Raw genomic sequence first — 57,671 nt, forward strand, 5'->3', positions numbered from 1 at the left:
CCTCCCTTTTGGTTACCCGTCATCTTGCTAACCTCTTTTTCACCCATTCTATTGGGATGCTGACTTGTAATGGTATAGCGAGTCTGGCCACTCTATTGAGGCTGATATTAGATTATTGAGAGCAAATACAAATGGCTAAACCTCGATAGGTATCCATTTAAAAAACGCTTTGGGGCAAAAGCGCGTTAGCCCAAAGCCTGCGTACCTGCGTAAAATGATGGTATTCAGCGCGTGAACCAGACTAGGCAAGTCTGATTCACGAGGCTAAAAAAATAATGATACTGGCACCCCAAAGCGCTGACTGAGTGCTTCAATGTGGTGTCTATTAAGCTTCTTTCCTTCTGCGGCATTGAGTAACTTACTCACATTACTTTTTGAGCCTAATTCGGGAAGATCTGCAACACCAAGACGATACTGCGCCATAAGCGTTTTCAATACCGCTATACCACTATCCATTTCGGCTATCGCTGCATTAAATTCAGCAAATTCATCAGCCTGTTCTTCCCATCGCTCAATGCTAAGTGACAACATCTCAATCAAAAATTTGTTTGAGTCGTAATCATCAACCAGATCGTCCATTAATGCTAATGCTTGCTCGTAGTCGTCCTGAGTTTCAATGTGCGCGAGGTATGGCACTTTGGCCAATGCTTCTCTAATTTCAATACATGCAGTAGGTAGCATATACATTACTCCTTTGTTCGACGGTACTTATCAGTCAGCTTGCTATAGTCTGCATGGCTAACCACGTGCTTCACATACATCCTGTTATCTCGGAACTCGATGAAAGCGATAATGCGTAGATTGTTACCTCCCACATCAATTACCCACCATTTATCTCGATATTTAAAGTTATCTAAAGACGGAAATACTTGTCGTAAATCATCAGGATTGGTGAATGTGCCACTGCGTAAGGTGCTGTATATCTGCACCAAAGCGTCCTTATCGTTAGGATACTTTTGGGCGGCATCATTAAATGGTTTTCTTGAAATAACGTGCACGGTCTTTCCCTGTTTCCGTTTTGGAAACTATAGCACAGTAGTTTCCAAAACGGAAACGCCTGTGCATACACGTATAACCGACATGGGCGTTGTTGATTAAATCATTTCATAGAACGTAATCGTTCCAAGACTTCAGGCCGATTAAACAACTTGCTGGCGAACGGGCATACCCAATCTAATGATTTTGTTCATCGCCTTCACACCAGCCAACGCCTCTGCTGCTTGCCCATTGTAGTCACGCAAACTTTGCATTGGACTATTCAACTGTTTATATCGGCCCATGGCGGTCTCTGCTAGAGAGCGCTGGTGATAGCCATTATCGATTTTCCATTGTTTCAGTTGACCCGTTTTCTGTGCTTCTACGGCTTCATTGCGTGGGGATCTGATACATCTCCACTTACCAATAAAGAAATAAATTATTAGGGTCTGTTGATCTTTGCTGTACAAATGTTCTTCAGCAATACATCGGCAGCCACATTAACATAAACGCCAGTGACACCATACTGGCGTAATTTCTTGCTAGCTTGTCATATCTTGTTGATATTGCTCGATAGTGCTTAATTCTTCCAAAAGCATTCTCCACTAAATGTCGATACCGATATAAGCACCAATCGACTCTTTCTTGAGGTGTATTCTTATAGCGGCGCCTTGGAATAACAGATTTCCCGCCTTTATTGGCGATAAGTTCACGAAAAGCATCGCTGTCATAACCTTTATCTGCAATGACGGTATCAACCTGCTTCAGGTGCTCAATTAAGCTGGGGGCGTGTGTAATATCGTGTTTTTGGCCTTCTGATAATTCGAAATAAATCGGTAATCCTCCGCTGTCGACGGCTAAGTGAATTTTGGTTGAATTACCGCCTCGACTTTTACCAATACTCTCATTACTTAGCGTCGCGGCACCTGCACTGTGCTGGTGAGCCCGCACTATCGAGCCATCAATAAAGACCCATTCTATATCAGCAAGGTTGGCTAAGGCCTTGAATAAATGTGCTAGAACGCCTTTCTTAGACCATAAATGAAACCGTCTAAAGACCGTGCTCCAATGACCGAACTCTTTAGGTAAATCTCGCCAAGGGATACCTGTTCTAAGGCGGTAAAGAATACCTTCGAATGTTTGTCTATGTTCAGGTTTGTCATAAACACGGCCTGTGCTTTTCATTAAATGAAATAGCTTTTCCCAGCGTGCATCGGTTAGCATAAGTCTTGGCATGGCTTGAGGTTATGGTTACTTTTGGCGAAGCAAATTATAACGTCTTGGCATGCTGTCTAAAAATCACTCTCGAAAGATCAACAGACCCTAATTTATTTATTTCTTTGTAAAATTCAATATCCGACATTTTTTCAAAGTGAGATTTCATTGCCATAATTAAATCCGAACGATTAATCTCTTGTCTATTATCATTTTTATACGCTAACGCATTGTATTTTTTAACTAATCCTTGTATTTCAGCCAGTTGTTTATCTGTTGCAGAAAATGAAACAGGCTTCTTTTTATCAACAACTTTTTTAGTGCGGATATTAGAATCTGCACCATCTACAAAATCATCAATAGCCTTGATGTTTGACTCACTTTTTTTCATTTTATCTCTGCTAAACATTGCTCATCAGCTCCATTAACAGGTAACTCATTTCAGCTTTAGCCTTATAATCATTCCATTCATGAACACCAACAGCGGCAGCATACGACTTCCTGTAAGCCGTGCGCTCATAAATTACCGATTTTAAAAGTGTAAACTCAGGATACTCTTTGAGTAGTTTACGAGCTTCTAATTTCTCAGACTGAGAGTTAGTTGGACTCATGTTAATAAAAACATTTGCTTTCAACTTCTCATTGTAATCTTTGGCCGTAGTCAGTGTTTCAGCCATATGTTCCATAAGTGTAGCGGCTTGCACACATAATCCCTTCGGCGCGATTACATCCATCAATCGGGGCTTACATTAATTGACAATAAGCAAATCCGCCGACTCAAATTAATTGACAATGGGCGCAGATTAATTAACAACGGGCTTGCATTCATCTTGGTGGACTCACATTAACTGCCAATAAAAGTACGCTAAGCTTCTTACCCCGTTGAACGGTCACATGCCAACTTCTTAGCAACCCGAATTACCGTTCTATCCGACACATTGGTGAGTTTGGCGGTATCGCTAATACTCAGCTTGTTGACAACTCGTAGTTGATAGATTTTTTCGTGTAGATCTGAGTCTGCTTGCCGTCCTCTGTATTTCCCTCCCTCTTTGGCTTTCTTTATTCCTTCAGCCTGACGGCGGCGGCGATCTTGATAATCTTTTCTCGCGATAGCAGCTAGCATATCCATCATCATGCTATTTATCGCTTTGATCATCGATCCAGTAAATTCATCGGTGATTTGGGGAGAGAGTGCAATATGACTGGTTGGCAAGTCCAGGCTAATCACTTTGAGTTCTTTCCCGTGCAGCATTTCTTTTAATGTGAACCAGCTTTTCTCATCCAGACGAGAAAGCCTGTCTATCTGTTCAATGATGATTGCATCACCTTTCGCAGCATCATCAAGTAAACGAAGAAGTTCAGGTCGTTGCAGCGAAGCTCCTGATTCATTTTCGATGTACCATCCAGCTATACGAAATCCCCTATCTTGTACAAACTTCTGTAAGGTACTCTGCGCCCGTTTTGCATTTTGGTCGCTTGTTGACGCTCTAAGATAGCCAAAAATGTACATAATCAGACCTAAGTGACATTTAAGTTATGATCTAACAGAGTGTGGCATATAGGTTATGACAAATATATAAAATATGCCACTTTTCATCTGTGACCACAGGGTATACCTTATTGTCATGCCGTAGTTAACATTACTTTGATTTGGTATCCAACATCATATATTATTGAAGTGTTAATTATTCACACAAATAGGTGAAAACATGTCACGGACTACCAGTGTTACTATCGGATCACAGTTAGATGAATTTGTCGGTCAGCTTATTTCGTCAGGTCGCTACGGCTCGACAAGCGAAGTTGTGCGTTCTGCCTTACGACTATTAGAAAGACAAGAAAACCAGACCATAGCTTTGAAAATGGCGATTGAAGCTGGTGAGCAAAGTGGTGAATGTGCATTATCACTTCATGACATCGCTGCAATGGTGAAACAAAAGCACAATGTATAAACTTTCCAACCTTGCTGCCGAAGACTTTGAGCGAATTTTTGAATACACCTTATTGAACTTTGGTGTTAAGCAAGCGGATGACTATACAGTAAGTATGCATAACGCTTTGTTGGCAATCACTGAGCAGCCTCTAATTGGGCATGAGTGCCTAGAAATTGCCAAAGAACTTCGACGTCATAATCATCATAAACATGCGATTTTCTATAAAAAACAGCCTGATGGGATCTACATCCTCCGCATCCTTCATCAACAAATGGAACCATTACGGCATTTTTATCCAGATACGGACTAAAGCCCAACGCGCCCAAAATGTAAAGTTAGCTTTTACATAGCTCAACTCTCTGCGAGCTTGTTGGATCATGACTGTTTAATGGCAGTTAATGTGAGTCTGCCAAGATGAATGGGTAATCCCCCCTCAAATTAATCTGCGCCCATTGTCAATTAATTTGAGTCGGCGGATTTGCTTATTGTCAATAAATGTGAGTCCATTTGAGCGGATGTAATCGCGCCGAAGGGATTATGTGTGCAAGCCGCTACAGGTAGGGGCTCATGCCAAGTGCGCCATCGCGAAGTTAATGCGACAGAACCCTATCCAATGCCCGTATCATCTGGTCCACTCGAAACAGGTTCGCCAGCGTGAACAACATCGCCAGTTGGTTATCGCTCTTATAGTCATCTCTTATTTTTTAATTTTTACCGATTTTTTCAAGTTCGTGGACTATTCTTTGTTCAATTTGCACTGCGGGCCAAATAATATACTCTTCAAAGTCATGGCAATTGGAATCATCTATAGGAATCTCTACCCCTCCTTTCCAAATCAAGCGATTATCTCGAGGACCAATAAGAAAAGTGATTTCACTATAATTTGAATCTCTTTCCTTTTCGTAATAAGTTGAGCCAATCAACCTCCATCTTTTCTTTTTAATAGCTTCGCCGGCGATCACCACGGGATTGAAAAGGCGAGAAGAATTAACGATCTCAGAAAGGGACATTTCTATGCCACCTTGAATATTAAACACTTCGATGATAAGGCCACTCCCCCCTCTATCCTCAATTATTCTAGCAAAACAGAATGCCATTCCCTCCTTAGTGAAATCATAGCGAGAAAAACTTTTTAGCCCACTAACATCCGTCAAAAACAACGGAATTGAGTATACATCACCATCTTTCATTCCACCCTCCACTTATTTATTAGTCGCATCCATTTTTCTTCGGCTTATTAATATCAAGCTTAGCCTTTTCATACTCAGCATTGAATGCCTTACCTCTGTACTGGTCAACCCAAACTGGACACTTTTACTTGAGAATTTTCAAACTCTACAGGTGACATATCGTCATTAGCAGAATGCAGCCGCTCCAAGTTGTAATATTTCATGTAAGCAGTCACATCTTGCTTCATAAACTCCCTTGTTGGTTGATTAACTTTAAAAATCCAATCGTGTTTTAAGCTGCCAAAGAATCGCTCAACAACGGCATTATCCCAACACGCTCCCACAGGTTCTGTCGCAAAGTTTAGGTTAAGTACAAACGTGCCGAATTCTAGACACAATTATGCTGCGAGCGCGTAAAATCGCTCCCAAACGGGCAAACTTAAATCACCAACTTGCCCACGTTTAATTTGGGTCCAGACCTCTTGGCCTGACATGGTAGCTGTTGCACCCTCTATGGAGTTCCAACCCAACGCCTGATACATCTTTTGCTTGATCGGTCTATGGCTTTGCTCAACTATATTATTGAGATATTTTATATCAACAACTTCGATTAAGCTCAGCATAAAAACAACGCTTAGCCACAAGTTCACGTTCATATTATGTAAAGCTAAAGCATTGGCTCCGCTCTTATCTATGACCACTTTTTCGGTAGTGTTCATAATTCTGTGTCATTTCAGTAAAATATTCAAAAACAGGAATGACACATGACCCAACCTTTTAACTTCGAACAAGCCCTTAAAGATCTGCAGTCAGGTAAAAGCCTCACAGGTAAAGACAGCATTCTTGGCCCACTGATCAAGCAACTCACTGAAGCGGCTCTCCAGGCTGAGCTTGAGCAGCATTTAGCGCATGATCCTCAGCCTAATCGTAAAAATGGCAAAACCCCTAAGACCATTAAGCATCCGTCCGGTAACTTTGAGTTAGACGCGCCTAGAGACCGCAATGGCACCTTTGAGCCTCAGTTGATTAAGAAAAATCAAACTACACTAACCGATGAAATCGAACGTAAAGTGTTATCGATGTTCAGTATAGGTATGAGCTATCGCGATATTAATCAACATGTTGAAGATATGTATGGGCTCAATGTGTCTAACGCAACAGTCAGTGCTATCACTGACAAACTCATCCCCGAACTTAAAGCGTGGCAACAGCGCCCATTAGATAGCCATTATCCTATCGTTTGGCTTGATGCGATACATTATAAAGTCAAAGAGGATGGGCGTTACGTCAGTAAAGCCGTTTACACATTGTTAGCGCTTAATATGAAAGGAAAAAAGGAAATTTTGGGGCTTCACTTGTCCGAAAATGAAGGCGCTAATTACTGGCTATCCGTACTGACCGATCTTAATAATCGTGGTGTAAAAGATATTCTTATCGCCTGTGTTGACGGCTTGACCGGTTTCCCTGAGGCCATAGCCAGTATCTTCCCTCATACGGAAACACAGCTATGCGTTATCCACCAGATCCGCAACTCAATGAAGTATGTCGCCTCAAAAAATCAGAAAGCGTTTATGGCTGATTTAAAGCCTGTGTATCGAGCCGTGAGTAAAGAAGCCGCAGAGATGGCATTGGACGAACTGGAGGCCAAATGGGGTGATGCTTATCCGTTGGTAATCAACTCTTGGCGTCGCAAATGGCATAATTTGTCCCATTATTTTAAGTACCCAGAACATATCAGGAAAGTGATTTACACGACCAATGCGGTTGAGGCTGTACATCGCCAATTTAGAAAGCTCACCAAAACCAAAGGTGCATTTCCTAATGAAAATAGCTTGTTGAAGCTACTTTACGCAGGCATATTAAACGCCTCAGATAAATGGACCATGCCAATCCACAATTGGAGCCTTTGTTTATCTCAGTTAGCGATTTATTTTGAAGGACGTTTAGATAGCGTGCTAGAAATTTAAAAATTAGCCTGACACAGAATTTTGAACGCCCTCACTTTTTCTGGCAAACCGTTGGTGCCTATTGCTTTACGCAGAAAGGCTTGAGCGGCTTTTTCGTCTCGCTCTTTGCTTAAGTAAAAATCCACGACGTCACCAAATTTATCAACGGCTCGGTAGTAATACCACCATTCGCCTTTGATTTTGATGTAGGTTTCATCCATACGCCAAGATGATGAGACTGGTCGTTTAATTAGACGTCCCTTGGACTCAATCATTGGGGTGAAATTGATTACCCAGCGATTAATGGTGGAGTGGTCGATATGGCTACCTCGCTCAGCAAGGATCTCTTCGATATCGCGATAGCTAAGCTTATATGACACGTAGTAACGAACCGCTAGAAGAATGATGTCTTTTGGATGTTGGTAGCCTGAGAAGTCCATGTAATGCACGAGTTAAAGTTAAAAACACCAATTTGAGCATGACATGGACTATTTAGTTCCCTGTCATGCGACAGAACCAAATTAATCTACCGGTAAACCAGCAGCTTTCCGCTGTTCACGTATTTCACTTGCATGGTTGACAATATAATTACGTAAGTCAACCAATCCAGACCTCACTTGTAGCAACTCTTTTACATGAGTTTCTTTTGGTGTCACAACATTAATGTTAGATGTATCCCACTCCAGTGCTTTATCTATCAAACTAACCCAGAGTAAGGGATTTTTACCTACCCACTCATTAATATACAAACCAACATTCTCATTCAGTGCATCCATCAATGCTGGTGCTCCGTCAAGCGGTAAATCAGGATTGACGACAAGTAAATATCGAAAACGGAGTTGACCTACATAAAACCAAAAGACGGCCTCCTCTTTACGATCTTCCTGAAAGAGACGAGCAGCATAAAGATACAATAAAGATGGATGAACGCTATGTAATTGAGACTCAATTTTTTCATGTGTCTCTACTTTTACATCATCAACAGAAATTTGTGCCATCACAGGTGTACCTATCAATACTAGAAGAAATAATAAATTTTTTAGCAACACATAAATCCTTAAGTTCTAGAAAAGAAGAATGATCTGATCCGCTAACTCTGGACACTTAACGGTTCTGTCGCAAACTGAGATCTTGCCGCTCCAAATTGAAGGGGCAGTATCCTTCAGATACAACTAGGCGGTTCTGTCGCAAACTGAGATCTTGCTGCTCCAAATTGAAGGGGCAGTATCCTTCAGATACAACTAGGCCGTTAAAGAATAAAATTGTTCCCACGGGGCCATCATTTGAGCCGTGTCCATTTGCCCCAACTTGATCATGGACCAAAGCTCAACGCCAGCCAGTGTTGACTCAGCCCCTTCCCAAGACTTCCAGCCTAGGCATTAATTTTACCCTTCACTTTTCGGTTGGCTTTGCTCGACAATATTATTCAAATATTTAACGGTAAGCACCTCAATCATAAAGAGCATACATCCTGATAGCCACAGCCGAATGTTAACAGTATCTAACGCTGCAGCATTGGCGCCACTTTTATCAATAACCACCTTCTCAGGTAAGCCATGTTGATTGATAGCTTTAGTGAAAAAAGCGTGTGCGGCCTTCTCATCACGGGTTTCACTCAAGTAAAAATCAATCACCGCGCCGAATTTATCCACTGCACGATAATAGTAAACCCACTGCCCCTTCATTTTTATGTAAGTTTCATCCATTCGCCACGAGCCAGATACTAGACGTTTTTTCTTCCTGAATATGGCTTCGAGCAGAGGTGCATATTTGATAACCCAGCGGTTCAGTGTTGAGTGGTCAAAATGAATGTTTCGCTCTGCGAACATTTCCTCAATTTCACGGTAACTAAGTTTATAAGCAAGGTAATATCGCAGCGCTTGCATGATGATATCAGATGGAAAATGTCTGCCAGAAAAATTGAGGGTCATGCAGTGGATGCTCCAAATTCATATTGAAAGATCATTCACTGTTAAACTCTTATCGTCAACTTTGCGACAGAACCAAATAAACTTCAATTACTTATAAGTTTACTTGTAATTTCTTGTGTGCTCTTCACAGAATTCAGTGCCCGATAAATAGAGGCTTCTCCAAGGTGATACTCCTTGGCAAGCTGTCCAATGGTGGCCCCCTCAGCTCTTTTATCATAAATAGCCTGTTTTAAGGTGTCCGTGAGTTTTACAGGTCTACCAAATTTAACCCCATTTTCATGTGCTTTTGCGATACCTTCGGCCTGTCTCTCTGTCCGCAAGTCATTTTCAAACTCAGCAATCGCAGCCAACATATTGAACATGAGTCTCCCAGTCGAAGTGCTCGTATCAATGTTCTGATCGATAACGAGTAAATCAATGCCTTCACTTTGAAAACGCGAAGCAATCTGGGCTAAGTGGACGACTGAGCGAGCAAGACGATCGAGTCGTGTTACCACTAGGGTATCCCCTTCACGTAAATAACTCATGCAAGATTGAAATTCAGACCGTTCAGCCGTCCTCCCACTGCGTTTTTCTTGATATATCTTATTGCACTCAGCTCGATGCAATTTGCTGAGTTGTACTTCTAAGCTTTGACCTGTGGAACTCACTCGAGCATAACCAACTCTGGACATAAATTACCATATCTCTTTAAAGGTTTTGATAATGCATTTATGATAGTAGTTTTGATAGATAATAACTAGGGCTATCAAATAGTATACATTTTGATAAGGTGCATTTTTGACTTTTATCGCCCAACTGGTGTAAATTGAGCGAATCGAACGATTCGTTTAAAGGTGATAAATGAACACTCTTTCAGCCAATGAAGCAAAAATTCACTTTGGAGATTTGTTGCTCAAAGCCCAACAATCTCCAATCCAAATTAATAAAAATGGCAAGCCTGTAGCCGTTGTAATTTCTGCTGATGAATACCAAAGTATCGAGGCGCTAAAATTACACTTGCTACAATCTAAAGCGGTGAAAGCCATGACCGACATCCAAACGGGCAATTTGGTTGACGGTAATACCTTTTTTGATGAGCTGGCTGCAGGGCTGTATGACTAATGGCAGTAACTTATCATTTAACACCTGATGCACAGTCTGATCTGATAGGCATTCACCGCTTTACGTTAGCCCAATGGGGGGCTACTCAGTCAAAGACCTATTTATCCGGACTTAAACAAACGATTCAGCTGCTGGCTGAAACACCCACCCTTGGGAAAAATAGACCCGAGGTACGCATGAATGTGTTTAGTTTTCCTTATTCAAGTCACGTCATCTATTACATCCAACATGAGCATCAATTCGTTGTATTTGGGATCTTACATAAAAGTATGGTTCCACTTACTCATCTCGCAGAGCGGGAAACCATCTGATGTAGTCAAATAAGAGGTTATCCATGAAAAATGACGCTCGGCGGCTATCTATTTTGTCAACCGATGAAATAGATGAACTACCCCATTTCTCAGATGATGATCGTCGATTATATTTTGACTTAAGCGCTAAAGAGCGCGAGCTATTCGACAATACCCGAACGTATTCTGTGGCAGCCCATTTAGTATTGCAACTGGGCTATTTCAAAGCCAAACGGCAGTTTTTCAGTTATGAACAAGAATCGTCAGTACTAAATGACTTGGATTACATTGCCGCGCTGTACTTTCCCACCAAAACGCTTTCAAGACTGAAAAGTCCATCGAGACCGATTAGGGCTGAACAACAACGAGCAATTATTGAGTTATTCCAGTATCAACAATGTGATAATGAGGTAAAAGTTGATTTGGAAGGTAAAGCACAAAGGGTAGCGATGTTATCGACACAACCTATCTTTATCTTTCGTGAATTAACCCAATACTTAGCACTACACCGTATTGTCATGCCCAGTTATCGGTACATGCAAGAGATGATTGGTAGAGTGGTGGCTTATGAACGCACCCGTATTGCTCGATTACTTAGCACTTGCATGACTTCACTTATCGATCAGCAATTAGCGGCTTTGCTTCGGGCTGAGTCAGGATTGTTTCGCGTCAGCGCATTAAAACATGAAGCTAAAGATTTCAGTTATAAAGAATTGCGACATGAAGTCGCACGGCGGCAGTTTTTCCAGCCTCTACATGAGTTTGCCAAGCAGTTCCTCATAACAGCGGGGATCTCCAATGAAAGCGGCAAGTATTATGCTTCTATGGTTAAGTTTTATACCACTTATAAACTTCAACGCATGAAAAAAGAGACTGCTCAGTTATATCTGCTGTTTTTTGCTTTTCATCGGTTTCAGCAAATAAATGACAACTTAATTGAAGCATTGCTCCATTGGGTCGATCAATATGAGAAACAGGCCAAGCGTGCCGCTGAAGAAGCAATGAATAATGCGGTTACCAATGCAGCGAAAAATTTACAGGCTGCGGGTCATGTATTGAGCCTGTTTACGGATGACACCATCACCGATGACACACCTTTTTCCATTATTAAAGAAAAAGCCTATGCATTGCTTGAACAAGAAAGATTCCCATTAGTTGCTGATTACTTACGTAATATTGCTTTCGACAAAACGGCATTTGAATGGTCACATTACACAAAATTATCCGCCACATTCAAACGTAACTTAAGACAACTTTTTACTGATCTGGATTTTGCCGGACGTGTAGAAGACTCTCCTTTGCTTGAAGCTATCGCATTTTTACAAAACTTATTGCGCACAGAAAAATCACCAAGGCAAACTGACCCTAATTCATTTCCTACTGAGATTATTCCTAAAGGTTTGTTCTGGTCTAATCCCATCGGACACTTAATTTTGAGACAGTATGGTCAATAAATTAAGAGGTCTATATGAGTCTGAAAAAATCACATAAGAGTTATCCGCAGGCATTTAAAGATGAAGCCGTCTTGATGGTGCTGGAGCAAGGTTATAGCGTTGCCGATGCGGCAAAGTCTCTTGGAGTTAGCACGAGCCTGCTTTACAACTGGAAGGAAAAACACGAAGCCCTGCAACAAGGCATCACCTTAGAAGAGTCTGAGCGTGATGAGTTGAAGCGATTGCGTAGAGAAAACAAAGAATTACGCATGGAAAAAGAAATTCTAAAAAAGGCAAGCGCCTTCTTTGCGAGAGAAATGAAGTAAGATTTCGTTTCATCAAACTGCAATCTCACCTGTTTCCCATAACACTGTTATGTCGAGTAATGAGTGTCAGTAAGTCAGGCTATTACGATTGGCATAAACGCCCTGCAAACGTGATAAGCGTTGAAACACTGAAGCTTTATCGCCTTGTTCGACAGCTATTTAAGCAAAGTCGAGGCAGCTTAGGGAATCGTGAAATGGTGAAGAAATTGCGCAAGGAAGGCTACCAGGTTGGTCGCTATCTCGTTCGTAAAATTATGCACCGCCTTCGACTCAAAGCAACCCAGCGATGTGCTTACAAGGTGACGACACAGCGAAAACACTCAGATGCAGTGGCTGATAACCTGTTAAACATGAACTTTAATCCAGTATCGGCTAATCAGGTCTGGGCGGGTGACGTGACCTATTTAAAGACGGGTGAAGGCTGGATGTACTTAGCTGTGGTGATGGATTTATATTCACGCCGGATTGTGGGATGGCGCATAGACAAACGCATGACCACAGATTTGATATCCAAGGCATTAATAAAAGCCTACAACCTGCGACAACCAGCGCGAGGGCTGGTATTTCACAGTGACCGAGGCTCGCAATATACCAGTAAACAATTCGGTAGGCTGCTATCGAGCTATGGTATCCGAGCCAGCATGGGTGATGTGGGTGCGTGTTGGGATAATGCCGTTGTTGAGCGATTCTTTGGTAGCTTGAAACACGATTGGATTTTTAAAGTTGCTCAACCAACAAGGGAGTTTATGAAGCAAGATGTGACGGCTTACATCAAATATTACAACTTGGAGCGACTTCATTCTGCTAATAACGATCTGTCACCTGTAGAGTTTGAGAATTCTCAAGTAAAAGTGTCCAGTTTGGGTTGACCAGTACAGGTTTACGCCGATATTTGTTTAGTAAAGAGGGCAAAACATTTAAAACGCTTGATGTAGATCTCTATGAGTTTTTGGTCTATCGCTTACTGCGTAACTCACTGGAAGCGGGTGATGTGTACGTTAAACATAGTAATGAATTTCGCCGCTTTGAAGATGACTTAATAAGTGATCTTAGATGGCAGGATAAAGAACAAGTATTGCAAGATATTGGATCTCCGATTTTATTGACCCCCATCCAAGATACTCTGGCAGTATTTCATACTATGTTAGCAGCACGTTATAGTGCGATAAACCAACACATTTCTGATGGGATCAACAAACATATTAAAGTGATGGGTGCTGCCGAAAAGCGTCGTTGGAAGCTGCTTTATCCGAGCAGTGATGAATCTGTTAATAGCGATTTTTACAGCCAGTTACCAGGAATTGGTATTGCGGATCTACTGTGGTTTGTTGCGGGTAATACTGGATTTTTAAATGCATTTACCCATGTATTAGATCGTTATGTAAAGCATGAAGCTGATCCCCGTGAAATTTTCGCCTGTATTGTTGCGATGGGAACAAACATGGGGTTAGCAAAAATGGCTGAGGTTTCAGGCCTTAGCTCAGCATCAATGGCGGGGACATCAAGAAATTATCTACGCTTGGAGACATTACGAGCGGCTAATGATGCGATTAGTAATGCGACCAGCCAGCTACCCGCATTTCATCTCTATGATATTCAGGACACACTTCATTCAAGTAGCGATGGCCAGCGGATGGAAACGCAAATTAACACCCTTAACGCTCAATATTCTCCTAAGTATTTTGGTTTACAGAAAGGTGCCAGCGCCTACACGTTGGTTGCAAATCATGTTCCTATAAATGCAAAGATTATTGGGACTCACGAACATGAAAGCCATTACGTTTTCGATTTATTGCATAACAATACCTCTGATATAAAGCCAGAACGGCATTCCACTGACACCCATGGCACCAATCAGGTTAATTTTTGGATTTTGCATGCATTTGGATATCATTTTGCACCTCGTTATCGTGATTTGCATAAGAAAATGGATACGTTAGTCGGCTCACAACATCCCAATGAGTGTGGTGACTGGCTAATAAAGCCTGCCCGAAAAACCAACGATGAATTGATTGAACGTGAATGGCCCAATATTCAACGTATCATGGCATCGCTAGCTCAAAAAGATGTTACTCAAGCCACGATTGTTCGCAAACTCACGAGCTATTCGCGTCAGAATCAGACCAAGAAAGCATTATGGGAGTTAGAAAATATATGCCGAACGCTATACATTCTCGACTTTGTCGACGATGTTGGTTTACGTCAATGTGTACAAAAAGCATTAAATCGTGGTGAAGCCTATCATCGTCTCAGGCGGGCAGTTGCATTCGTTAACGGTGGAAAATTCAGAGTAAAAACGGAAGAGGAGCAACAAATTTGGAATGAATGCTCTCGGCTCATCACCAACGCGGTCATTTACTACAACACAGTGCTGCTATCTCGTATCTATGAACAGAAGCAAACAGTAGGAGATCAAAACGCACTAGCTCAGCTTCACAGTATTTCGCCCGTTGCATGGCAGCACATCAATATGTATGGCAATTTTGAGTTTAGTCCATCAACCTCAAAAATAGATATCGATGCATTGGTTGCTCGATATGCTGAACCAGAATATTGGCAACAAGCGTTGACGGAGAACGAGAATTCAAGTGATGAATTTTAGAGCTTAAAGCTAACTTTACATTTTTGGCGCGTTGGGCAAATTTAGCCATAAAGTGTTACCTGACAATATTACCCCGCTGATAGTCACTGACGCGGGCTTCCGTAATCCATGGTTTCGAAAAGTCGAGCAGCTCGGTTGGTATTGGCTGGGTCGTGTCAGAGGATTAAGTGTCTATCGGCTGCATCCCTTCGGTCGCCAATTTTCGCTAAAAGCGCTTTATCCCAAAGCCAGTCGTCGCGCAAAACATGTTGGGCGAGTGGCGTTATCGGTAAAGAAACCCTTGTTATGCGAGATGGTATTGTTCAGGGCTCCAAGTAAAGGCAGAAAAGGTCAGCGAAGTACGACAACAGACTGTCACCATACGGCGCAATGGACGTATGAACTAACCGCCAAAGAGCCTTGGGCACTGGTGACCAACTTGACCATAGAAGCCATGTCGCCTCAAAAACTGGTTAATATTTACCAAAAACGGATGCAAATAGAAGAAACCTTTAGAGATTTAAAAAGCCCCGCTTATGGCTTTGGTTTACGTCATAGCAGAACACGTTATGCGGCGAGGATGGACATACTGCTATTGATAGCATTATTGGTACAACTGGCATTTTGGTGGGTAGGATTATACGGAGAAACACAGCAATTACAGCGGCACTTCCAAGCCAACACGGTAAAGAAAAGGAATGTGCTATCAACAATCAGGATGGGCAAAGAACTGCTGCGGCGACGGCATGACTACCCCATATCAGCAGATGATTTGCTTTGTGCTGCGAAGAAACTAGCCCAACTCTCATTAACTCATGGTTGTTGGGGCTATGAATTATGAGGGGATCCTACAGCGTGCTGCGGCTGTGGCATACCCGAGAAAATCGTTGAACGAACACTTTAGCTCATCTGCCAATTGCACCAAGACGGAAATTTCGGTGGTTTGTGGTTCAACCACCATACTGAAATTGTGATATAAGTTTAGTTACCTTTATCCTAGATTGTGGCACTGGTCTGTGATGATCTTGATCATCATCATTGGCCGTATTTTTATCCATCATTTCTCATTTCAATACCCTCAACTTCCGTATTTCGTTGTTTGGCCACATTAGCAGTCTGACCAAATTCGCATACTTTTACCTTTAAAATAGGGGTTCCATTGAATATTTATGTACACCTTAAATATTAAGGTATACACTTGTATTTGATCATTTAAGGAGGATTTAATGGATAGCATGCAGACTACAGAGACTTTTCAAGTGCTTAAAATAGGGGCTGATGCTTATATTAAGCGTCGTAACCAACGATTATTGTCTAATCATCGGAAAGATTTGCGAAAATTTACGCGTGCGGAAGCCTTTACCTATTTGGACATTGACGCAAAAACACTTGATAAATATGTAGCTACAGCGGATTTTGATCCAAGGCGGCATGAAGATTCTCAATGGCTAATCAACATCGAAGAAATGTATCAGTTAAGAGATTTGCTGCCAGAAAACTTGCGTAAAGCATCTAAATTTAAGCGCAGTGATAACCAAAAAATGCAGGTTATTGTTATACAAAATCAAAAAGGTGGTGTTGGTAAAACCGTTTCTGCTGCAACAATCGCTTCAGGCTTGGCTACAGAGTTTCATCAAGAGTATCGAGTAGGGCTTATTGATATGGATGGTCAAGCTACCTTATCCATGTATTACGCTCCAGAAGCGGATCTAGAAGGTTGTTTATCTGTAGGCGATCTCATGATGAACAATTTTGATCTTGATGAAGGTGAGACACTTGAACAAGTCGTTTCAAACGCATTCTTACCTACAACTATACCTAATCTCCGTATTTTGCCGGCATCACAAAGTGATAGAGCTATTGAAGGTTGGTTTCATGAACAAGTATTTGGTCAAAAGTTAACGTCTCCTTACTCTCTTTTGAACACGATTATCAATGCTGTTCAAGATGAATTTGATATCATCATTATAGATACCCCTCCCTCACTAGGTTATGCAACTTATAATGCATATTTTGCCGCAACCAGTGTAGTTTTCCCGTTGTCCATCACCGAAAACGACATTGATGCTACTTGTTCCTATTTTAGTTATATCCCTCAAGTGTGGGCTTTATTGGCTAATGCTAATCATCGTGGTTATGATTTTATGAAGATTTTAATTACAAATCATCGTGATAGCGCTACAACAACCGATCTAATGAATACCTTATACGATCATTTTGCGCCTTATATGTACTCAAATGAATTTAAACATAGTGAAGCTATCCGCCAGTCATCTTCGTTACTTTCAACCGTATTTGATATGTCTAAAAGCGAATACCCTAAAAGTAAAGCCACTTTCCAAAGTGCACAGCAAAATTGTTATGAAGTAACCAGTCAAGTCCTAAGAGATATTGTGAACGTATGGCGTGAACAGGAGCAAGCATAATGGCTAAAAAACGTGGCGCAATGAGCCCTCTAGGCAACGCTGTTGGTGCCGAAGAAGCACAAAAAAATGCAGCGAAAGCTAATATTGAGTCTTTAAAACGGCAAATAACAACTGAAATTCAGAAAGTAAGTGACGATGTAACGTTATCTCTTAAAAATCTATTTGGTCTTGAATCTGTAGGTAATAGCTTCCTATGGCAATTAGCTTCGGGTGCTACCGCTACATTTACCGAAGCAACATTATCATATGAACAAGTTCGCGATAGTACCTATGTAACGTTTGATGTTAACGGGCGTGACCAGGCATTATTAAATGCTGATTCTCTACAAGATCTTGATTCATTAGCCTTCCAGCAATTTTACCCTGCTGTCGCTAGAGAAGTGAATGGTAAACTCGATGTGCTAGATGGTTCTCGACGCCGAGCTTGGTTTTTATTGCAAAATGGTAAAGTTGATATCTTTCGCATATTGGTAACTAAAGATGATATTTCACTTTCAGACGCTAAAGCATTAGCTAAGCAGCTCCAAACCGCAAAAGAACATAACTTACGTGAAATAGGCCAACAATGCTTATCGTTGGAAAAAGCGAATCCTAAGATTACACAGGCTGAAGTAGCCGCTCAACTTGGAATGAGTCAGGCTGGTGTGAGTAAAGCTTTAAAAGCCGCTAAGGTGGATGAACGTTTGGTGAAGCTTTTTCCTGTGGCTAGTGACTTGTCACATACTGACTACGCCTTGCTGAATAAAGTTATGGAAGTATATGAATTTGAAGATGAATTAATAGAGTTTATCAATGATTTGACTCAGAAAATTGTCATTATTCAGGTTGAATATTCAAGGGCAGAGCGTAAATCAGCTATCATCAAAGCGATGAAATCAGAACTTCAGATCGCTAAGGATATGAAGAGTAAAGCACTGGTTAGTGTTACCAATCTTGCGACATTTGATAGCTCAGGCATTTACGCAAGAAAGCGTATTAAAGGGCGCAACTTCGCTTATGAATTTGGTCGATTGTCTCTAGATATTCAAAAACAATTAGATATTGCAATTGTAGATGTTTTGAAAAAAAATAAATTTAACACTACAGTTGATTAGGGTCTGTTGATCTTTGCTGTACAAATGTTCTTCAGCAATACATCGGCAGCCACATTAACATAAACGCCAGTGACACCATACTGGCGTAATTTCTTGCTAGCTTGTCATATCTTGTTGATATTGCTCGATAGTGTTTTATTCTTCCAAAAGCATTCTCCACTAAATGTCGATACCGATATAAGCACCAATCGACTCTTTCTTGAGGTGTATTCTTATAGCGGCGCCTTGGAATAACAGATTTCCCGCCTTTATTGGCGATAAGTTCACGAAAAGCATCGCTGTCATAACCTTTATCTGCAATGACGGTATCAACCTGCTTCAGGTGCTCAATTAAGCTGGGGGCGTGTGTAATATCGTGTTTTTGGCCTTCTGATAATTCGAAATAAATCGGTAATCCTCCGCTGTCGACGGCTAAGTGAATTTTGGTTGAATTACCGCCTCGACTTTTACCAATACTCTCATTACTTAGCGTCGCTGCACCTGCACTGTGCTGGTGAGCTCGCACTATCGAGCCATCAATAAAGACCCATTCTATATCAGCAAGGTTGGCTAAGGCCTTGAATAAATGTGCTAGAACGCCTTTCTTAGACCATAAATGAAACCGTCTAAAGACCGTGCTCCAATGACCGAACTCTTTAGGTAAATCTCGCCAAGGGATACCTGTTCTAAGGCGGTAAAGAATACCTTCGAATGTTTGTCTATGTTCAGGTTTGTCATAAACACGGCCTGTGCTTTTCATTAAATGAAATAGCTTTTCCCAGCGTGCATCGGTTAGCATAAGTCTTGGCATGGCTTGAGGTTATGGTTACTTTTGGCGAAGCAAATTATAACGTCTTGGCATGCTGTCTAAAAATCACTCTCGAAAGATCAACAGACCCTAGTCACTTCTGCCCAAAAAACATAGATTAGTGCTGATTATGAAGCTGATATTATTACTAATATCAGCTTTTACCGAAAATAAATTATATACAGTATAAAGATGAACTGAAGTTTTTAATTGCTTGTTCAATAAAACGCAACTTGAACAGGTAAATTCGGCTCTTTAGTTTAATCATTGGCTATAGATTTCATCATCGTTGCTTTACCCTAAGATAGACTATAGTCTGGTTTTAGCGCCGAACGCTGCCATTTCTCGTTAGTTTCTAGCTAACGCACTTTTGCCCAGCTTTAGCTCGCTTTCACCACTTACGTTAAGACTTTTACCACTGCTGTTTGGATAAATGATGAAAGTAAATTATACGATTTTTTATATTTTGTATTGGTCGTCTGATTTATTTTGATACGAATGAACCGTCATCTTTACTATCAGCGTAAATACCACAATAGAGGGATTATGTTCAGTTTTTTTATTAATATTTTCAAGTTATTAAAAGCTATTGTTGTTGGAGTGAAAAATGATCAGGATTTCCGTATTTTATTGTTTTTACTCGTTACAATACTAATTGGTTCAACTCTTTTCTATTCAAGTGTTGAGGGGTGGAGTAAAGTTGACGCACTGTATTTTTCAGTAATGACCATGTCAACAATCGGCTATGGTGATTTAGTACCAACAACTGACATGTCTAAAATATTTACCATCATTTTTTCCTTTCTAAGTATTGGTATTTTTGTATCATTAAATACAAAAATAGTTGTAATGACATTGAATCAAAAAAAACAAAAATTGTTTGATAGAAAGCTTAGAAAGGATAATGAGGAAGTTAAAAAACACACCCAAAGCAACACCTAAAAGCGTCGATATCTCACAACAAAGGTAAATGAGTTAGACATTAAGCGTTTAACAACAAGTCTTTATGTCGTCTCCTTGTATAGAATGTCGATTTGTCTTGTTGTGGGTAATTAGTTTGATTTGCACTCAATTTACTCTCTAGCCACTTTGTATCAGTCGCGTTAAGGTGTTATCCACTATTGAAGCTTGATAGTGAACAGGAAGAAAAATGTTAATGTTTTAACATGGTTAGCTAAACTTACCTCGTAAAGTACTATATTTTCAAAAGGTTAACTGATATGAAAACTAGCGCCGTAGTTAATTTACTAATAGCTTTATTTATAGCCGTTCCTGCTACTGCACAGGAACAGGGAAAATCAATTACGGTCTTTACTGCGAAAAAGATCGTCACTATGGATCCAACTCAACCGACTGCAACTGCAATTGCTGTTCGAGATGGGATGATACTTGGGGTTGGTTCACTGCAAGATCTTGCGCCCTGGCTAAAAGGTAGCATGTACACCATCAATGACCAGTTCAAAGAGAATGTTATATTGCCTGGTTTTATCGATCCACATATGCATCCGATGCTTGGTGCAATTGCCTTCCAAACCGTATGGATTACCCCTGAACCTTGGAATGTCATGGGTCATAAGACACCTGCAACCATAGGTGAAAAAGCGTATCGTGCGACCCTCAAAAAAGCGTTTGACTCTCGCGACCCAAATGCTCCAATTTTTATGACTTGGGGCTTCAGCTCTGATACGCATGGGGAGTTGTCAGGCAGACTATTAGATGACATCTCTAAGGATGTTCCCATTCTTGTATTGCAACGTTCATTGCATGAAGCTTATATCAACACACCTCTTTTAACGTTACTAAAGACTAAGGGATTGAACCCAAATAAATTTAAAGACCACTTACAAATTGATTGGAGTAAGAACCACTTTTGGGAAGATGGTTTGTTCAGTGTTGTGCTGCCCTTTATGTCTAGTTTCCTACTCGATCCCAACGCGGCCGATCCGGGGTATTTAAAAACGCGTGACTATCTGACTTACAACGGGGTAACAACGGTCGCGGATATGAATACCGGCGGCACAAATTGGGAGCTCGAAATATCTGCCCTGAAACGTAACTTAGATACGCCCGAATCTCCTATCAGAGTTCGGCTGACACCTGATGTTATGAAACTGGCTGCTGCTTTAAAAAGTCCGGAAGCGGCAATGACATTAGTCAACCAAATGAAACAACATAATACTGACAACCTGGTTTTCAATGGTGGTATTAAACTATTTGCTGATGGCGCGATGTTTTCGCAAGCAATGCAAATTAATGCCCCAGGTTATATCGACGGTCACAAAGGTGAGTGGATAACCCAACCCTCATCCTTTGTCGAATTTGCTCGCAGCTACTGGAATGCTGGTTATCAAATCCATGTTCATACTAATGGCGACGGCGGTGCGAAGATGGTTCTCGATACTTTGCAAGAATTGGAAAATGATAAACCACGAGCCGATCATCGTTTCACTGTTGAACATTATGGTTACGCTGATGATGGTACTTCACGCCGAATCGCAAAATTAGACGCTCAGGTTTCAGCTAATCCCTTCTACCTTTTTGATTTGGGTGATCGGTATGCTGAAAATGGACTTGGTTTCGATCGCGCGGCTCGTATTGCGCCTTTGGGCGGTTTGGCTAGCCGTAATGTGCCCGTAGCGCTACACTCTGATTTCCCTATGGCACCTGCAGAGCCACTATTTCTTGCTTGGACCGCTATGTCGCGGGAAACATTGTCAGGTAAGGTTTTTTCCCCCTCCGAGCGATTGACTCTCGATCAGGCCATTCGTGCCATTACAATTGATGCAGCCTACATGATTGGGATGGAAAATGAGGTAGGCAGTATCGAAGCTGGCAAGTTGGCCGATTTTGCTGTACTCGATAAAGATCCCTATGAAGTCGGTATGAAAGGACTTCGTGATATTAAGGTGTGGGGGACAGTGTTTAGGGGAAAAGTGCACCAGGCGAAGAAATGAGCCTGAACAATTATCTTACCGTGCTTAACGTTGAATCACTCTAAGACAGACTGATTAGCTTACTCGCTTTAGGCGGGGAACGAAAACCAATGAGTTGCCAGAGCGGGGAAGCTTATAACATTTAACGGTAATGTTAATTGCCAATAATAAGATGAAACCCTTAGACTCGGAAAAGATCTTCCGGTCTAAAGGTTCCACTTTCGTAACGGCTAATGAGAATGATGTAAGACTCCTGCAGCGACCATTGCTGTTGTGGCTACAGCTTGGCAACGAGGAGAGTCAATACAACCACCATGGTTAACCTTGTCACTTGTTTGTTGTTCATTTCGTTTGTATACCGTTTTGCCTTCTTTAATCGTTTCAATTATCTGAATATCAGCCAGTTTTTCTGCGGGTATTGTTAGTGGGTTATCAGATAAAATTACCAAATCTGCCAGTTTGCCTACTTCCAGTGAGCCTTTACTCTCTTCCTCTTTATACTGGGTGGCCGCCCAAATGGTTTGAGATTTTAAGCCCTCCAATGGTGATGCTTTTTGCGCTGGGCCTAATACTCGCCCTGTTCGACTGATACGATTTACCGTTGCAGAGTAAACACGCATTGAATTTGGAAGTGCAACTGGAGAGTCATGGTGAGAGGTGTAAATCATGCCTAACTCTCTTGCCCAACCCGTGGGGGAAATATTTTGGGCCCTTTCTTTACCTAATACCGAGTCCATATGCCAATCGCCCCAGTAGAAGGTATGCATGGGAAAGAAAGAAGGGAATACGCCGAGACGCTTAAAGCGCTCAATCTGATCTTGACGTGCCGTTTGTGCATGAATAGCGACAAAACCCCGATCGGGTTTCCCATATATTTTCTCGCTAGCTTCAATCCCTTTTAGTAGTTGATCTATCGCGGCATCGCCATTGACATGGGTGAGTAATTGCCAGCCTTTACTTTGAGCTAAGGCAATATATTCTGCCGCTTTTTCATCACTCATACTCGGATAGCCTTTATAATCAGGCTCTTGTCCTACGGGGGGAATTAAGTAAGGTTTTGTTAACCAAGCAGTCTTTCCTTGAGGTGAACCATCGAGATTTAACTTGGCTCCCGCTACACGAAACCCGTTGTTATAGTGAGCAGAAAAATAGGGAGGAGCAATAACTTCCTGCGCGGTTTGAATATCAGGATAAGCGGCGACATCAATCGGCAATTTTTGTTGCTGTGCTAGGTTATACATGGTTTTTACAGCGGAGCTTGAGGCTCGACCTTCTTGAGCCGTGGTATAACCAAAGCTAGCATAGAGCTTCATTCCTGCATTGAAAATGGCCTCATTTTCTGTTTCATTTAATTTGGCAAATAGCGGCAGCAGAGTGCCAAAAAATGCGGTTTCCTCTAATACGCCATTTGGGGTTTTTCCATCGGCCTCTCGGCGAATTTTGCCTCCTTCAGGATCTTTACTGTTCGAGTTAAAGCCTGCGAGCGTCAATGCTTTGGTATTTAAAGTGGCTAAGTGACCTGATTGGTGGATGATAAGAATGGGAATATCATTAGATACTGCATCTAATTCTTGGCGCGTTGGATGTCTTTGTTCAGCCAATTGCGAATCGTCATACCCAAATCCGAGTATGATGCCGTGCTTGGCATTTTCGGGTTTCTTGGCCCAAACCGTTAACTCCCGTTGAAGTGCGGCAATATCATTCACGTGCCCATCTGGAAGAGCGAGTAGGTTTGCTGATAGCGCTTGGATCCCTGTGTTGAATACATGACCGTGTCCATCTATAAACCCTGGGATAAGTGTTTTACCGTTTAGATTGACCACTTGGGTATTGCTACCCTTTAGCTTCAATAAATCAGATGTCTTGCCTAGGGCGAGAATTCGCCCATTCTTCACTGCTAATGCCTCGGCTGTAGGGGCTGAATCGGTTACTGTCACAATGTTGCCGCCAATATAAATGGTTTCGGCATCGGTTTTTGGGGGGCTTGATGCATGAACGAATGGACTCAAGCTTAAACAGACAACAACTGACGATATGAACTTCATTGAGTGGCTCCGTGTGATACTTCACTATAAGATTGTACGCGTTACTATTGTAAGTGATTACATAATGGTTAGATTCATTTTAGTATGTAATAAAGGCGTTGTTGATTAAATCATTTCATAGAACGTAATCGTTCCAAGACTTCTGGTCGATTAAGCAACTTGCTGGCGAACGGGCATACCCAATCTAATGACGTTGCTCATCGAGGGCGTTCAAAATTCTGTGTCAGGCTAATTTTTAAATTTCTAGCACGCTATCTAAACGTCCTTCAAAATAAATCGCTAACTGAGATAAACAAAGGCTCCAATTGTGGATTGGCATAGTCCATTTATCTGAGGCGTTTAATATGCCTGCGTAAAGTAGCTTCAACAAGCTATTTTCATTAGGAAATGCACCTTTGGTTTTGGTGAGCTTTCTAAATTGGCGATGTACAGCCTCAACCGCATTGGTCGTGTAAATCACTTTCCTGATATGTTCTGGGTACTTAAAATAATGGGACAAATTATGCCATTTGCGACGCCAAGAGTTGATTACCAACGGATAAGCATCACCCCATTTGGCCTCCAGTTCGTCCAATGCCATCTCTGCGGCTTCTTTACTCACGGCTCGATACACAGGCTTTAAATCAGCCATAAACGCTTTCTGATTTTTTGAGGCGACATACTTCATTGAGTTGCGGATCTGGTGGATAACGCATAGCTGTGTTTCCGTATGAGGGAAGATACTGGCTATGGCCTCAGGGAAACCGGTCAAGCCGTCAACACAGGCGATAAGAATATCTTTTACACCACGATTATTCAGATCGGTCAGTACGGATAGCCAGTAATTAGCGCCTTCATTTTCGGATAAGTGAAGCCCTAAAATTTCCTTTTTTCCTTTCATATTAAGCGCTAACAATGTGTAAACGGCTTTACTGACGTAACGCCCATCCTCTTTGACTTTATAATGTATCGCATCAAGCCACACGATAGGATAATGGCTATCTAATGGGCGCTGCTGCCACGCTTTAAGTTCGGGGATGAGTTTGTCAGTGATAGCACTGACTGTTGCGTTAGACACATTGAGCCCATACATATCTTCAACATGTTGATTAATATCGCGATAGCTCATACCTATACTGAACATCGACAACACTTTACGTTCGATTTCATCGGTTAGTGTAGTTTGATTTTTCTTAATCAACTGAGGCTCAAAGGTGCCATTGCGGTCTCTAGGCGCGTCTAACTCAAAGTTACCGGACGGATGCTTAATGGTCTTAGGGGTTTTGCCATTTTTACGATTAGGCTGAGGATCATGTGCTAAATGCTGCTCAAGCTCAGCCCTGAAGAATCCCCTGATGATTTTCAGATAAATCATTAAATTAGAGTGAACTTGCACCTTGAAGTGTGATCAGATGGAAGTGCGAACAAACATCAATCACAGGGCATCAAGGTGCAAGTGTTAACTATCTTACATCAATCTCTCTATCAACATTGTCCAGAAATCCATCAAAAGCGACTGAATACACTCATGGTCGCCTGCAAAGCCCTCATCAACGCGGATTGTCTCACCCTCACGCATTTAGGGCGGCACATTGATGGCACCAGCACTCATACTAAACACTCAATAAAACGCATGGATAGATTATTGGGCAACCCGCACCTTCACCATGAAAGACTGGCTGTTTATCAGTGGCATGCAAAGTGGCTGCTAACAGCACATACGATGCCGACCATACTGGTGGATTGGTCTGATATGCGTGAAGGTCGTGAACTGATTGCACTACGCGCCTCTATTGCGATTAAGGGCCGCTCTATCACGCTCTACGAGCGAACATTTCCGTTAGTACTACAAGGCACACAAACTGCCCATAATCAGTTTCTGAATGAACTCCATAAAGTGTTACCTGACAATATTACCCCGCTGATAGTCACTGACGCGGGCTTCCGTAATCCATGGTTTCGAAAAGTCGAGCAGCTCGGTTGGTATTGGCTGGGTCGTGTCAGAGGATTAAGTGTCTATCGGCTGCACCCCTTCGGTCGCCAATTTTCGCTAAAAGCGCTTTATCCCAAAGCCAGTCGTCGCGCAAAACATGTTGGGCGAGTGGCGTTATCGGTAAAGAAACCCTTGTTATGCGAGATGGTATTGTTCAGGGCTCCAAGTAAAGGCAGAAAAGGTCAGCGAAGTACGACAACAGACTGTCACCATACGGCGCAATGGACGTATGAACTGACCGCCAAAGAGCCTTGGGCACTGGTGACCAACTTGACCATAGAAGCCATGTCGCCTCAAAAACTGGTTAATATTTACCAAAAACGGATGCAAATAGAAGAAACCTTTAGAGATTTAAAAAGCCCCGCTTATGGCTTTGGTTTACGTCATAGCAGAACACGTTATGCGGCGAGGATGGACATACTGCTATTGATAGCATTATTGGTACAACTGGCATTTTGGTGGGTAGGATTATACGGAGAAACACAGCAATTACAGCGGCACTTCCAAGCCAACACGGTAAAGAAAAGGAATGTGCTATCAACAATCAGGATGGGCAAAGAACTGCTGCGGCGACGGCATGACTACCCCATATCAGCAGATGATTTGCTTTGTGCTGCGAAGAAACTAGCCCAACTCTCATTAACTCATGGTTGTTGGGGCTATGAATTATGAGGGGATCCTACAGAGCTCAGCCTGGAGAGCCGCTTCAGTGAGTTGCTTGATCAGTGGGCCAAGAATGCTGTCTTTACCTGTGAGGCTTTTACCTGACTGCAGATCTTTAAGGGCTTGTTCGAAGTTAAAAGGTTGGGTCATGTGTCATTCCTGTTTTTGAATATTTTACTGAAATGACACAGAATTATGAACACTACCTGCTCATCGCCTTCACACCTGCCAACGCCTCTGCGACTTGCCCATTTTAGCATTGGACTATTCAAGGTTCTGTCGCAAAGTTGACAATAAGAGTTTAACAGTGAATGATCTTTCGATATGAATTTGGAGCATCCACTGCATGCCCCTCAATTTTTCTGGCAGACATTTTCCATCTGATATCATCATGCAAGCGCTACGATATTACCTTGCCTATAAACTTAGTTACCGTGAAATTGAGGAAATGTTCGCAGAGCGAAACATTCATTTTGACCACTCAACACTGAACCGCTGGGTTATCAAATATGCACCTCTGCTCGAAGCCATATTCAGGAAGAAAAAGCGTCCAATATCTGGCTCGTGGCGAATGGATGAAACTTACATAAAAATGAAGGGGCAGTGGGCTTACTATTATCGTGCAGTGGATAAATTCAGCGCGGTGATTGATTTTTACTTGAGTGAAACCCGTGATGAGAAGGCCGCACACGCTTTTTTCACTAAAGCTATCAATCAACATGGCTTACCTGAGAAGGTGGTTATTGATAAAAGTGGCGCCAATGCTGCAGCGTTAGATACTGTTAACATTCGGCTGTGGCTATCAGGATGTATGCTCTTTATGATTGAGGTGCTTACCGTTAAATATTTGAATAATATTGTCGAGCAAAGCCACCGAAAAGTGAAGGGTAAAATTAATGCCTAGGCTGGAAGTCTTGGGAAGGGGCTGAGTCAACACTGGCTGGCGTTGAGCTTTGGTCCATGATTAAGTTGGGGCAAATGGACACGGCTCAAATGATGACCCCGTGGGAACAATTTTATTCTTTAACGGCCTAGTTGTATCTGAAGGATACTGCCCCTTCAATTTGGAGCGGCAAGATCTCAGTTTGCGACAGAACCGCTTAAGTCACCAATGCCGCTTCAGTGAGTTTAAGGCCCGTAAGGTCTTTACTATCACGCAGAAATTTGAACACTACCATTCCGTTTTCACCATTTTCAAAATATTAAATTGGAGATTTTATGTTTAAAAACATGACTTTAGCACAGAGATTGATCTCTGTTTTTTTTATTCTTTCTTTACTTGTTTTGGGGGTAGCTTGGTTTTCAGTTGTTCAACTTGCTGGTTTGCATAGTAATACAACTAAAATTACTGAGAATCTGATCCCTTCTATTCGTTCGTCCGCTCAAATGCATATTGCCTTGCTTGATGCACGGCGTAACGAATTGAATATGGTTATTGACGTGATGACACACGATTCCGCAGCAATAGAGATTAGCAAACAGCGCTTTGAGACAGCCAAAAGCGAATTTGAAGCTGGCGCCCAACAATATGCCAAACTGAATTTTGTGTCTGAGCAAGATGAACAACTGTTTATTAAACTTGGCGAGGCTGCCGAAAAATATTTCTCTGCACACTCGTCATTGGTTTCTGCGATTGACCAAGGAGATATGGCAAGTGCAAATATAATGATCAAAACATTGACCAGACAGACTTTAGAGGTAGCAGGTGAAGAAACGATGAATTTGCGACATGAAAATGATCGCGCTGCACAGGAGATGGTATTACAGAGTGAGAATGCCTATAAAACAGCCAAAATGCTCAGCATTATAGTGGGTTTTAGTACAATATTTTTTGTGGTGGTTATGGCATTTTTGCTGATTCGTCAGATCCAAAACCCCATAATGTGGTTATTGAAACAAACTCATGAGGTATCTGCTGGCAACTTAACGAATAAACTCAACATGAATGCGTTTGCCCGTGATGAGTTTGGTCAGTTGGCAGAGAGTTTTAACGAGATGCAAGATAACTTGCATATGTTGGTTAGCGAGGTTTCTAACTCTATAGTACAACTTAGCTCCGCAGCGGAAGAGATCAGTTCAGTTGCTTTGCATTCTTCCAACAATATGGAGACTCAGCAAAATGAGTTAAACCAGTTGGCAACCGCAATGCATGAGATGCAGGCTACTGTGCAAGACGTCGCTCGTAATACCAACGATGCCGCTAATGCAGCGACACAGGCAAGTGACACCGCTACACAAGGTAGTGAAACTGTGAATGACTCGATTGTACGAATTGATAAGGTTGCCGGAGCAATAGAAGCAACTGCTGTAGTGATCCGCAAATTAGGAGATGATAGTCGTAATATCGGGATGGTCTTGGAGGTGATCCAAGGTATCGCAGAACAAACCAACTTGTTAGCATTGAATGCGGCCATTGAAGCTGCAAGGGCTGGCGAGCAAGGTAGAGGGTTTGCTGTTGTGGCTGATGAGGTACGAACACTAGCTAAACGGACACAGGACTCAACCTCTCACATCAATAGTATCATTTCTGAATTACAGCTACGGGCCAATGAAGCAGAGGAAACAATGCAACAAAGCCAAGAGATGATGATAGAAACTGTTTGCAAGGCAAGAGAAGCTGGTGAGTCGATTGCTAAAATAAGCAGCTCAGTGAGTTGTATTTCTCAAATGAATATTCAGATTGCTACCGCAACGGAAGAACAGGGAGCCGTAAGCGAAGAGCTAAACCGTAATGTGGCAAATATTAGCGGGGCTTCCGAAGATGTGGCAACCGGCGCGAAACAGATGGCAATGGCATGTAACGATTTAAGTCATCTGGCCACGCAGTTACAGGATATGGTGAAGAAGTTTCATATTTAACCGACTTTGTTTCCTAAATAACTTGAGATCGGTTTAACGAACCATAACGGTAGTGTTCATAATTCTGTGTCATTCCTGTTTTTGAATATTTTACTGAAATGACACAGAATTATGAACACTACCATGGTTGTAGGCCTCAATCATCATTTGTACATGATGATAAGAACATTTATCCAATTAAATTTTTCTTTTCTACATCTGAAATTCTTGAATCATTTAATGATTTTGAAGATGAGTCATTGCCCGATAGTTTCAGAAAGTATGAAATGTTATCTTTTGCTTATGATCCTGGCTCTGACATCTATTCTATCTCTTTGAGTAAAGTTGATTTTGGTAAAGTGTATTTTTATGTCTTACATGAAGACGCTGAGATTTTTGGTATATGGAGTTCATTTCAGTTATTTATTGAGTCGATAGTTGATGATTCTAATGTGTAATTAATAAAAGCCGGAAATGTTTGATGATGTTTTCCGTTTTTGTCTGTCATTACGCTAATATCTAGTATGTTGGTGTGTAGTGGCATAGTGCTCTTGGGTACTTTAGCCCTGAAAACTTTGAATTAAAAATTAGTGTTTAACAAAGTGTCCACTATTACTGGGTCAGATCTTTTGCTAATTAATCAATATTTTCGGACACTTCTTTAATGAAACTCATATATTCTCCGCTCATTGGTACTTCGAAAGATAAAAGGCAGGCTAAAAATCTGACAAAAAATTCAAACAAAACAACCGTAACATCGCATTTCAATGAGACAGAAAACGCTGCGCGTTGACTGCCCCATCTTTAGCCGTTTGTTAAAAAATTTAGACTACTTTATAAACCTAACATATAATGTCCCTTTAGCTATATAACCACAAGCATATGAAACATAAGAATATTAGTGAAACGATTAATACGATATCTTCAGATCGTCTTAACAGTGATAGAAACTACTTTAATCTCACATCAAATGAAGAATGCTTAGGTCTATAATTGTGGAACTATGCACTCTCTGCATCATTTTTCAAACTAATTAGTATCTTTGAAGTAGCCTTACGGAACACTATTCATAGAGAACTATCACTGAAGCAAACCGTCAACAAGGGCACGCGTTTGATAATGATAGGTATGAATACCTAATCGCACAAAATCATTTACAAGAAAAAACTGTAGAACTTATTCGAAAAATGACCATCTTAGGTCAAAAAGAAGGCAAGTGGCTAGAGTTACCGGAGTAGATCATAGCAATCAAGGTTCCCTAGGGACTCAATGTCAAAATTAGATTATTAATCTAATTTTTAATTTGATAAAAATGCAAAAAAAAACCTTTTATTACATGATGTTAGTGAGTAATAAAAAGTTTATAACCTTTTACTATAATTGTGATTAATCTTCAACCATGATTACCTCAAAGCATTTACGCATTAACTAGTGAATTATTTATTATTTATTATTTATTCATCCATGGTGGTGCATAGCTGTTACATTCTATGAACTTGATTAATCTTATGATGACTTTGGGTTGTAAAATTTTACACGTTTCAACATTGTGTGCACTGTGTACATGGTCTTCAATAGCATTAGATGGATGTTAATATGTTTTTCTTGATTTTTTAATTCTAGAAATATGATGGCCAGCTGCGAAAATGATGTTGAGTTAATACTTTAGTAGATAAATGAAAAGTTAATTTATCATTTCAATATATCTTTGGCATTAATTTGTTATGAATAACTCATGTTGGAGGGGTATATATAAATAATATCTCGCCGAAAAAGTTTGTTATTGAGTTATTAAGCATTTCAATAAATGGAGAAGGCATGAAAGTTCAAAATCAAGCTATCATTACGTTTAAAAATATATCACCATCAAACAAGATGCAATGCAATGCTATCTGCTGCTTATCATGCGGAAAATGTGATAATAATATCATTCCTTATATTGAAAAGCATTCTTTATCTCCATCAGATGCAATAGAGCATGTTAGAAATCTTAATGAGAATGCCATGAGGGCACTTTGTTTATTAATATGCAATAAGTATTCATCTTACGATGAGCTAATTCATCATATTTGGGAAGGCCGTATTGTTGGCTCTGGTAGTTTGCCAGTTGTAATACATGAGGTCAGATTGTTTTTAAAAAAATGTCCATCTTTAAAGGTCGTGAATGTAAGAACAAAGGGGTACATGCTAGTCGAAACTAACTAGCTTAAATATATCGGAGAGCTTATGTTAAATACACGCTTAGAGCTAAATAAACGCATTGATAATAATGTGCAATTGAAATATACCGAACAAAAAATATTTGGTAATTCAAAAGAGATCATAGGATGTGAGGTTTTACTTGATTTTGAATATGCAAAAAAAAATCAAGTTGCATGGAAATATTTGACAATGATGCATAATGGTGCATCTTTGTTATCACTGATTGTTTATGTTAATGAAAGTATATTGCGTTATGTTAAATCAAATATTAATAAAGTTTTTATTAATGTCGAAAGAATTAGTCTTTGTAATTCACGGCACGTTGGTTTAATAACCAGGCTTAATGAAAAAATGTCAGAACACAACATAAGTTTGATTGTAGAAATAACTGAGAGAGGTTCGGATATACCATTTGTTGAAATTAAGAATGGATTGAAATCGCTTCAATGTAGTCATGTAAAGTTAGCAATGGATGATTATGATTATAAAAAAACAGATTTTAGATCTGATGAAATATTTGATTACGACTATATCAAAGTTGATTTTCCAAAAACAAAAGCTGAACTTGATAGTTTTAATAATTTTGTTTTTTTAACATCAATGTTTACATGTTTAATTGTTGAAAGAATTGAAAATGAAAATGATTTTTTTAGCGTTAAAAACAATCGAATCTGGGGATATCAAGGATTTGCTTTTTGTCAAAAAGAATCTTTTGAAGGCTGGTCCGATAACACGAGTGATAACAACGTATTTTAAATTGGAAAACATTGACGCAGCGCGACTTACTTCTTGATACAAAGGTAGACAAATGCCTATTGCGGATAATGCCACTAAGGATGTTCGCGCAAAAAATCTTCGTATTGGAATTATCGTTTCTACTACTACGTTGTTATATGAAAGTTGATAATAAGTATCATTCATGGTAAGGGGAGTGCGTTTATGATAAATAAACACTATATATCCTCTCTTATCCCCGCAGCACTATTAGGTTTTTTCTTGGTGGGCTGTAGCGGTGAGAGTCGTAACAATTTCATTGATCCAGATGCTGCCCGCTTAGTGGCACATCCACAAGTATTTGTACTCAAACAAGGTGAGACCCAGCGCGTTGATTTAACTCAATCGGTGGTTGCAAAAAATGTTGCTAGTTGGAAAATAGCCGACCTAGACGATAAGACTGGATTGGGCACAATACTTAACCCGCAAGCGACATATTTTGACTACCAAGCCACTCAGTCGGGGGCGGGTTCATTTAATTACACGGTCAAAGGTGACAACCTCACTGCGACCTCTCAAATCGTGTTAGCCGTCAATGCGGGTGAAACCCCAGGCAACAATATTCCAGTTGCCGATAATATCACCTTAAGTACGTTCAATAATGTCGATGCGATTATTGATTTGTCTGCCTATATTACGGATGCAGACGGTGACACGCTGCGCATCAATAAACTGGTTTCTGCATCGAATCGCTTTACGTTAAATGGCTTTCAAGTCACCTTTGCGCCCGATGGCTTTGTAGGGGTAGACCAAGCAGTTTACAGTGTTGACGATGGCCGTGGTGGCTATGCGTTAGCCTACATTGTAGTGACATCAAATGATGCCAATCCGCCAGCGCCTAATACCGCGCCGGTGGCTAAAGATGATAGCCTGTCAATGGATGTGGCTAAGCAGTCGGTATTAAACATCAACCTGAGTGGCCTTATCAGTGATGCGGATGGCGATAGCCTTAAGGTGGTTACGCTGTACAGTCATAATGACCGCGCAGTGCTCAAGGAAAATGCGAGTGTTGACTATACGCCAGGCAATTTCCGCGGCGTGGATCAGTTTACTTATTTAGTGTCTGACGGCAAAGGCGGCTATGATCTCGGCACGGTGACGGTCACAGTGGGTGACTCAACCCCACCGACCCCTCCGACGCCCTCGCTTGTTGCCTATCAACAAGCCTTTGTATTAGATGTAGACCAACTGCAGACGATTGATGTTACCCAATCTGTCACCAGTGAACACCTTGATGCTTGGTCACTGACCACAGTGCAAGACAGTACTAATCTGGGCGTGGTTTCAGCAAAAACAGCAACGACATTTAATTACTTAGCCCAAACGCCTGGCGTTGCTCAAATTGACTATAGCGTGCAAGGCGGCAGCTTATCGGCAAACTCAACCATTACGGTTGCCATCAACGCCCCTGTCACGCCAGATAATCATCGCCCTGAAGCGCAAGACACACAGCTTGAGACGTTGAATAACGCCAGCAAGACGATTGATTTGCAGGGCAAAATTAGCGATGTAGATGGCGATACGCTTTCGATAACACTGCACGGCAGCGCTCGTTTTAGCCTGAATGGTACTCAAGTGACCTTTACTCCCAACGGATTTGTTGGCTTGGATCAAGCCGTCTATAGCGTTGAGGATGGTAAAGGGGGCTATGCCCTAGCCAATATTGTGGCGATATCTGAGGACGCTAATCCGCCTGTTCCCAACATGGCGCCTACGGCGAATGATGCACAATTTACCCTTGATGTGGCCAAAAATGTGACATTCAACATCGATTTGGTGGCGCAACGTTTAATTGCGGATGCGGACGGAGATGCGCTCTCTATCGCACATATCTACACCGCCAATAATCGTGCCACCAAACAAGGTGCGACAGGCATCACTTATACCCCTGGCGCATTTCGTGGTGTAGACCAATTTACTTATGTGATTACCGATGGCAAGGATGGCTATGCCATAAATGCCATTACGGTGGTTGTTAATGACAGCACGCCTGCAAATAAAATTCCAACTGCAGGGCCTGTTACTGCCAAGATGTTGCACAATGACCCAGCTATCACCATTTCAGTCAACAGCGCTGTTAGTGATGCCGATGGTGATACACTGAAAATCGTAAGTATCTCTGGCGCACTAGGCCAAGCCAGTATCAACCCTGCTAACGCGTTAGAAATGTTGTATGAACCGAAGGGCTTTGTGGGAACTGACCGTTTTGTGTATGTCGTCAGTGACGATAACGGCGGCTATGCAATGGGTGAAGTGACGGTAACGGTCACCGACAGCAACCCTACTGCGCCAGTGGCTAACACGGTGCAAGAAAATACCTTGCTGGATACACCTATCAACATTGACCTGTCGGCTTATATTTCCGACAAGGAAACCGAAACGGCGAATTTAGTCATTAGCAATGTGACTAATGCAACATCGCCAGCAGTCGCGACCTTAAGTGGTCAAACCGTCATTTATACACCAAATGGCTTTACCGGTAATGATATTTTAACCTACACAGTTACTGATGGCCGCCACAGTACCAATGGTACAATCGTGATTAGCGTTAATGCCCATGGCGCGCACGCCATCCAAGCGGACAACCTAGAGGGCGGCACTGAGCCTAACGCACCATTCATCCATGACTTAAGTGCATTAATTAGCACCACCGACCCCACGGCAGGCGAGTTAATTGTTGTTAATGCCATTGGTGGTGCACTAGGTACTGCGACAGTCACCAATAATATTTTAACTTACACCCCTAAGTTGGGCGTCTTTGGTAAAGACAGGCTAATTTATACCGTAAAAGACAGCCATAACCCTGCTCATTATACGCAAGGAACGATTTCTATCACAATTTTTGCACCAGCCAAGCCTGAAATTACCAAGCTTGAAGCTAAAAAAGAAACCGATGGTTATCTGAAAGCCTATGTGACATGCCGAACTTGCGATGTAACGCAGTATAAGTACGCGTGGATAATTAACGGCCTTACCAAAAGCACCGGAGAAACCTATATCCCTACCGCTGCAGATGATGGTTTTAATATACGGCTTGAAGTGACAGGGCAAGATGCCTATGGCCAAGTGACCGAAATGCAGTATGTAGTGTATGCCTTCAGTAAAGTTGAGACAATTTTTTCAGATATGTACGCATTTGCTGCACTGAAAACTGATGGCTCAGTGGTCACTTGGGGGTACTCAGACTATGGCGGAGATAGCAGCAGCGTGGCAGGGCAGCTGACGTCCGGCGTTAAGGTGATTGACTCAACTAGCAGTGCATTTGCAGCCATCAAAGAGGATGGCAGCGTGGTCACTTGGGGGGACTCACCCTATGGCGGAGATAGCAGCAGCGTGGCAGGGAAACTGACCTCCGGCGTTAAGGTGATTTACTCAAATAGCAGTGCATTTGCAGCCGTCAAACAGGATGGCAGCGTGGTCACTTGGGGGAGCTATGGCGGAGATAGCAGCAGCGTGGCAGGGCAACTGACGTCCGGCGTTAAGGTGATTTACTCAACTGACAGTGAATTCGGTGCATTTGCAGCCGTCAAAGAGGATGGCAGCGTGGTCACTTGGGGGAACTCACCCTATGGCGGAGATAGCAGCAGCGTGGCTGGGCAACTGACCTCCGGTGTTAAGGTGATTTACTCAACTAACAATGCATTTGCAGCCGTCAAAGAGGATGGCAGCGTGGTCACTTGGGGGGACTCAGGCGCTGGCGGAGATAGCAGCAGCGTGGCAGGGCAACTGACCTCCGGTGTTAAGGTGATTTACTCAACTAACAATGCATTTGCAGCCGTCAAAGAGGATGGCAGCGTGGTCACTTGGGGGGGCTATGGCGGAGATAGCAGCAGCGTGGCAGGGCAACTGACGTCCGGCGTTAAGGTGATTTACTCAACTAACAATGCATTTGCAGCCGTCAAAGAGGATGGCAGCGTGGTCACTTGGGGGGACTCAGGCAATGGCGGAGATAGCAGTAGCGTGGCAGGGCAGCTGACGTCCGGCGTTAAGGTGATTGACTCAACTTACAGTGCATTTGCAGCCGTCAAAGAGGATGGCAGCGTGGTCGCTTGGGGGAACTCAGGCTATGGCGGAGATAGCAGTAGCGTGGCAGGGCAACTGACGTCCGGTGTTAAGGTGATTGACTCAACTACCAGTGCATTTGCAGTCGTCAAAGAGGATGGCAGCGTGGTCACTTGGGGGGGCTCATTCTATGGCGGAGATAGCAGCAGCGTGGCAGGACAGCTGACGTCCGGCGTTAAGGTGATTTACTCAACTAGCAGTGCATTTGCAGTCGTCAAAGAGGATGGCAGCGTGGTCACTTGGGGGGGCTCATTCTATGGCGGAGATAGCAGTAGCGTAGCTGATAAATTAGCCCCTAACCTATTTCTGATAGAAACCTCGATTAACTAATCTACATTGTCGTTGTTGACCAGCCAATGACACATGGGATCTTGAGTGGCACAGAAGAACGTGCAATCGGCGCAATTAACCTCTGTTGGTAAAGGCGAAACAGAGGTTAATTGCGGATAACACGACTGAAAATGGCCGTGCGATGAACCGTCGTGTTGAAATTACCATCCCTGAATTTACCGTGACCAAAACGGTAAAGTAATCAATAAAATAAATTATGTAATTAAAGGCGTTTGGATTGTGTTAACTCAAGCCTTCGAACACTCATTTTAATGAAGAGGTTATTTTTTATGCAAAACAAACACTCTATCTTTCCCTTGGCTCCTGCCGCACTACTGAGTTTACTCTTAGCGGGTTGCGGTGGTGACAAGGGCTTTCTTGACCCCGTTCCTGAAGTAAGCAGTTTAACTGCGTCACCACAAGTATTTGTACTCAAACAAGGTGAGACCCAGCGCGTTGATTTAACTCAATCGGTGGTTGCAAAAAATGTTGCTAGTTGGAAAATAGCCGACCTAGACGATAAGACTGGATTGGGCACAATACTTAACCCGCAAGCGACATATTTTGACTACCAAGCCACTCAGTCGGGGGCGGGTTCATTTAATTACACGGTCAAAGGTGACAACCTCACTGCGACCTCTCAAATCGTGTTAGCCGTCAATGCGGGTGAAACCCCAGGCAACAATATTCCAGTTGCCGATAATATCACCTTAAGTACGTTCAATAATGTCGATGCGATTATTGATTTGTCTGCCTATATTACGGATGCAGACGGTGACACGCTGCGCATCAATAAACTGGTTTCTGCATCGAATCGCTTTACGTTAAATGGCTTTCAAGTCACCTTTGCGCCCGATGGCTTTGTAGGGGTAGACCAAGCAGTTTACAGTGTTGACGATGGCCGTGGTGGCTATGCGTTAGCCTACATTGTAGTGACATCAAATGATGCCAATCCGCCAGCGCCTAATACCGCGCCGGTGGCTAAAGATGATAGCCTGTCAATGGATGTGGCTAAGCAGTCGGTATTAAACATCAACCTGAGTGGCCTTATCAGTGATGCGGATGGCGATAGCCTTAAGGTGGTTACGCTGTACAGTCATAATGACCGCGCAGTGCTCAAGGAAAATGCGAGTGTTGACTATACGCCAGGCAATTTCCGCGGCGTGGATCAGTTTACTTATTTAGTGTCTGACGGCAAAGGCGGCTATGATCTCGGCACGGTGACGGTCACAGTGGGTGACTCAACCCCACCGACCCCTCCGACGCCCTCGCTTGTTGCCTATCAACAAGCCTTTGTATTAGATGTAGACCAACTGCAGACGATTGATGTTACCCAATCTGTCACCAGTGAACACCTTGATGCTTGGTCACTGACCACAGTGCAAGACAGTACTAATCTGGGCGTGGTTTCAGCAAAAACAGCAACGACATTTAATTACTTAGCCCAAACGCCTGGCGTTGCTCAAATTGACTATAGCGTGCAAGGCGGCAGCTTATCGGCAAACTCAACCATTACGGTTGCCATCAACGCCCCTGTCACGCCAGATAATCATCGCCCTGAAGCGCAAGACACACAGCTTGAGACGTTGAATAACGCCAGCAAGACGATTGATTTGCAGGGCAAAATTAGCGATGTAGATGGCGATACGCTTTCGATAACACTGCACGGCAGCGCTCGTTTTAGCCTGAATGGTACTCAAGTGACCTTTACTCCCAACGGATTTGTTGGCTTGGATCAAGCCGTCTATAGCGTTGAGGATGGTAAAGGGGGCTATGCCCTAGCCAATATTGTGGCGATATCTGAGGACGCTAATCCGCCTGTTCCCAACATGGCGCCTACGGCGAATGATGCACAATTTACCCTTGATGTGGCCAAAAATGTGACATTCAACATCGATTTGGTGGCGCAACGTTTAATTGCGGATGCGGACGGAGATGCGCTCTCTATCGCACATATCTACACCGCCAATAATCGTGCCACCAAACAAGGTGCGACAGGCATCACTTATACCCCTGGCGCATTTCGTGGTGTAGACCAATTTACTTATGTGATTACCGATGGCAAGGATGGCTATGCCATAAATGCCATTACGGTGGTTGTTAATGACAGCACGCCTGCAAATAAAATTCCAACTGCAGGGCCTGTTACTGCCAAGATGTTGCACAATGACCCAGCTATCACCATTTCAGTCAACAGCGCTGTTAGTGATGCCGATGGTGATACACTGAAAATCGTAAGTATCTCTGGCGCACTAGGCCAAGCCAGTATCAACCCTGCTAACGCGTTAGAAATGTTGTATGAACCGAAGGGCTTTGTGGGAACTGACCGTTTTGTGTATGTCGTCAGTGACGATAACGGCGGCTATGCAATGGGTGAAGTGACGGTAACGGTCACCGACAGCAACCCTACTGCGCCAGTGGCTAACACGGTGCAAGAAAATACCTTGCTGGATACACCTATCAACATTGACCTGTCGGCTTATATTTCCGACAAGGAAACCGAAACGGCGAATTTAGTCATTAGCAATGTGACTAATGCAACATCGCCAGCAGTCGCGACCTTAAGTGGTCAAACCGTCATTTATACACCAAATGGCTTTACCGGTAATGATATTTTAACCTACACAGTTACTGATGGCCGCCACAGTACCAATGGTACAATCGTGATTAGCGTTAATGCCCATGGCGCGCACGCCATCCAAGCGGACAACCTAGAGGGCGGCACTGAGCCTAACGCACCATTCATCCATGACTTAAGTGCATTAATTAGCACCACCGACCCCACGGCAGGCGAGTTAATTGTTGTTAATGCCATTGGTGGTGCACTAGGTACTGCGACAGTCACCAATAATATTTTAACTTACACCCCTAAGTTGGGCGTCTTTGGTAAAGACAGGCTAATTTATACCGTAAAAGACAGCCATAACCCTGCTCATTATACGCAAGGAACGATTTCTATCACAATTTTTGCACCAGCCAAGCCTGAAATTACCAAGCTTGAAGCTAAAAAAGAAACCGATGGTTATCTGAAAGCCTATGTGACATGCCGAACTTGCGATGTAACGCAGTATAAGTACGCGTGGATAATTAACGGCCTTACCAAAAGCACCGGAGAAACCTATATCCCTACCGCTGCAGATGATGGTTTTAATATACGGCTTGAAGTGACAGGGCAAGATGCCTATGGCCAAGTGACCGAAATGCAGTATGTAGTGTATGCTTTCAGTAAAGTTGAGACAATTTTTTCAGCTAAGTACACATTTGCTGCACTGAAAACTGATGGCTCAGTGGTCACTTGGGGGTACTCAGACTATGGCGGAGATAGCAGCAGCGTGGCAGGGCAGCTAACGTCCGGCGTTAAGGTGATTTACTCAAATAGCAGTGCATTTGCAGCCGTCAAAGAGGATGGCAGCGTGGTCACTTGGGGGAGCTATTATGATGGCGGAGATAGCAGCAGCGTGGCAGGGCAGCTAACGTCCGGCGTTAAGGTGATTTACTCAACTGGCAGTGCATTTGCAGCCGTCAAAGAGGATGGCAGCGTGGTCACTTGGGGGAGCTATGGCGGAAATAGCAGCAGCGTGGCAGGGCAACTGACGTCCGGCGTTAAGGTGATTTACTCAACTGACAATGTATTCGGTGCATTTGCAGCCGTCAAAGAGGATGGCAGCGTGGTCACTTGGGGGGGCTCATCCTATGGCGGAGATAGCAGCAGCGTGGCAGGGCAACTGACCTCCGGCGTTAAGGTGATTTACTCAAATAGCGGTGCATTTGCAGCCGTCAAAGAGGATGGCAGCGTGGTCACTTGGGGGAACTCAGGCGCTGGCGGAGATAGCAGCCGCGTGGCAGGGCAACTGACCTCCGGTGTTAAGGTGATTGACTCAACTAACAATGCATTTGCAGCCGTCAAAGAGGATGGCAGCGTGGTCACTTGGGGGAACTCAGGCGCTGGCGGAGATAGCAGCAGCGTGGCAGGGCAACTGACGTCCGGCGTTAAGGTGATTTACTCAACTAACAATGCATTTGCAGCCGTCAAAGAGGATGGCAGCGTGGTCACTTGGGGGGACTCAGGCGCTGGCGGAGATAGCAGCAGCGTGGCAGGGCAGCTGACCTCCGGCGTTAAGGTGATTTACTCAACTGGCAGTGCATTTGCAGCCGTCAAACAGGATGGCAGCGTGGTCACTTGGGGGGACTCAGGCTATGGCGGAGATAGCAGCAGCGTGGCAGGGCAACTGACGTCCGGTGTTAAGGTGATTGACTCAACTAACAATGCATTTGCAGCCGTCAAAGAGGATGACAGCGTGGTTACTTGGGGGAGCTCAGGCAATGGCGGAGATAGCAGCAGCGTGGCAGGACAGCTGACGTCCGGCGTTAAGGTGATTGACTCAACTAGCAGTGCATTTGCAGTCGTCAAAGAGGATGGCAGCGTGGTCACTTGGGGGCGCTCATTCTATGGCGGAGATAGCAGTAGCGTAGCTGATAAATTAGCCCCTAACCTATTTCTGATAGAAACCTCGATTAACTAATCTACATTGTCGTTGTTGACCAGCCAATGACACATGGGATCTTGAGTGGCACAGAAAAACATACCATGATCGCAAAGGTACTGACTGAGTTCATGATTGATTTAGCTGCAGCAATGGCCAGAGATGATTATGAGACCAGGAGAAAGCGACAAGCGCAAGGCATCGAAAAGGCCAAAACCTTAGGCAAATACCTAGGGCGTCAGCCAGATCATGGATTAAGGCAGAACATTCGGTTATTACTCGATGAAGGAAAACGCTGGTCACAAGTACAGAGCTTACTAAAATGCAGTCGTTCTACCATCGCTAAAGCGGTCTGATTAAATCAGTCTAAACAGTGTGATTTAACTATCCAAGATTAAATCATGTAGTTATAAAGCGTTCATCGCCATCAGAGCGACAAATAAAGTATTGGCGTACCTCTTTATGGGTAAGCCCTTGAACCTTAAGCTTATTCTTATTGATAAAGATGGTGCCTGCATCACATTTTAAACATTTGGACAAGTTTTGCTTAAACTTTTGATTAAAATCGTTAACCTACACATTAATTCATTAGTTGCAATAGGATATAACATAATGAAATATAAACTAATTTTATTGACTTTTTTACCATTTTCATTTTCTACTCTGGCGTCAGAGCCCCCTTCTTATTTGCCATTTCAATCTTACTGGTATGCAGGTGCAGGCTTAGGTCAAGGCCATTACAGTAATGGCAGTAACCCACAGTCTTACGATAGCGTGCGTGACCGTTTTGCAGGTTCGGTGTATTTGGGTTATCAAGTTAACCCTTACCTTGCGCCGGAATTGAGTTATCAATTCCTAGGCAGTGCTTATGCCAATTATGAGCAAGGGCAGATTAGTGGTGATTTTCAACAGGTGGTCTTGGCGGCTCGCTTTGGTTATCCGCTAACGACATCCCTTTATCCTTATGTGAAGGTGGGTGGTGCCGGTTGGTTTGGTGACAGCGAAGGATTGCGCTCTGGCAGTGAGCGAGGATTCTCTCCTATTGTCGCTGCGGGTGTTGAATATGCATTTACCCCAAGACTGAGTGGGCGACTGGAACACCAGTACACCGACAGCTTAGGTGCTGATAGCATTGGTTACACGGACCATCACCTCACAACGTTGGGGTTGAGTTGGCGCTTTGGGCATTCCGCTCCGGTTACGGCTCCAACGCCTGAGGTGGTCACTCAAGTTGTTGAATTACCACCAGTGGTTCAAATCGTAGAAAAGCGCCAGTTTGTGTATTCAGAGCAGAAAGGCAACAGCTTGTTGTTTGCGCATAACTCCAGTGTATTGAATAACACATCGCAATTTGCTGATGTCGTTAGTTTTTTGAAACAACATCCAACAGCCTCTGCTGTGATTACAGGACATACCGATAGCACGGGCTCAGATAAATATAACCAATGGTTATCAGAGCGCCGCGCGATTTCTGTTGCAAATTACTTGGTTTCCCAAGGCGTGCAATCGGCGCAATTAACCTCTGTTGGTAAAGGCGAAACAGCATCGGTTGCGGATAACACGACTGAAAATGGCCGTGCGATGAACCGTCGTGTTGAAATTACCATCCCTGAATTTACCGTGACCAAAACGGTAAAGTAATCAATAAAATAAATTATGTAATTAAAGGCGTTTGGATTGTGTTAACTCAAGCCTTCGAACACTCATTTTAATGAAGAGGTTATTTTTTATGCAAAACAAACACTCTATCTTTCCCTTGGCTCCTGCCGCACTACTGAGTTTACTCTTAGCGGGTTGCGGTGGTGACAAGGGCTTTCTTGACCCCGTTCCTGAAGTAAGCAGTTTAACTGCGTCACCACAAGTATTTGTACTCAAACAAGGTGAGACCCAGCGCGTTGATTTAACTCAATCGGTGGTTGCAAAAAATGTTGCTAGTTGGAAAATAGCCGACCTAGACGATAAGACTGGATTGGGCACAATACTTAACCCGCAAGCGACATATTTTGACTACCAAGCCACTCAGTCGGGGGCGGGTTCATTTAATTACACGGTCAAAGGTGACAACCTCACTGCGACCTCTCAAATCGTGTTAGCCGTCAATGCGGGTGAAACCCCAGGCAACAATATTCCAGTTGCCGATAATATCACCTTAAGTACGTTCAATAATGTCGATGCGATTATTGATTTGTCTGCCTATATTACGGATGCAGACGGTGACACGCTGCGCATCAATAAACTGGTTTCTGCATCGAATCGCTTTACGTTAAATGGCTTTCAAGTCACCTTTGCGCCCGATGGCTTTGTAGGGGTAGACCAAGCAGTTTACAGTGTTGACGATGGCCGTGGTGGCTATGCGTTAGCCTACATTGTAGTGACATCAAATGATGCCAATCCGCCAGCGCCTAATACCGCGCCGGTGGCTAAAGATGATAGCCTGTCAATGGATGTGGCTAAGCAGTCGGTATTAAACATCAACCTGAGTGGCCTTATCAGTGATGCGGATGGCGATAGCCTTAAGGTGGTTACGCTGTACAGTCATAATGACCGCGCAGTGCTCAAGGAAAATGCGAGTGTTGACTATACGCCAGGCAATTTCCGCGGCGTGGATCAGTTTACTTATTTAGTGTCTGACGGCAAAGGCGGCTATGATCTCGGCACGGTGACGGTCACAGTGGGTGACTCAACCCCACCGACCCCTCCGACGCCCTCGCTTGTTGCCTATCAACAAGCCTTTGTATTAGATGTAGACCAACTGCAGACGATTGATGTTACCCAATCTGTCACCAGTGAACACCTTGATGCTTGGTCACTGACCACAGTGCAAGACAGTACTAATCTGGGCGTGGTTTCAGCAAAAACAGCAACGACATTTAATTACTTAGCCCAAACGCCTGGCGTTGCTCAAATTGACTATAGCGTGCAAGGCGGCAGCTTATCGGCAAACTCAACCATTACGGTTGCCATCAACGCCCCTGTCACGCCAGATAATCATCGCCCTGAAGCGCAAGACACACAGCTTGAGACGTTGAATAACGCCAGCAAGACGATTGATTTGCAGGGCAAAATTAGCGATGTAGATGGCGATACGCTTTCGATAACACTGCACGGCAGCGCTCGTTTTAGCCTGAATGGTACTCAAGTGACCTTTACTCCCAACGGATTTGTTGGCTTGGATCAAGCCGTCTATAGCGTTGAGGATGGTAAAGGGGGCTATGCCCTAGCCAATATTGTGGCGATATCTGAGGACGCTAATCCGCCTGTTCCCAACATGGCGCCTACGGCGAATGATGCACAATTTACCCTTGATGTGGCCAAAAATGTGACATTCAACATCGATTTGGTGGCGCAACGTTTAATTGCGGATGCGGACGGAGATGCGCTCTCTATCGCACATATCTACACCGCCAATAATCGTGCCACCAAACAAGGTGCGACAGGCATCACTTATACCCCTGGCGCATTTCGTGGTGTAGACCAATTTACTTATGTGATTACCGATGGCAAGGATGGCTATGCCATAAATGCCATTACGGTGGTTGTTAATGACAGCACGCCTGCAAATAAAATTCCAACTGCAGGGCCTGTTACTGCCAAGATGTTGCACAATGACCCAGCTATCACCATTTCAGTCAACAGCGCTGTTAGTGATGCCGATGGTGATACACTGAAAATCGTAAGTATCTCTGGCGCACTAGGCCAAGCCAGTATCAACCCTGCTAACGCGTTAGAAATGTTGTATGAACCGAAGGGCTTTGTGGGAACTGACCGTTTTGTGTATGTCGTCAGTGACGATAACGGCGGCTATGCAATGGGTGAAGTGACGGTAACGGTCACCGACAGCAACCCTACTGCGCCAGTGGCTAACACGGTGCAAGAAAATACCTTGCTGGATACACCTATCAACATTGACCTGTCGGCTTATATTTCCGACAAGGAAACCGAAACGGCGAATTTAGTCATTAGCAATGTGACTAATGCAACATCGCCAGCAGTCGCGACCTTAAGTGGTCAAACCGTCATTTATACACCAAATGGCTTTACCGGTAATGATATTTTAACCTACACAGTTACTGATGGCCGCCACAGTACCAATGGTACAATCGTGATTAGCGTTAATGCCCATGGCGCGCACGCCATCCAAGCGGACAACCTAGAGGGCGGCACTGAGCCTAACGCACCATTCATCCATGACTTAAGTGCATTAATTAGCACCACCGACCCCACGGCAGGCGAGTTAATTGTTGTTAATGCCATTGGTGGTGCACTAGGTACTGCGACAGTCACCAATAATATTTTAACTTACACCCCTAAGTTGGGCGTCTTTGGTAAAGACAGGCTAATTTATACCGTAAAAGACAGCCATAACCCTGCTCATTATACGCAAGGAACGATTTCTATCACAATTTTTGCACCAGCCAAGCCTGAAATTACCAAGCTTGAAGCTAAAAAAGAAACCGATGGTTATCTGAAAGCCTATGTGACATGCCGAACTTGCGATGTAACGCAGTATAAGTACGCGTGGATAATTAACGGCCTTACCAAAAGCACCGGAGAAACCTATATCCCTACCGCTGCAGATGATGGTTTTAATATACGGCTTGAAGTGACAGGGCAAGATGCCTATGGCCAAGTGACCGAAATGCAGTATGTAGTGTATGCTTTCAGTAAAGTTGAGACAATTTTTTCAGCTAAGTACACATTTGCTGCACTGAAAACTGATGGCTCAGTGGTCACTTGGGGGTACTCAGACTATGGCGGAGATAGCAGCAGCGTGGCAGGGCAGCTAACGTCCGGCGTTAAGGTGATTTACTCAAATAGCAGTGCATTTGCAGCCGTCAAAGAGGATGGCAGCGTGGTCACTTGGGGGAGCTATTATGATGGCGGAGATAGCAGCAGCGTGGCAGGGCAGCTAACGTCCGGCGTTAAGGTGATTTACTCAACTGGCAGTGCATTTGCAGCCGTCAAAGAGGATGGCAGCGTGGTCACTTGGGGGAGCTATGGCGGAAATAGCAGCAGCGTGGCAGGGCAACTGACGTCCGGCGTTAAGGTGATTTACTCAACTGACAATGTATTCGGTGCATTTGCAGCCGTCAAAGAGGATGGCAGCGTGGTCACTTGGGGGGGCTCATCCTATGGCGGAGATAGCAGCAGCGTGGCAGGGCAACTGACCTCCGGCGTTAAGGTGATTTACTCAAATAGCGGTGCATTTGCAGCCGTCAAAGAGGATGGCAGCGTGGTCACTTGGGGGAACTCAGGCGCTGGCGGAGATAGCAGCCGCGTGGCAGGGCAACTGACCTCCGGTGTTAAGGTGATTGACTCAACTAACAATGCATTTGCAGCCGTCAAAGAGGATGGCAGCGTGGTCACTTGGGGGAACTCAGGCGCTGGCGGAGATAGCAGCAGCGTGGCAGGGCAACTGACGTCCGGCGTTAAGGTGATTTACTCAACTAACAATGCATTTGCAGCCGTCAAAGAGGATGGCAGCGTGGTCACTTGGGGGGACTCAGGCGCTGGCGGAGATAGCAGCAGCGTGGCAGGGCAGCTGACCTCCGGCGTTAAGGTGATTTACTCAACTGGCAGTGCATTTGCAGCCGTCAAACAGGATGGCAGCGTGGTCACTTGGGGGGACTCAGGCTATGGCGGAGATAGCAGCAGCGTGGCAGGGCAACTGACGTCCGGTGTTAAGGTGATTGACTCAACTAACAATGCATTTGCAGCCGTCAAAGAGGATGACAGCGTGGTTACTTGGGGGAGCTCAGGCAATGGCGGAGATAGCAGCAGCGTGGCAGGACAGCTGACGTCCGGCGTTAAGGTGATTGACTCAACTAGCAGTGCATTTGCAGTCGTCAAAGAGGATGGCAGCGTGGTCACTTGGGGGCGCTCATTCTATGGCGGAGATAGCAGTAGCGTAGCTGATAAATTAGCCCCTAACCTATTTCTGATAGAAACCTCGATTAACTAATCTACATCTTAGTTATAAAGCGATATGTACTAGGGTCTGTTGAACTTTCGAGAGTGATTTTTAGACAGCATGGCAAGACGTTATAATTTGCTTCGCCAAAAGTAACCATAACCTCAAGCCATGCCAAGACTTATGCTAACCGATGCACGCTGGGAAAAGCTATTTCATTTAATGAAAAGCACAGGCCGTGTTTATGACAAACCTGAACATAGACAAACATTCGAAGGTATTCTTTACCGCCTTAGAACAGGTATCCCTTGGCGAGATTTACCTAAAGAGTTCGGTCATTGGAGCACTGTTTTTAGACGGTTGACCAGTACAGATACACCAGTTGTTTACAGTTTTGACAGACGAAACGATGGTGTTTTATGTTGGCTTGACGTATTTCTTGTAGTTCATGCTGCTCGTAGATCCAACTTAATGATTCAACCCAAATGGACTCATTACGCTCGGTATCTATAACAATAGGGATTTGGCGCTTAGTATTTTCCATAATCTCGCAGCTATTTATCATCTATCTGCTCCGTCCTAAATAGCGTTGACACTTTTCAAACTGATTTTGGAGAGTGTAATGACTTCAATAATTAAACGAACTCAACGTGATTATTCCCTCGCTTTTAAATTGGCGGTTGTCGACCAAGTGGAAAAAGGCGAGCTGACCTATAAGCAGGCTCAAGACAAGTACGGTATCTACCGTGTTAGTTTGGTTACGCAAGCATGGCAAACTGGATTGGTCCCTAGGAACACCGTCTACATCAATGCGAGGACAGTTGATGACTGAACCTACCACGCTCACTCCCGAGCAAAAGATAAAAGCCCTCGAAGCCATTGTCGAAAAACTCAGAACTGACTACGGGATATCCGTCGTAAAAAAAGCCACACGTGAAACGCTCCAGGAAAAAACGGACGTAGGTTACCACCTCGTCACTCAATGCTGTCGCTACCTTGACATCAGTCGCCAGGCGTATTATCAGCAATGTCAGCGGCAAAAAGGGGAGGGGAAGGTGTTGCAAACGGTACAATATGAGCGGTTGTTTCAACCGCGAGTCGGTACGCGTAAACTGCAGTATTTACTGAACAAAATGCATCAAATTGTGATAGGACGAGACCGGTTATTTCGCTGTCTTAGGGCGTATCGTTTGTTGGTCATGCCTACACGGGCGTACCATAAAACGACCAACAGCCACCATCGATTTAGGTGTCATCCCAGCTTGCTTAAACCCAGTGAGCCGCAAGTGAACATCACTCGTTCAGAGCAAGTCTGGGTGGCTGATATTACCTATCTACCACTGCAAAATAAGGGGTTTGAAGTCCAGCGGAACGAAAACGTACGCTAAGACTATTTGACCCCTTCTCAATAGATTTAGATGGATTTGAGTGGAAGGAACAAGCGTAGGTTTCCTGAGCTGAGAAGCGAGAAACCGAATTGTTCATAGAAGTGCAATGCTCGCTCATCAATGGCATCAACTACCATGGCGTAAATGGCTATCTCATCGCTGACGGCCAGCGTTCGCTTGATGGCATCGACCAACAACATTTTTCCCACCCCATGACTCTGAGCCGCTTGATTTACCGCTAACCTGCCAAGCAAGGCTGCAGGAACAGGATGTCGGGGCAGTTTACGAGCGTGAACTTGAGGCAACTGACTGAGTTCAATCGACAGAGTGGAGAGCGTGTAATAGCCCATAATATGAATTAGTCTCGACTTGATCTGACACATCGCCTTGAAAAGGTGAGAGTTACCAGTTTTGATTGTGGGTGTCGAATCCTTAATCAAAACCAAGGAGGTAACTCTCATGCTCCATAGTAACAATCCAATCATCAAACACAAAACAGGTTTACTCAATCTGGCAGAGGAACTGAGCAACGTCTCCAGAGCCTGCAAAGTCATGGGTGTGTCTCGTGATACGTTTTATCGTTACCGCGAGTTAGTGGACGATGGCGGTGTTGATGCACTGATCGAAAAAAGTCGTAGAAGTCCAAATCTCAAGAACCGTGTCGAAGAAGCTGTTGAACAGGCAGTGATGGAGTATGCGATTGAATTTCCCGCCCATGGCCAACACAGAACCAGCAATGAACTGCGCAAAAAAGGCGTGTTTGTTTCTGGCAGTGGTGTCCGCTCAATCTGGTTGCGACATGATTTAGAGAACTTTAAGAAGCGACTGAAAGCCTTGGAAGCCAAAGTAGCTCGCGATGGCATTCAACTTACTGATGAACAGATTGCGGCACTTGAGCGCAAAAAACACGACGATGAAGCCTGTGGTGAGATTGAAACCGCGCACCCAGGCTACCTTGGGTCGCAAGACACGTTTTATGTCGGAAACCTCAAGGGCGTTGGTCGTATCTATCAGCAAACCTATGTCGATACGTACTGCAAAGTCGCTCATTGCAAGCTCTATACTACGAAAACACCTATCACTGCAGCGGACTTATTGAACGACAAAGTATTGCCGTTTTACGAGTCACAGCAGTTGCCGGTGCTGCGTATTTTAACTGACCGTGGCACAGAGTATTGCGGCAAGGTCGAGCACCATGATTACCAGCTATATCTGGCGATTAATGATATCGACCACACGAAAACCAAAGCGATGTCGCCGCAAACGAATGGGATCTGCGAGCGGTTTCATAAGACGATCCTGAACGAGTTTTATCAGGTGACCTTCCGCAAAAAGCTGTACCAAACGCTGGAGGAGCTGCAAAAAGATCTGGACGAGTGGCTGTCTTACTACAACAATGAACGCACTCATCAAGGCAAAATGTGCAACGGCAGAACGCCAGTTGAAACATTGATTGATGGGAAACGGGTTTGGGCGGAAAAGAATCTGACTCGAATCTAATCTGACAGACACCAGCATAAAACTGGTAACTGTCAGATCAAGTCTGAGCTAGTACACATAATACTATTACGTTAGCCCAATGGAGGGCTACTCAGTCAAAGACCTATTTATCCGGACTTAAACAAACGATTCAGCTGCTGGCTGAAACACCCACCCTTGGGAAAAATAGACCCAAGGTACGTATGAATGTGTTTAGTTTTCCTTATTCACGTCACGTCATCTATTACATCCAACATGAACGGCTTTGTTTCCTAAATCGAGTCAGCGAACAACACTCTCATCATTGTTCAAATATCAAGCTACATAGTGGGTTTCAGGCATACTTAGCCCAGTCAGCTTGTTCAAAGCCCTAATCATCGCGTAAGTTTCTCCCACCTGAGCGTTATAATTCCGCATGCTCAACGTGCCTCCTAGCAGTTGTTTTATCCTGTACATAGCGGTTTCTGAGATTGAGCGGCGATGATAACCATACCGTTTTTTCCATTGCTTATTTGAGCCATGAAGCTGTTGCCAACTGACGGCTAAGTTTCGTGGATGCCCTTTTTCCCATAGCGCAGCACCTTCCCTAGGTGGGATCAGTACTAAAGCGCGTTTTCGACGAACGGCTTCGTGACAGGCTTTCGTGTCGTAAGCACCATCACCCGAGATATTGCGGATTTTTCGATGGGTTTGCTGAAGTAAATTGGGCATCACTTCAGCGTCTGTGACACCTGATAAACTGAGTTCTGCGGCAATAATTTCATGGCTATGTGTATCTACGGCAATATGCAGTTTACGCCACACTCTGCGCTTTCCATCTGTGCCATGTTTCTTCACTTTCCACTCACCTTCGCCATAGACCTTCAAGCCTGTCGAGTCGATAGCTAAGTGCTCAATGGCGCCGCGAGTCTTGGTTTTAAAAGCAATATTGACCGTTTTCGCGCGTTTACTGATACAGGTGTAATGCGGGCAAGATAATGGGATGTCACCCAGTTTAAACACCGAATTGATAAAGCCCTGTAAGGCTCTCAGTGGCATAGAGAAAATACGCTTAACCATCAACGCAGTGGTAATGGCTAAGTCGCTAAATAATTGAGGGCGACCTTTCTTGGGCGGCTCGACCTTGGCTTTCCACTTAGCAATTGCATCCTCATCAATCCAGAAGGTAAGTGAACCGCGGTTGATTAAGGCTTGGTTGTATTGCTTCCAGTTGGTTGTTTTATAGCGAGGCTTTGACACGGTTGATGGGTAAGTTGATAGGCGATGCCGATCAGATCTGCGGCTACGGTTTTAGTTCAACCTATTTAGGAAACAAAGCCATGTTCATCAAGTATCGTTAAAAATTAAATTTATATTTTTAATAAAAATAAATAATTTAAAAATTGTTTTTATGTAAACATCTTCGTGTAATAATTTGTTAATTAACTGACTAAACGGATGCTTGTTTCGCGCCAATATAACCGAGTGTCACTTTCGTGTTTACAACGACTTAATATTAATATCTTTTTAATAAAAGTTATAAGAGGACAAACAAATGTACAAATTTATTATTACCATTTTCGTAATGGCATTGTCATCAACAGCTATGGCTGACCAAGCTGGTTTTCAGTTTACTACGGGAGAACCTAAAACACAGGGCGGCTTCCAAGGTCCAAATGTCAAACAGGTGATTCGCAGTGTTGTGAGCGCGAACAATGCAAGTGATGACGATAAAGTTGAGTTAACAGGATATATTGTTTCTTCAATTGGAGACGATGATTATATATTCCGTGATGCCACAGGTGATATTAAGGCTAATATTGATGATGATTTATGGCATGGTTACACTGTAACGCCTGATACTAAGGTCATTATTCGTGGTGAAGTAGATAAAGATTGGTCTAAAGTGACTGTAGATGTAGAAAATATTCAAATTATACAGTAAATCATCAATGTATTTGTTGCGAGTTTGTAAAATTAGCTATTAAAACATAGTAGATAATTGCAATCGAGAAGCTGTGAGGTGTTGATACCTAAATGGATTAACCCTTTGCCTCCACTGGGACAGTTATCAGATGGTCAAATCTAAGTAACTTGAATTCGGGATAAAAAACTTTGAACTAATGGCCCTCCGGTATGTTTAGATCTTTCGACCAAGAAAAATCCCGTCACACCGGAGAGCCTGTGCATAAATTAGTAAGAGTGATTTGCGATGTCCATGATTTTTGGCTGTTTTCCTTCCTGACGGTATTGCGTGAAATATCTAATTGTTTGGCTATTGCCCGCTGCGGAAGGCTTTGCTTATGCAAAATTTGAATTTTCATAAGTTCTTCTTTTGTGATCAACGTGCCTACGAAAAGGCACCATAGTGAAAACAAGTGGCGTTGTTGCCTAAATCCATCTTAGGTAAGCCTTTTGCTAACAGGGTTCCTGGTATTAATTAACCCTCTGGCGAATAGGCATATCTAGTCCTATGATTTTGTTCATCACTTTCAATCAGCCAATGCCTCGCCGACTTGGCCGTTGTAGTCGCGCAGGCTCAACTTCTTGCTAATCAACCGCTTGTAACGATACATAGCTGTTTCTGACAGGGAGCGCTGGTGATAGTCATTCTCTTGCTTCCATCGTTTGAGTTCATTACTTTTCAACGCGCTGACGGCCTCGTTTCTGGGGTGACCATCTTCCCAATAACCCGCATTTTTTCGCAACGGTATCGAAGGTTTACTCCCTCTGCGTTGCAGCAACTTATGACAGTTTTTGGTGTCATAAGCGCCATCGGCTAACACTTGTTTTATCTTGCGCCTAATAACGTTGGTAGAACCTCACTGTCTGCCACACTCTCTAAACAGACTTCGGCTGTGATGACTTCATGTGTGGCCGCATCTGTCGCAAGATGTAATTTACGCCAAGAGCGACGTTTTTCCTTACCATGTTTACGCATTTTCCATTCACTCAGCCCTGTGACATCGACAACCAAGTGAAGTTAATTGCACATTAATCAAACCAAACAAGGAGTTGATAAAATTTTCTAGAGCTCGTCAGGGGAGATTAAACAAACCTTTGAGCATCAAGGCAGTTTCTATCGTGGTGTCGCTGTACTGAAATCCCCGACCTTGACCACCATGATGTTCAGTGCTACACCAGAGGTTGATTGCCTGCTCGTCTATCCAAAAAGCCAGTGAACCTCAGTTAGTCAACGCCTTGCTATATTCCGGCCAATTGGTGATGCGGTGCTTGGATTTGCCCATCTGATGCGGTTCCTGTGTGGTATTCACAGGATCTAATCGCATCTCAGGCGAAAGGTTCATTCATTTAGGCAACAACGCCAAAACAAGTGGATCAGTTTGCATTGTTGGTAACTGTTTGTGCACGTTTTCTTATACAAGTGTAATGCGGTCATTAAAGCAGAATATCACTCAGTTTAAACACTGAGTTGATAAAGCCTTGCAGGGTTCGTAGTGGCATAGAGAAAACACGTTTAACCATCAGCGCAGTGATAATGGCTAAGTCACTAAACACGCGAGGGCGGTCTTTCTCTGGTTGCTCGACCTTGGCTTTCCACTTGGCGATAGCGTCCCTCATCAATCCAGAAGGTCAGTGAACCGCGGTTGATTAAGGCTTGGTTGTATTGCTTCCAGTTGGTTGTTTTATAACGAGGCTTTGACACGGTTGATGGGTTAGTTGATAGGTGATGCCGATCAGATCTGAGGCTACGGTTTTAGTTCAACCGATTTAGGAAACATATATGGACGCACCTCATGATGCTATAGCCAATTAAAGGGGACAGTCGCTAACATATATCCGACGTCATCTCTGGCCACTAAATGGCCTGCGCCATGATGTAATACGCACCTTACTGTCTATTGAAAGCCCCGGTCTGTATGACCTGTTTCCTAATCAGAGTGCAGTAAGGATGGCTCACCGTTTCTTCATCAGTAATTGCAAACTCAGTTGCCATTCAAAATCATAATTCCCCAGTTATACAGCCTTAAAAGCCTTATGGATATCGCAACTGCTATCTGTCGCTAAAACCCGCCAAGCTATCCTACCAAGCTTGTTTGCCATTGCGACTATGGCTTTTGCTCTACCACGTCTTCCAATGATACTTCTTAGCCAATCGCCCATGGCATCGGTTCTGTTTATCCCGTACCGCATAACCGCCCGTGCACCATGGATTAGTAAGGTTCTTAAATCACGATTACCGCTCTTTGATAAAGAACCGAGAGAACTTTTCCCGGCAGAGCTATGTTGTTTAGGGACTAAATCCACACCAAGCTGAAAACTGCCGCCCATTTTGAAATTGGTTCCCGGTACCAACCTCACTGAGCAGTGCGGCTGTTAAAATAGGAGCAAAACTAGGAATACTCTTGATGGCATCATATCGAGGGTGCTGTTGTCCAAGCATCGTGATTTTACAGGTGAGCTCATCAATCCTTTCACCGATACCTATAAGGTCGCTATACAACGTGTGCAGTCCCCCCTCATTACATGAGATAGTTCATTCTCTGCGTCTTCGATTATCAGAGGTAAATAACTGTTCAGAGCCTTCATTGATAACGGAAATATAATGCCATATTCGGCAGATAAGCCTCTAATTTGATTAGCAAGTGCAGTTCGTTGTTCAACTAAACGTGCTCGAACACCTCGGAGAGATTTGAGATCTTGCTGCTCTACCGATTTAACGGGTACAAAGTGAATGTCTGGGCGAGAAAATGCCTCACATATTGCCCTCGCATCGTTGGCATCATTCTTTTACCTTCCTACGAATGGTTTAACATGTTGTGCGGGGATGAGGGCAACCTTAAACCCCTGTTATTGGAAGATTCTTCCCCTGTGATGCGATGTAGCACAACTCCATGGCTATAGTCGTGTTTTCAGGCAATTGACGGATAGTATCGAGTAGAGAACCTCGATTTACTTTCCGATTGGGTAAAATCGACCCAGAGATACTCAATACGCATACTTGAAAAGAATTTTTGGCTAAATCAATACCAACAACCTTGATAGATATGTTACTAACTCCTGCTCTGACTTGTACCTAAAGTTTGGTACAGCGACGCTAGAAAGGAGGTGCGTCCATCACATCAAAGCCTCGGTTATCTGACTCATCCTGACAACATCACACGGCGGTAGTCTCTGACGCGGGCTTTCGTAACCTTTTGTTTCGAAAGTCGAGTATCTCGGTAGGTGCTAGCGCGGAAGGTGTCTACATTGAAATTATTTTTTATTATTAAAAAAATATAAATTTTATTTTGAAGTAAGATTTTATCTTAAGTGCAGGGACTACAGGGACTACAGGGACTCAGGGACTCAGGGACTCAGGGACTCAGGGACTCAGGGACTCAGGGACTCAGGGACTCAGGGACTCAGGGACTCAGGGACTACAGGGACTACAGGGACTACAGGGACTACAGGGACTACAGGGACTACAGGGACTACAGGGACTACAGGGACTACAGGGACACACAAGTGCGCAAGGATGCGCAAGTTTAGTGGGATAGAGTGAAAATATGAATAGCCACTGATTTCCTAGACACCTTTTAGTTAGATAAACTAGCTAAAAAAGAGGTGTCCATGAGTCATAAACGTTACCCCGAACAATTCAAAATCGAAGCAGTAAAGCAAGTCACTGTTGGCGGTCATTCTGTTGCTGACGTTGCTCAGCGTTTAGGTACCACCACACAGTCTTTACGCCTGTATTAAGCGCTATGGTCCTGACTCCGAGGAACACCTTCAGAAGTCTGCGGAGTCCGCCGAAATTCGACGATTACAAAAAGAGCTTAAGCGTGTTACTGAAGAAAGTGACCTGTTAAAAAAACGCGGCGTACTTCGCAAGCCACCCCGAGTAAGATACGCCTTTATCCAAGAGCATCATCACAGCCACTCTGTGCGACAGTTGTGTCAGCTGTTTGATGTTCATCCGAGCGGGTATTACGCGTGGAGGAGCTGCGCAAAGTCGAAGCGACAATGTGACAATGAACGACTTATAGGCCAACTCAAACAATGTTGGCTTGAGTCTGGTGGTGTCTATGGATACCGCAAACTCCATCGAGATCTGCGTGATCTTGGCGAGCAATGCGGTATTAATCGTGTACATCGCCTGATGCAGCGAGCAGGACAGCGAGCACAAGTTGGCTATCGCAAGCCTAGAACTCGTAGTGGTGAGCAGCATGTTGTAACGCAAAATCGCTTAGAACGGCAATTCAACCCCTTAGCGCCGAACAAAGCGTGGGTGACGGATATTACGTACATCAAAACGCATGAAGGTTGGCTCTATCTTGGTGCTGTAATGGACTTGTTCTCACGTCGAATTATTGGTTGGTCAATGGGCAGTCGTATCACCAAAGAGCTTGCGTTAGATGCTTTATTAATGGCGGTATGGAGTCGTAAACCTGCTGGCAAAGTGTTGGTTCATTCAGCTCAAGGAAGCCAATACACGAGCCATGATTGGAGTGAGTTTCTAAGCGCTCATGGTTTGGAAGGTAGCATGAGCCGTCGAGGAAACTGCCACGATAACGCAGTAGCAGAGAGTTTCTTTCAACTGCTGAAACGTGAACGAATTAAGCGAAAAATCTATGCGACCAGGGACGACGCAAAGATGGATGTGTTTAATTATATTGAGATGTTTTACAACCCGAAACGACAGCATAGTTCCAATGATGGACTATCACCGTTAGAGTATGAACGTCAGTATTTTAATGAGGTTAAAAGTCGTCTAGTGAAGTAGTGGCTATTCAGTATTATGTCAAGCTTGAAGCTGACAAATAGCTCTGGAGGTTTTCATCATGGAGATTAAAGATTGGTATCAATGTTTTTTAAGTTTTTTGGTCTTATGGATTTCAGTCGCGAGTAAAAAAATTAAAAAAAACAAGTGATTAGGTGATGGGAGTAATTCTCTGTATGTGGGAGGGCGTTCAAAATTCTGTGTCAGGCTAATTTTTAAATTTCTAGCACGCTATCTAAACGTCCTTCAAAATAAATCGCTAACTGAGATAAACAAAGGCTCCAATTGTGGATTGGCATAGTCCATTTATCTGAGGCGTTTAATATGCCTGCGTAAAGTAGCTTCAACAAGCTATTTTCATTAGGAAATGCACCTTTGGTTTTGGTGAGCTTTCTAAATTGGCGATGTACAGCCTCAACCGCATTGGTCGTGTAAATCACTTTCCTGATATGTTCTGGGTACTTAAAATAATGGGACAAATTATGCCATTTGCGACGCCAAGAGTTGATTACCAACGGATAAGCATCACCCCATTTGGCCTCCAGTTCATCCAATGCCATCTCTGCGGCTTCTTTACTCACGGCTCGATACACAGGCTTTAAATCAGCCATAAACGCTTTCTGATTTTTTGAGGCGACATACTTCATTGAGTTGCGGATCTGATGGATAACGCATA

41 protein-coding genes and 16 pseudogenes (1 of these 57 only partly in view) are annotated in these 57,671 nt (G+C 43.5%); 30 read left to right on the top strand and 27 right to left on the bottom strand.

The features are described 5' to 3' along the window. Positions 1-264 precede the first annotated feature (264 nt). The 7 genes and pseudogenes from SO_RS22455 to SO_RS22485 all read right to left on the bottom strand — a co-directional run bounded on the left by SO_RS22455 (position 265) and on the right by SO_RS22485 (position 3,700). On the bottom strand, positions 265-681 hold the full coding sequence (locus SO_RS22455) for a helix-turn-helix domain-containing protein (RefSeq protein WP_011074397.1): 417 nt from the start codon (positions 679-681) through the stop codon (positions 265-267). Positions 682-686: 5 nt separating this feature from the next. Further along, a complete protein-coding gene (locus SO_RS22460; protein ID WP_011074398.1) occupies positions 687-998 on the bottom strand; it encodes a type II toxin-antitoxin system HigB family toxin in 312 nt (103 codons plus the stop codon). Between the two features lie 141 nt (positions 999-1,139). Beyond that, positions 1,140-1,376, bottom strand: a pseudogene (locus SO_RS22465) (IS5/IS1182 family transposase); the annotation flags it as partial. A 76-nt stretch (positions 1,377-1,452) separates the two neighbouring features. Further along, a complete protein-coding gene (locus tag SO_RS22470) occupies positions 1,453-2,211 on the bottom strand; it encodes an IS5-like element ISSod6 family transposase (RefSeq protein WP_011071076.1) in 759 nt (252 codons plus the stop codon). Between the two features lie 34 nt (positions 2,212-2,245). Continuing rightward, a complete protein-coding gene (locus tag SO_RS22475; protein WP_164925946.1) occupies positions 2,246-2,599 on the bottom strand; it encodes a hypothetical protein in 354 nt (117 codons plus the stop codon). Further along, positions 2,592-2,894, bottom strand: a complete 303-nt coding sequence (locus tag SO_RS22480) for a hypothetical protein (protein ID WP_164925947.1) — start codon at positions 2,892-2,894, stop codon at positions 2,592-2,594. The genes SO_RS22475 and SO_RS22480 overlap by 8 nt, the downstream gene beginning before the upstream one ends. A gap of 170 nt (positions 2,895-3,064) precedes the next feature. Beyond that, complete coding sequence (locus SO_RS22485; RefSeq protein ID WP_011074400.1) at positions 3,065-3,700, bottom strand: recombinase family protein; 636 nt, start codon at positions 3,698-3,700, stop codon at positions 3,065-3,067. Positions 3,701-3,899: 199 nt separating this feature from the next. On the opposite strand from SO_RS22485, the gene SO_RS22490 reads away from it, so the two are divergent. Both SO_RS22490 and SO_RS22495 read left to right on the top strand, forming a co-directional pair. Further along, the gene (locus tag SO_RS22490; protein ID WP_011074401.1) at positions 3,900-4,142 is read left to right on the top strand and encodes a type II toxin-antitoxin system ParD family antitoxin; all 243 of its coding nucleotides are present in this window, start codon (positions 3,900-3,902) and stop codon (positions 4,140-4,142) included. Then, a complete protein-coding gene (locus tag SO_RS22495; protein WP_011074402.1) occupies positions 4,135-4,434 on the top strand; it encodes a type II toxin-antitoxin system RelE/ParE family toxin in 300 nt (99 codons plus the stop codon). The genes SO_RS22490 and SO_RS22495 overlap by 8 nt, the downstream gene beginning before the upstream one ends. Positions 4,435-4,714: 280 nt before the next feature. On the opposite strand, the pseudogene SO_RS23355 reads toward SO_RS22495, so the two are convergent. The 4 genes and pseudogenes from SO_RS23355 to SO_RS22510 all read right to left on the bottom strand — a co-directional run. Continuing rightward, positions 4,715-4,810: pseudogene (locus SO_RS23355) on the bottom strand (hypothetical protein); the annotation flags it as partial. An 18-nt stretch (positions 4,811-4,828) separates the two neighbouring features. Further along, a complete protein-coding gene (locus SO_RS22500) occupies positions 4,829-5,314 on the bottom strand; it encodes an immunity 26/phosphotriesterase HocA family protein (protein WP_011074403.1) in 486 nt (161 codons plus the stop codon). Positions 5,315-5,418: 104 nt separating this feature from the next. Continuing rightward, positions 5,419-5,637 (bottom strand): annotated as a pseudogene (locus SO_RS22505) (integrase core domain-containing protein); the annotation flags it as partial. Between the two features lie 54 nt (positions 5,638-5,691). Further along, positions 5,692-6,000 (bottom strand): annotated as a pseudogene (locus SO_RS22510) (DDE-type integrase/transposase/recombinase); the annotation flags it as partial. 57 nt (positions 6,001-6,057) lie between these two features. Between SO_RS22510 and SO_RS22515 the strand changes: the two are divergent. Beyond that, complete coding sequence (locus SO_RS22515; protein WP_005054087.1) at positions 6,058-7,260, top strand: IS256-like element ISSod4 family transposase; 1,203 nt, start codon at positions 6,058-6,060, stop codon at positions 7,258-7,260. 32 nt (positions 7,261-7,292) lie between these two features. On the opposite strand, the pseudogene SO_RS22520 reads toward SO_RS22515, so the two are convergent. The 4 genes and pseudogenes from SO_RS22520 to SO_RS22535 all read right to left on the bottom strand — a co-directional run. After that, a pseudogene (locus SO_RS22520) lies at positions 7,293-7,679 on the bottom strand (IS6 family transposase); the annotation flags it as partial. 81 nt (positions 7,680-7,760) lie between these two features. Further along, complete coding sequence (locus tag SO_RS22525) at positions 7,761-8,288, bottom strand: hypothetical protein (protein ID WP_011074459.1); 528 nt, start codon at positions 8,286-8,288, stop codon at positions 7,761-7,763. A 323-nt stretch (positions 8,289-8,611) separates the two neighbouring features. Beyond that, a pseudogene (locus SO_RS22530) lies at positions 8,612-9,170 on the bottom strand (IS6 family transposase). Between the two features lie 83 nt (positions 9,171-9,253). Beyond that, positions 9,254-9,844, bottom strand: coding sequence for a recombinase family protein (locus tag SO_RS22535; RefSeq protein ID WP_011074405.1), 591 nt, complete (start codon positions 9,842-9,844; stop codon positions 9,254-9,256). Between the two features lie 169 nt (positions 9,845-10,013). Here SO_RS22535 and SO_RS22540 point away from each other — a divergent pair, with 169 nt between their 5' ends. The 8 genes and pseudogenes from SO_RS22540 to SO_RS22575 all read left to right on the top strand — a co-directional run bounded on the left by SO_RS22540 (position 10,014) and on the right by SO_RS22575 (position 18,424). After that, the gene (locus tag SO_RS22540) at positions 10,014-10,274 is read left to right on the top strand and encodes a type II toxin-antitoxin system Phd/YefM family antitoxin (RefSeq protein ID WP_011074406.1); all 261 of its coding nucleotides are present in this window, start codon (positions 10,014-10,016) and stop codon (positions 10,272-10,274) included. Next, positions 10,274-10,585, top strand: coding sequence for a type II toxin-antitoxin system RelE/ParE family toxin (locus tag SO_RS22545; protein WP_011074407.1), 312 nt, complete (start codon positions 10,274-10,276; stop codon positions 10,583-10,585). Before SO_RS22540 ends, SO_RS22545 begins: the two co-directional genes overlap by 1 nt. Positions 10,586-10,608: 23 nt before the next feature. Further along, positions 10,609-11,967, top strand: a pseudogene (locus SO_RS22550) (DUF4158 domain-containing protein); the annotation flags it as partial. Between the two features lie 65 nt (positions 11,968-12,032). Then, a protein-coding gene (locus SO_RS22555) for an IS3-like element ISSod1 family transposase (RefSeq protein WP_141135407.1) occupies positions 12,033-13,192 on the top strand; the annotation gives its coding sequence in 2 pieces (ribosomal slippage) (positions 12,033-12,282 and positions 12,282-13,192; 1,161 coding nt in all). A gap of 11 nt (positions 13,193-13,203) precedes the next feature. Then, a pseudogene (locus SO_RS22560) lies at positions 13,204-14,925 on the top strand (Tn3 family transposase); the annotation flags it as partial. A 46-nt stretch (positions 14,926-14,971) separates the two neighbouring features. Beyond that, a pseudogene (locus tag SO_RS22565) lies at positions 14,972-15,745 on the top strand (IS4-like element ISSod3 family transposase); the annotation flags it as partial. A gap of 385 nt (positions 15,746-16,130) precedes the next feature. Further along, on the top strand, positions 16,131-17,330 hold the full coding sequence (locus SO_RS22570) for a ParA family protein (protein ID WP_011074409.1): 1,200 nt from the start codon (positions 16,131-16,133) through the stop codon (positions 17,328-17,330). Further along, complete coding sequence (locus SO_RS22575; protein WP_011074410.1) at positions 17,330-18,424, top strand: ParB family protein; 1,095 nt, start codon at positions 17,330-17,332, stop codon at positions 18,422-18,424. Before SO_RS22570 ends, SO_RS22575 begins: the two co-directional genes overlap by 1 nt. Positions 18,425-18,455: 31 nt before the next feature. Here the strand turns inward: SO_RS22575 and SO_RS22580 are convergent, their stop codons facing one another. Continuing rightward, the gene (locus tag SO_RS22580; protein WP_011071076.1) at positions 18,456-19,214 is read right to left on the bottom strand and encodes an IS5-like element ISSod6 family transposase; all 759 of its coding nucleotides are present in this window, start codon (positions 19,212-19,214) and stop codon (positions 18,456-18,458) included. Between the two features lie 543 nt (positions 19,215-19,757). Between SO_RS22580 and SO_RS22585 the strand changes: the two genes are divergently transcribed. Next, complete coding sequence (locus SO_RS22585; protein WP_011074411.1) at positions 19,758-20,153, top strand: potassium channel family protein; 396 nt, start codon at positions 19,758-19,760, stop codon at positions 20,151-20,153. A 278-nt stretch (positions 20,154-20,431) separates the two neighbouring features. After that, positions 20,432-22,165 (top strand): amidohydrolase, encoded by a 1,734-nt coding sequence (locus SO_RS22590; RefSeq protein WP_011074412.1) that lies wholly within the window; start codon positions 20,432-20,434, stop codon positions 22,163-22,165. Positions 22,166-22,374: 209 nt separating this feature from the next. Here SO_RS22590 and SO_RS22595 read toward each other — a convergent pair whose 3' ends face one another. Together SO_RS22595 and SO_RS22600 are read right to left on the bottom strand one after the other, a co-directional pair. After that, positions 22,375-24,189, bottom strand: a complete 1,815-nt coding sequence (locus SO_RS22595) for an amidohydrolase (RefSeq protein WP_011074413.1) — start codon at positions 24,187-24,189, stop codon at positions 22,375-22,377. Between the two features lie 235 nt (positions 24,190-24,424). Beyond that, positions 24,425-25,510 (bottom strand): annotated as a pseudogene (locus SO_RS22600) (IS256-like element ISSod4 family transposase); the annotation flags it as partial. Between the two features lie 108 nt (positions 25,511-25,618). Between SO_RS22600 and SO_RS22605 the strand changes: the two are divergent. Next, positions 25,619-26,833: an IS4-like element ISSod3 family transposase gene (locus SO_RS22605; protein WP_011070548.1), complete on the top strand. Its 1,215-nt coding sequence runs from the start codon at positions 25,619-25,621 to the stop codon at positions 26,831-26,833. On the opposite strand, the gene SO_RS22610 is transcribed toward SO_RS22605, so the two are convergent. After that, the gene (locus SO_RS22610; RefSeq protein WP_164925942.1) at positions 26,828-26,974 is read right to left on the bottom strand and encodes a hypothetical protein; all 147 of its coding nucleotides are present in this window, start codon (positions 26,972-26,974) and stop codon (positions 26,828-26,830) included. The genes SO_RS22605 and SO_RS22610 overlap by 6 nt on opposite strands. Before the next feature lie 196 nt (positions 26,975-27,170). Here SO_RS22610 and SO_RS22615 point away from each other — a divergent pair, with 196 nt between their 5' ends. From SO_RS22615 to SO_RS22665, 11 genes and pseudogenes are all read left to right on the top strand, one after another. Continuing rightward, positions 27,171-27,728 (top strand): IS6-like element ISSod8 family transposase, encoded by a 558-nt coding sequence (locus SO_RS22615; protein ID WP_011074415.1) that lies wholly within the window; start codon positions 27,171-27,173, stop codon positions 27,726-27,728. 314 nt (positions 27,729-28,042) lie between these two features. Continuing rightward, the gene (locus SO_RS22620; RefSeq protein WP_011074416.1) at positions 28,043-29,683 is read left to right on the top strand and encodes a methyl-accepting chemotaxis protein; all 1,641 of its coding nucleotides are present in this window, start codon (positions 28,043-28,045) and stop codon (positions 29,681-29,683) included. A gap of 98 nt (positions 29,684-29,781) precedes the next feature. Then, positions 29,782-30,120, top strand: a complete 339-nt coding sequence (locus tag SO_RS22625; protein WP_164925949.1) for an SMI1/KNR4 family protein — start codon at positions 29,782-29,784, stop codon at positions 30,118-30,120. Positions 30,121-31,480: 1,360 nt separating this feature from the next. Then, on the top strand, positions 31,481-31,867 hold the full coding sequence (locus tag SO_RS22630) for a winged helix-turn-helix domain-containing protein (RefSeq protein WP_011074417.1): 387 nt from the start codon (positions 31,481-31,483) through the stop codon (positions 31,865-31,867). Positions 31,868-31,888: 21 nt separating this feature from the next. Continuing rightward, complete coding sequence (locus SO_RS22635; protein ID WP_011074418.1) at positions 31,889-32,620, top strand: EAL domain-containing protein; 732 nt, start codon at positions 31,889-31,891, stop codon at positions 32,618-32,620. 183 nt (positions 32,621-32,803) lie between these two features. After that, positions 32,804-37,030: an Ig-like domain-containing protein gene (locus SO_RS22640; RefSeq protein ID WP_011074419.1), complete on the top strand. Its 4,227-nt coding sequence runs from the start codon at positions 32,804-32,806 to the stop codon at positions 37,028-37,030. Positions 37,031-37,320: 290 nt separating this feature from the next. After that, positions 37,321-41,553, top strand: coding sequence for an Ig-like domain-containing protein (locus SO_RS22645; RefSeq protein WP_011074420.1), 4,233 nt, complete (start codon positions 37,321-37,323; stop codon positions 41,551-41,553). Beyond that, positions 41,553-41,870: pseudogene (locus SO_RS22650) on the top strand (recombinase family protein); the annotation flags it as partial. The gene SO_RS22645 and the pseudogene SO_RS22650, both read left to right, overlap by 1 nt. A gap of 256 nt (positions 41,871-42,126) precedes the next feature. Next, a complete protein-coding gene (locus tag SO_RS23140; RefSeq protein WP_011074421.1) occupies positions 42,127-43,155 on the top strand; it encodes an OmpA family protein in 1,029 nt (342 codons plus the stop codon). An 88-nt stretch (positions 43,156-43,243) separates the two neighbouring features. Continuing rightward, entirely contained in the window at positions 43,244-47,476 is a 4,233-nt protein-coding gene (locus tag SO_RS22660) for an Ig-like domain-containing protein (RefSeq protein WP_011074420.1), read from the top strand. A 120-nt stretch (positions 47,477-47,596) separates the two neighbouring features. Next, a pseudogene (locus SO_RS22665) lies at positions 47,597-47,785 on the top strand (transposase); the annotation flags it as partial. Here SO_RS22665 and SO_RS22670 read toward each other — a convergent pair. Continuing rightward, a complete protein-coding gene (locus tag SO_RS22670) occupies positions 47,778-47,990 on the bottom strand; it encodes a hypothetical protein (RefSeq protein WP_238560624.1) in 213 nt (70 codons plus the stop codon). The pseudogene SO_RS22665 and the gene SO_RS22670 sit on opposite strands and share 8 nt — an antisense overlap. Positions 47,991-48,047: 57 nt before the next feature. On the opposite strand from SO_RS22670, the pseudogene SO_RS22675 reads away from it, so the two are divergent. Beyond that, a pseudogene (locus tag SO_RS22675) lies at positions 48,048-48,774 on the top strand (transposase family protein); the annotation flags it as partial. A gap of 65 nt (positions 48,775-48,839) precedes the next feature. Here SO_RS22675 and SO_RS22680 read toward each other — a convergent pair. Then, complete coding sequence (locus SO_RS22680) at positions 48,840-49,274, bottom strand: GNAT family N-acetyltransferase (RefSeq protein WP_238560616.1); 435 nt, start codon at positions 49,272-49,274, stop codon at positions 48,840-48,842. Between SO_RS22680 and SO_RS22685 the strand changes: the two genes are divergently transcribed. Together SO_RS22685 and SO_RS23360 are read left to right on the top strand one after the other, a co-directional pair. Continuing rightward, a complete protein-coding gene (locus tag SO_RS22685) occupies positions 49,273-50,313 on the top strand; it encodes an IS481-like element ISSod13 family transposase (RefSeq protein WP_011073373.1) in 1,041 nt (346 codons plus the stop codon). The genes SO_RS22680 and SO_RS22685 overlap by 2 nt on opposite strands. 65 nt (positions 50,314-50,378) lie before the next feature. Continuing rightward, positions 50,379-50,666, top strand: a complete 288-nt coding sequence (locus tag SO_RS23360; RefSeq protein ID WP_274544498.1) for a type II toxin-antitoxin system RelE/ParE family toxin — start codon at positions 50,379-50,381, stop codon at positions 50,664-50,666. Here SO_RS23360 and SO_RS22695 read toward each other — a convergent pair. Further along, positions 50,608-51,531 carry an IS5-like element ISSod12 family transposase gene (locus tag SO_RS22695; protein WP_011074424.1) on the bottom strand — a complete coding sequence of 308 codons (924 nt, stop codon included), beginning with the start codon at positions 51,529-51,531 and terminating at the stop codon, positions 50,608-50,610. The two genes, SO_RS23360 and SO_RS22695, sit on opposite strands and share 59 nt — an antisense overlap. Positions 51,532-51,826: 295 nt before the next feature. On the opposite strand from SO_RS22695, the gene SO_RS22700 reads away from it, so the two are divergent. Then, complete coding sequence (locus SO_RS22700; protein WP_011074426.1) at positions 51,827-52,216, top strand: YgiW/YdeI family stress tolerance OB fold protein; 390 nt, start codon at positions 51,827-51,829, stop codon at positions 52,214-52,216. 223 nt (positions 52,217-52,439) lie between these two features. Here the strand turns inward: SO_RS22700 and SO_RS23595 are convergent, their stop codons facing one another. The 4 genes and pseudogenes from SO_RS23595 to SO_RS22720 form a co-directional block, all read right to left on the bottom strand. Continuing rightward, positions 52,440-52,595: a hypothetical protein gene (locus SO_RS23595; RefSeq protein ID WP_405130467.1), complete on the bottom strand. Its 156-nt coding sequence runs from the start codon at positions 52,593-52,595 to the stop codon at positions 52,440-52,442. 112 nt (positions 52,596-52,707) lie between these two features. Next, positions 52,708-53,519, bottom strand: a pseudogene (locus tag SO_RS22710) (IS5 family transposase). 109 nt (positions 53,520-53,628) lie between these two features. Then, positions 53,629-53,938 (bottom strand): annotated as a pseudogene (locus tag SO_RS22715) (transposase); the annotation flags it as partial. A gap of 311 nt (positions 53,939-54,249) precedes the next feature. Then, positions 54,250-55,282 (bottom strand): annotated as a pseudogene (locus SO_RS22720) (IS110-like element ISSod21 family transposase). Positions 55,283-55,845: 563 nt separating this feature from the next. On the opposite strand from SO_RS22720, the gene SO_RS22725 reads away from it, so the two are divergent. Continuing rightward, a protein-coding gene (locus SO_RS22725) for an IS3-like element ISSod17 family transposase (RefSeq protein WP_076611921.1) occupies positions 55,846-56,998 on the top strand; the annotation gives its coding sequence in 2 pieces (ribosomal slippage) (positions 55,846-55,953 and positions 55,955-56,998; 1,152 coding nt in all). A gap of 212 nt (positions 56,999-57,210) precedes the next feature. Here the strand turns inward: SO_RS22725 and SO_RS22730 are convergent. After that, on the bottom strand, positions 57,211-57,671 hold the 3' end of the coding sequence (locus SO_RS22730) for an IS256-like element ISSod4 family transposase (RefSeq protein WP_011074430.1). It continues 742 nt past the right edge of the window; only the last 461 of its 1,203 coding nucleotides appear in the window; the start codon falls outside the window, past its right edge; the stop codon is at positions 57,211-57,213.

It is taken from the genome of Shewanella oneidensis MR-1, from assembly GCF_000146165.2.
Taxonomy (GTDB): Bacteria; Pseudomonadota; Gammaproteobacteria; order Enterobacterales; family Shewanellaceae; genus Shewanella; species Shewanella oneidensis.

Coding starts and splice junctions, on each gene's coding strand:
- SO_RS22500 (WP_011074403.1), bottom strand. CDS start 5,314: ATGAAAGATGGTGATGTATACTCAATTCCGTTGTTTTTGACGGATGTT.
- SO_RS22475 (WP_164925946.1), bottom strand. CDS start 2,599: ATGTTTAGCAGAGATAAAATGAAAAAAAGTGAGTCAAACATCAAGGCT.
- SO_RS22620 (WP_011074416.1), top strand. CDS start 28,043: ATGTTTAAAAACATGACTTTAGCACAGAGATTGATCTCTGTTTTTTTT.
- SO_RS22580 (WP_011071076.1), bottom strand. CDS start 19,214: ATGCCAAGACTTATGCTAACCGATGCACGCTGGGAAAAGCTATTTCAT.
- SO_RS22700 (WP_011074426.1), top strand. CDS start 51,827: ATGTACAAATTTATTATTACCATTTTCGTAATGGCATTGTCATCAACA.
- SO_RS22610 (WP_164925942.1), bottom strand. CDS start 26,974: ATGACCCAACCTTTTAACTTCGAACAAGCCCTTAAAGATCTGCAGTCA.
- SO_RS22680 (WP_238560616.1), bottom strand. CDS start 49,274: ATGAGAGTTACCTCCTTGGTTTTGATTAAGGATTCGACACCCACAATC.
- SO_RS22590 (WP_011074412.1), top strand. CDS start 20,432: ATGAAAACTAGCGCCGTAGTTAATTTACTAATAGCTTTATTTATAGCC.
- SO_RS22575 (WP_011074410.1), top strand. CDS start 17,330: ATGGCTAAAAAACGTGGCGCAATGAGCCCTCTAGGCAACGCTGTTGGT.
- SO_RS23140 (WP_011074421.1), top strand. CDS start 42,127: ATGAAATATAAACTAATTTTATTGACTTTTTTACCATTTTCATTTTCT.
- SO_RS22630 (WP_011074417.1), top strand. CDS start 31,481: ATGAAAGTTCAAAATCAAGCTATCATTACGTTTAAAAATATATCACCA.
- SO_RS22455 (WP_011074397.1), bottom strand. CDS start 681: ATGCTACCTACTGCATGTATTGAAATTAGAGAAGCATTGGCCAAAGTG.
- SO_RS22570 (WP_011074409.1), top strand. CDS start 16,131: ATGGATAGCATGCAGACTACAGAGACTTTTCAAGTGCTTAAAATAGGG.
- SO_RS22670 (WP_238560624.1), bottom strand. CDS start 47,990: ATGATAAATAGCTGCGAGATTATGGAAAATACTAAGCGCCAAATCCCT.
- SO_RS22595 (WP_011074413.1), bottom strand. CDS start 24,189: ATGAAGTTCATATCGTCAGTTGTTGTCTGTTTAAGCTTGAGTCCATTC.
- SO_RS22540 (WP_011074406.1), top strand. CDS start 10,014: ATGAACACTCTTTCAGCCAATGAAGCAAAAATTCACTTTGGAGATTTG.
- SO_RS22640 (WP_011074419.1), top strand. CDS start 32,804: ATGATAAATAAACACTATATATCCTCTCTTATCCCCGCAGCACTATTA.
- SO_RS22635 (WP_011074418.1), top strand. CDS start 31,889: ATGTTAAATACACGCTTAGAGCTAAATAAACGCATTGATAATAATGTG.
- SO_RS22545 (WP_011074407.1), top strand. CDS start 10,274: ATGGCAGTAACTTATCATTTAACACCTGATGCACAGTCTGATCTGATA.
- SO_RS22470 (WP_011071076.1), bottom strand. CDS start 2,211: ATGCCAAGACTTATGCTAACCGATGCACGCTGGGAAAAGCTATTTCAT.
- SO_RS22535 (WP_011074405.1), bottom strand. CDS start 9,844: ATGTCCAGAGTTGGTTATGCTCGAGTGAGTTCCACAGGTCAAAGCTTA.
- SO_RS22660 (WP_011074420.1), top strand. CDS start 43,244: ATGCAAAACAAACACTCTATCTTTCCCTTGGCTCCTGCCGCACTACTG.
- SO_RS22625 (WP_164925949.1), top strand. CDS start 29,782: ATGACACAGAATTATGAACACTACCATGGTTGTAGGCCTCAATCATCA.
- SO_RS22485 (WP_011074400.1), bottom strand. CDS start 3,700: ATGTACATTTTTGGCTATCTTAGAGCGTCAACAAGCGACCAAAATGCA.
- SO_RS22495 (WP_011074402.1), top strand. CDS start 4,135: ATGTATAAACTTTCCAACCTTGCTGCCGAAGACTTTGAGCGAATTTTT.
- SO_RS22585 (WP_011074411.1), top strand. CDS start 19,758: ATGTTCAGTTTTTTTATTAATATTTTCAAGTTATTAAAAGCTATTGTT.
- SO_RS22515 (WP_005054087.1), top strand. CDS start 6,058: ATGACCCAACCTTTTAACTTCGAACAAGCCCTTAAAGATCTGCAGTCA.
- SO_RS23595 (WP_405130467.1), bottom strand. CDS start 52,595: ATGAAAATTCAAATTTTGCATAAGCAAAGCCTTCCGCAGCGGGCAATA.
- SO_RS22645 (WP_011074420.1), top strand. CDS start 37,321: ATGCAAAACAAACACTCTATCTTTCCCTTGGCTCCTGCCGCACTACTG.
- SO_RS22685 (WP_011073373.1), top strand. CDS start 49,273: ATGCTCCATAGTAACAATCCAATCATCAAACACAAAACAGGTTTACTC.
- SO_RS22615 (WP_011074415.1), top strand. CDS start 27,171: ATGCCCCTCAATTTTTCTGGCAGACATTTTCCATCTGATATCATCATG.
- SO_RS22490 (WP_011074401.1), top strand. CDS start 3,900: ATGTCACGGACTACCAGTGTTACTATCGGATCACAGTTAGATGAATTT.